General features: G+C 31.9%; 54 protein-coding genes, 1 other RNA gene and 2 pseudogenes (2 of these 57 only partly in view). 29 read left to right on the plus strand and 28 right to left on the minus strand.

The window, feature by feature from the left end:
- From DFQ07_RS00945 to DFQ07_RS15860, 4 genes and pseudogenes are all read right to left on the minus strand, one after another.
- On the minus strand, positions 1–1924 hold the 5' portion of the coding sequence (locus tag DFQ07_RS00945) for a TonB-dependent receptor (RefSeq protein WP_166627692.1). 305 nt of this gene lie to the left of the window's left edge; the window shows 1924 of its 2229 coding nt (coding positions 1–1924); its start codon is at positions 1922–1924; the stop codon falls past the left edge of the window.
- Between the two features lie 15 nt (positions 1925–1939).
- Positions 1940–3235 (minus strand): tetratricopeptide repeat protein, encoded by a 1296-nt coding sequence (locus tag DFQ07_RS00950; RefSeq protein WP_133534416.1) that lies wholly within the window; start codon positions 3233–3235, stop codon positions 1940–1942.
- 88 nt (positions 3236–3323) lie between these two features.
- A pseudogene (locus DFQ07_RS15835) lies at positions 3324–4256 on the minus strand (DUF4331 family protein).
- A 33-nt stretch (positions 4257–4289) separates the two neighbouring features.
- Positions 4290–4562, minus strand: a pseudogene (locus DFQ07_RS15860) (DUF4331 family protein); the annotation flags it as partial.
- 197 nt (positions 4563–4759) lie between these two features.
- On the opposite strand from DFQ07_RS15860, the gene DFQ07_RS00965 reads away from it, so the two are divergent.
- Both DFQ07_RS00965 and DFQ07_RS00970 read left to right on the plus strand, forming a co-directional pair.
- Entirely contained in the window at positions 4760–5653 is an 894-nt protein-coding gene (locus DFQ07_RS00965) for a TIGR01777 family oxidoreductase (RefSeq protein WP_133534419.1), read from the plus strand.
- On the plus strand, positions 5637–6326 hold the full coding sequence (locus DFQ07_RS00970; RefSeq protein WP_133534420.1) for a GNAT family N-acetyltransferase: 690 nt from the start codon (positions 5637–5639) through the stop codon (positions 6324–6326). Before DFQ07_RS00965 ends, DFQ07_RS00970 begins: the two co-directional genes overlap by 17 nt.
- A gap of 8 nt (positions 6327–6334) precedes the next feature.
- Here DFQ07_RS00970 and DFQ07_RS00975 read toward each other — a convergent pair whose 3' ends face one another.
- The 3 genes from DFQ07_RS00975 to DFQ07_RS00985 all read right to left on the minus strand — a co-directional run bounded on the left by DFQ07_RS00975 (position 6335) and on the right by DFQ07_RS00985 (position 9920).
- Positions 6335–8056 carry a hypothetical protein gene (locus tag DFQ07_RS00975; RefSeq protein WP_133534421.1) on the minus strand — a complete coding sequence of 574 codons (1722 nt, stop codon included), beginning with the start codon at positions 8054–8056 and terminating at the stop codon, positions 6335–6337.
- A 91-nt stretch (positions 8057–8147) separates the two neighbouring features.
- Positions 8148–8969, minus strand: a complete 822-nt coding sequence (locus DFQ07_RS00980; RefSeq protein WP_133534422.1) for a hypothetical protein — start codon at positions 8967–8969, stop codon at positions 8148–8150.
- Positions 8970–9182: 213 nt separating this feature from the next.
- Positions 9183–9920: a DUF6263 family protein gene (locus DFQ07_RS00985; protein ID WP_133534423.1), complete on the minus strand. Its 738-nt coding sequence runs from the start codon at positions 9918–9920 to the stop codon at positions 9183–9185.
- 151 nt (positions 9921–10071) lie between these two features.
- Between DFQ07_RS00985 and DFQ07_RS00990 the strand changes: the two genes are divergently transcribed.
- Entirely contained in the window at positions 10072–12045 is a 1974-nt protein-coding gene (locus DFQ07_RS00990; protein ID WP_133534897.1) for an alpha-ketoacid dehydrogenase subunit alpha/beta, read from the plus strand.
- Positions 12046–12093: 48 nt separating this feature from the next.
- Here the strand turns inward: DFQ07_RS00990 and DFQ07_RS00995 are convergent, their stop codons facing one another.
- From DFQ07_RS00995 to hemA, 10 genes are all read right to left on the minus strand, one after another.
- Positions 12094–13404, minus strand: a complete 1311-nt coding sequence (locus DFQ07_RS00995; RefSeq protein ID WP_133534424.1) for a dihydrolipoamide acetyltransferase family protein — start codon at positions 13402–13404, stop codon at positions 12094–12096.
- Positions 13405–13759: 355 nt separating this feature from the next.
- On the minus strand, positions 13760–14662 hold the full coding sequence (gene hemF / locus DFQ07_RS01000; RefSeq protein ID WP_133534425.1) for an oxygen-dependent coproporphyrinogen oxidase: 903 nt from the start codon (positions 14660–14662) through the stop codon (positions 13760–13762).
- A 28-nt stretch (positions 14663–14690) separates the two neighbouring features.
- On the minus strand, positions 14691–15437 hold the full coding sequence (locus tag DFQ07_RS01005) for an EI24 domain-containing protein (RefSeq protein WP_133534426.1): 747 nt from the start codon (positions 15435–15437) through the stop codon (positions 14691–14693).
- Positions 15438–15507: 70 nt separating this feature from the next.
- Complete coding sequence (locus DFQ07_RS01010) at positions 15508–16110, minus strand: TlpA family protein disulfide reductase (RefSeq protein ID WP_133534427.1); 603 nt, start codon at positions 16108–16110, stop codon at positions 15508–15510.
- A 19-nt stretch (positions 16111–16129) separates the two neighbouring features.
- Entirely contained in the window at positions 16130–17161 is a 1032-nt protein-coding gene (gene hemE / locus DFQ07_RS01015; protein ID WP_133534428.1) for a uroporphyrinogen decarboxylase, read from the minus strand.
- 83 nt (positions 17162–17244) lie between these two features.
- Positions 17245–18534: a glutamate-1-semialdehyde 2,1-aminomutase gene (gene hemL / locus DFQ07_RS01020; RefSeq protein ID WP_133534429.1), complete on the minus strand. Its 1290-nt coding sequence runs from the start codon at positions 18532–18534 to the stop codon at positions 17245–17247.
- Positions 18535–18783 (minus strand): hypothetical protein, encoded by a 249-nt coding sequence (locus DFQ07_RS01025; RefSeq protein ID WP_133534430.1) that lies wholly within the window; start codon positions 18781–18783, stop codon positions 18535–18537. It abuts the gene before it with no gap.
- A gap of 1 nt (position 18784) precedes the next feature.
- Positions 18785–19747, minus strand: coding sequence for a porphobilinogen synthase (gene hemB, locus DFQ07_RS01030; RefSeq protein WP_133534431.1), 963 nt, complete (start codon positions 19745–19747; stop codon positions 18785–18787).
- A 3-nt stretch (positions 19748–19750) separates the two neighbouring features.
- The gene (hemC, locus tag DFQ07_RS01035; RefSeq protein ID WP_133534432.1) at positions 19751–21337 is read right to left on the minus strand and encodes a hydroxymethylbilane synthase; all 1587 of its coding nucleotides are present in this window, start codon (positions 21335–21337) and stop codon (positions 19751–19753) included.
- Complete coding sequence (hemA, locus tag DFQ07_RS01040) at positions 21321–22592, minus strand: glutamyl-tRNA reductase (RefSeq protein WP_133534898.1); 1272 nt, start codon at positions 22590–22592, stop codon at positions 21321–21323. The genes hemC and hemA overlap by 17 nt, the downstream gene beginning before the upstream one ends.
- 211 nt (positions 22593–22803) lie before the next feature.
- Between hemA and DFQ07_RS01045 the strand changes: the two genes are divergently transcribed.
- The 6 genes from DFQ07_RS01045 (at position 22804) to DFQ07_RS01070 (ending at position 27055) form a co-directional block, all read left to right on the plus strand.
- Positions 22804–23688, plus strand: a complete 885-nt coding sequence (locus DFQ07_RS01045) for a helix-turn-helix domain-containing protein (RefSeq protein WP_133534433.1) — start codon at positions 22804–22806, stop codon at positions 23686–23688.
- A gap of 37 nt (positions 23689–23725) precedes the next feature.
- Positions 23726–24259 (plus strand): TrmH family RNA methyltransferase, encoded by a 534-nt coding sequence (locus DFQ07_RS01050; protein ID WP_133534434.1) that lies wholly within the window; start codon positions 23726–23728, stop codon positions 24257–24259.
- Positions 24256–25293 carry a ferrochelatase gene (gene hemH, locus DFQ07_RS01055; protein ID WP_133534435.1) on the plus strand — a complete coding sequence of 346 codons (1038 nt, stop codon included), beginning with the start codon at positions 24256–24258 and terminating at the stop codon, positions 25291–25293. The genes DFQ07_RS01050 and hemH overlap by 4 nt, the downstream gene beginning before the upstream one ends.
- Positions 25294–25430: 137 nt before the next feature.
- Entirely contained in the window at positions 25431–26021 is a 591-nt protein-coding gene (locus DFQ07_RS01060; RefSeq protein WP_133534436.1) for a CopD family protein, read from the plus strand.
- A 71-nt stretch (positions 26022–26092) separates the two neighbouring features.
- A complete protein-coding gene (locus DFQ07_RS01065) occupies positions 26093–26473 on the plus strand; it encodes a lipocalin family protein (RefSeq protein WP_133534437.1) in 381 nt (126 codons plus the stop codon).
- A gap of 192 nt (positions 26474–26665) precedes the next feature.
- Positions 26666–27055, plus strand: a complete 390-nt coding sequence (locus tag DFQ07_RS01070) for a lipocalin-like domain-containing protein (protein ID WP_133534438.1) — start codon at positions 26666–26668, stop codon at positions 27053–27055.
- Between the two features lie 35 nt (positions 27056–27090).
- Here the strand turns inward: DFQ07_RS01070 and recR are convergent, their stop codons facing one another.
- Complete coding sequence (gene recR / locus DFQ07_RS01075) at positions 27091–27708, minus strand: recombination mediator RecR (protein ID WP_133534439.1); 618 nt, start codon at positions 27706–27708, stop codon at positions 27091–27093.
- A 71-nt stretch (positions 27709–27779) separates the two neighbouring features.
- Between recR and DFQ07_RS01080 the strand changes: the two genes are divergently transcribed.
- From DFQ07_RS01080 to ggt, 3 genes are all read left to right on the plus strand, one after another.
- Positions 27780–29243: an aminoacyl-histidine dipeptidase gene (locus tag DFQ07_RS01080; protein WP_133534440.1), complete on the plus strand. Its 1464-nt coding sequence runs from the start codon at positions 27780–27782 to the stop codon at positions 29241–29243.
- Positions 29244–29306: 63 nt separating this feature from the next.
- Complete coding sequence (locus tag DFQ07_RS01085) at positions 29307–29894, plus strand: acyl carrier protein phosphodiesterase (protein ID WP_133534441.1); 588 nt, start codon at positions 29307–29309, stop codon at positions 29892–29894.
- 6 nt (positions 29895–29900) lie between these two features.
- Positions 29901–31583: a gamma-glutamyltransferase gene (gene ggt, locus DFQ07_RS01090; RefSeq protein WP_133534442.1), complete on the plus strand. Its 1683-nt coding sequence runs from the start codon at positions 29901–29903 to the stop codon at positions 31581–31583.
- Positions 31584–31591: 8 nt separating this feature from the next.
- On the opposite strand, the gene DFQ07_RS01095 is transcribed toward ggt, so the two are convergent.
- Positions 31592–32428 (minus strand): hypothetical protein, encoded by an 837-nt coding sequence (locus tag DFQ07_RS01095; RefSeq protein WP_133534443.1) that lies wholly within the window; start codon positions 32426–32428, stop codon positions 31592–31594.
- A gap of 245 nt (positions 32429–32673) precedes the next feature.
- Here DFQ07_RS01095 and DFQ07_RS01100 point away from each other — a divergent pair, with 245 nt between their 5' ends.
- The 8 genes from DFQ07_RS01100 to DFQ07_RS01135 all read left to right on the plus strand — a co-directional run bounded on the left by DFQ07_RS01100 (position 32674) and on the right by DFQ07_RS01135 (position 41564).
- Positions 32674–33537, plus strand: a complete 864-nt coding sequence (locus tag DFQ07_RS01100; RefSeq protein ID WP_133534444.1) for an RluA family pseudouridine synthase — start codon at positions 32674–32676, stop codon at positions 33535–33537.
- Between the two features lie 149 nt (positions 33538–33686).
- Positions 33687–35132: an energy transducer TonB gene (locus tag DFQ07_RS01105; RefSeq protein ID WP_133534445.1), complete on the plus strand. Its 1446-nt coding sequence runs from the start codon at positions 33687–33689 to the stop codon at positions 35130–35132.
- A gap of 23 nt (positions 35133–35155) precedes the next feature.
- Entirely contained in the window at positions 35156–35830 is a 675-nt protein-coding gene (gene trmD, locus DFQ07_RS01110) for a tRNA (guanosine(37)-N1)-methyltransferase TrmD (RefSeq protein WP_133534446.1), read from the plus strand.
- Between the two features lie 123 nt (positions 35831–35953).
- Positions 35954–36301: a 50S ribosomal protein L19 gene (rplS, locus tag DFQ07_RS01115; protein ID WP_133534447.1), complete on the plus strand. Its 348-nt coding sequence runs from the start codon at positions 35954–35956 to the stop codon at positions 36299–36301.
- 719 nt (positions 36302–37020) lie between these two features.
- Entirely contained in the window at positions 37021–39246 is a 2226-nt protein-coding gene (locus DFQ07_RS01120; protein WP_133534448.1) for an NADP-dependent isocitrate dehydrogenase, read from the plus strand.
- A 206-nt stretch (positions 39247–39452) separates the two neighbouring features.
- Positions 39453–40268 carry an N-acetylmuramic acid 6-phosphate etherase gene (murQ, locus tag DFQ07_RS01125; protein WP_133534449.1) on the plus strand — a complete coding sequence of 272 codons (816 nt, stop codon included), beginning with the start codon at positions 39453–39455 and terminating at the stop codon, positions 40266–40268.
- The gene (locus DFQ07_RS01130; protein WP_133534450.1) at positions 40261–40500 is read left to right on the plus strand and encodes a DUF6095 family protein; all 240 of its coding nucleotides are present in this window, start codon (positions 40261–40263) and stop codon (positions 40498–40500) included. Before murQ ends, DFQ07_RS01130 begins: the two co-directional genes overlap by 8 nt.
- 2 nt (positions 40501–40502) lie before the next feature.
- Positions 40503–41564 (plus strand): ATP-grasp domain-containing protein, encoded by a 1062-nt coding sequence (locus DFQ07_RS01135; protein WP_133534451.1) that lies wholly within the window; start codon positions 40503–40505, stop codon positions 41562–41564.
- 61 nt (positions 41565–41625) lie between these two features.
- On the opposite strand, the gene DFQ07_RS01140 is transcribed toward DFQ07_RS01135, so the two are convergent.
- On the minus strand, positions 41626–42120 hold the full coding sequence (locus tag DFQ07_RS01140) for a DinB family protein (protein WP_133534452.1): 495 nt from the start codon (positions 42118–42120) through the stop codon (positions 41626–41628).
- A 237-nt stretch (positions 42121–42357) separates the two neighbouring features.
- Between DFQ07_RS01140 and DFQ07_RS01145 the strand changes: the two genes are divergently transcribed.
- Positions 42358–43080, plus strand: a complete 723-nt coding sequence (locus tag DFQ07_RS01145; protein WP_133534453.1) for a hypothetical protein — start codon at positions 42358–42360, stop codon at positions 43078–43080.
- A gap of 64 nt (positions 43081–43144) precedes the next feature.
- On the opposite strand, the gene rny is transcribed toward DFQ07_RS01145, so the two are convergent.
- The 4 genes from rny to DFQ07_RS01165 form a co-directional block, all read right to left on the minus strand.
- Entirely contained in the window at positions 43145–44710 is a 1566-nt protein-coding gene (rny, locus tag DFQ07_RS01150; RefSeq protein WP_133534454.1) for a ribonuclease Y, read from the minus strand.
- A gap of 49 nt (positions 44711–44759) precedes the next feature.
- A non-coding RNA gene (gene ssrS, locus DFQ07_RS01155) (6S RNA) lies at positions 44760–44867 on the minus strand.
- A 59-nt stretch (positions 44868–44926) separates the two neighbouring features.
- The gene (locus tag DFQ07_RS01160) at positions 44927–45214 is read right to left on the minus strand and encodes a cell division protein ZapA (RefSeq protein ID WP_133534455.1); all 288 of its coding nucleotides are present in this window, start codon (positions 45212–45214) and stop codon (positions 44927–44929) included.
- A 13-nt stretch (positions 45215–45227) separates the two neighbouring features.
- Positions 45228–45518, minus strand: a complete 291-nt coding sequence (locus DFQ07_RS01165) for a hypothetical protein (protein ID WP_133534456.1) — start codon at positions 45516–45518, stop codon at positions 45228–45230.
- Between the two features lie 150 nt (positions 45519–45668).
- Here DFQ07_RS01165 and DFQ07_RS01170 point away from each other — a divergent pair, with 150 nt between their 5' ends.
- The 3 genes from DFQ07_RS01170 to DFQ07_RS01180 all read left to right on the plus strand — a co-directional run bounded on the left by DFQ07_RS01170 (position 45669) and on the right by DFQ07_RS01180 (position 48186).
- The gene (locus tag DFQ07_RS01170; protein WP_208107659.1) at positions 45669–47366 is read left to right on the plus strand and encodes a M23 family metallopeptidase; all 1698 of its coding nucleotides are present in this window, start codon (positions 45669–45671) and stop codon (positions 47364–47366) included.
- A gap of 139 nt (positions 47367–47505) precedes the next feature.
- Positions 47506–47763 carry a hypothetical protein gene (locus DFQ07_RS01175; protein WP_133534457.1) on the plus strand — a complete coding sequence of 86 codons (258 nt, stop codon included), beginning with the start codon at positions 47506–47508 and terminating at the stop codon, positions 47761–47763.
- A 39-nt stretch (positions 47764–47802) separates the two neighbouring features.
- Positions 47803–48186: a DUF3108 domain-containing protein gene (locus tag DFQ07_RS01180; protein ID WP_449649460.1), complete on the plus strand. Its 384-nt coding sequence runs from the start codon at positions 47803–47805 to the stop codon at positions 48184–48186.
- A gap of 167 nt (positions 48187–48353) precedes the next feature.
- On the opposite strand, the gene rlmF is transcribed toward DFQ07_RS01180, so the two are convergent.
- Genes rlmF through DFQ07_RS01195 form a run of 3 tightly spaced genes read right to left on the minus strand, consistent with a single transcriptional unit; the run spans position 48354 to position 51462 of the window.
- On the minus strand, positions 48354–49208 hold the full coding sequence (rlmF, locus tag DFQ07_RS01185) for a 23S rRNA (adenine(1618)-N(6))-methyltransferase RlmF (RefSeq protein ID WP_133534459.1): 855 nt from the start codon (positions 49206–49208) through the stop codon (positions 48354–48356).
- Positions 49208–50797 (minus strand): bacillithiol biosynthesis cysteine-adding enzyme BshC, encoded by a 1590-nt coding sequence (gene bshC, locus DFQ07_RS01190; protein ID WP_133534460.1) that lies wholly within the window; start codon positions 50795–50797, stop codon positions 49208–49210. The genes rlmF and bshC overlap by 1 nt, the downstream gene beginning before the upstream one ends.
- Entirely contained in the window at positions 50797–51462 is a 666-nt protein-coding gene (locus DFQ07_RS01195; protein WP_133534461.1) for a methyltransferase domain-containing protein, read from the minus strand. The genes bshC and DFQ07_RS01195 overlap by 1 nt, the downstream gene beginning before the upstream one ends.
- A 121-nt stretch (positions 51463–51583) precedes the next feature.
- On the opposite strand from DFQ07_RS01195, the gene DFQ07_RS01200 reads away from it, so the two are divergent.
- From DFQ07_RS01200 to DFQ07_RS01215, 4 genes are read left to right on the plus strand one after another with little or no spacing between them, the layout of a single operon-like run.
- A complete protein-coding gene (locus DFQ07_RS01200) occupies positions 51584–53512 on the plus strand; it encodes a BatA domain-containing protein (protein WP_133534462.1) in 1929 nt (642 codons plus the stop codon).
- Positions 53509–54768 (plus strand): dihydroorotase, encoded by a 1260-nt coding sequence (locus DFQ07_RS01205; RefSeq protein ID WP_133534463.1) that lies wholly within the window; start codon positions 53509–53511, stop codon positions 54766–54768. Before DFQ07_RS01200 ends, DFQ07_RS01205 begins: the two co-directional genes overlap by 4 nt.
- A gap of 4 nt (positions 54769–54772) precedes the next feature.
- Entirely contained in the window at positions 54773–55411 is a 639-nt protein-coding gene (locus DFQ07_RS01210; protein ID WP_133534464.1) for an alpha/beta hydrolase, read from the plus strand.
- Positions 55412–55467: 56 nt separating this feature from the next.
- A complete protein-coding gene (locus DFQ07_RS01215) occupies positions 55468–56439 on the plus strand; it encodes a sterol desaturase family protein (RefSeq protein WP_133534465.1) in 972 nt (323 codons plus the stop codon).
- A 36-nt stretch (positions 56440–56475) separates the two neighbouring features.
- Here the strand turns inward: DFQ07_RS01215 and bcp are convergent, their stop codons facing one another.
- A complete protein-coding gene (gene bcp / locus DFQ07_RS01220) occupies positions 56476–56928 on the minus strand; it encodes a thioredoxin-dependent thiol peroxidase (RefSeq protein WP_133534466.1) in 453 nt (150 codons plus the stop codon).
- A 107-nt stretch (positions 56929–57035) separates the two neighbouring features.
- Between bcp and DFQ07_RS01225 the strand changes: the two genes are divergently transcribed.
- Positions 57036–57671: the 5' portion of an endonuclease III domain-containing protein gene (locus DFQ07_RS01225; protein WP_133534467.1), read on the plus strand. It continues 21 nt past the right edge of the window; only the first 636 of its 657 coding nucleotides appear in the window; it begins with the start codon at positions 57036–57038; its stop codon lies off the right edge, out of view.

Here is a 57671-nt window from a genome sequence, read left to right on the forward strand (position 1 = left end):
ATCCTCCTGTTACTGTTATTTTAGGCGCTAAAGGAATATAGTTTTCACCTGACAAAGCATTAACACTTTCTGCTTTGGTATAAGTAGCATCGCTATCAAAATATAACCAATCTGTTAACTGATATCTAAGACCTAAATCGATACCATAACGTTGTGATTCTCCTGAAGGTTCTACAATACCTGCATCTCCAACATATACCAACTCGTCTTCTGATAACAAGTACCATAATGCTGTATTAATAGCTATTCTTGAAGTAGGCTTCCAAACAGTTCCAAAATCAACACCATAAGCTCTTGGTAATGTTTTTCTATTAGGTTGTGTCGCCACTACCCTTGTATCATTTGAGTGAAATCCTATTCCTGATTTTAAAAACCATTGAATTTTAGCATTTGGAGTATAGATTACATTAATTTTAGGATTTACAACCACTTGCGATTCAGAAAACGTTTTATACTCGTCTAATAAATAGTCATTGTAATTAAACTTTAAATAATCTAAACGTAATGCAGGAGCTACCATAAACTTACCAAATTCAAATTCACTATACACAAAAGCGTAATAGTTGGTTTGATTTACCTTTCCTAATTGAATTTGGTCTAATACTTCTTTTCTTTGAAGTGTATGCGATAACTCTAAATTATCTACGATATCAGCACGCAAACCTGTTCCAAAAGTTAACTCTACAGGTGTATTTGATAATTGTGTTTTCTTTTTAAACTGTGTATTAAACCCGAAAACATCTCTGTTTTCAGTTTGTTTTATTTGATCTCCATTTACAGGATCTTCTAAAAAGAAGGTAAAGTTTGAAAATAAATTGAAGTTATAGTTTGAATAGAAAACATTTGAAGTTACACTAACATCATTCTTTAAAACTTTTGAGTGTTCTAAATTTATATTTGTTCGTGATGTGGTTCCTCCTTCAGTATCATCAATTGAACCAAAACGAGTAATATTTCCATTATCAACTTCTCTTTGTGGTATTTGCCCAGAAGCATCCCATTTACTCGTAAAATGAGATGCTGATAATGATAAACTACTATTATCTTTTAAAAAGGTTCTATATTTTGTAAAAATATTAATTCGGCTAAAATTCTGAGGAGACTCTACAAAACCATCTGTTTCTAAATACTCAATAGCTACATAGGCATTGTCGGTACTGTTTTTATCTAACAAATTAAACATTCCTAAGGTTCTAAAGGTATTAAACTGACCTACTCCCACTTCAACTCTACTGTTTTGCAAATATGTTTTTGTTTTAAAATCTACATAACCTGCTGTATTAAAGTCTCCTTTACTAGCGTAATAAGGTCCTTTTCCGAAGTTAATTTTTTCAATGGTTTCAGGAATTATAAAGTGTAAATCACTATACCCTTGTCCGTGTGCATGAGAAACCATATTTACAGGAGTGCCATCTACTGATAATGCAATATCGGTACCATGATCTATATCAAAACCTCTTAAAAATATTTGTTCTGCTTTTCCTCCTCCTGCATGCTGCCCTATAAAAAGCCCTGGTACTCTTTGTAAAATTTGTTGAGATGAACTTACTGGCTTTTTATCTAAATCAACTCTTACAATTGTTTGTAATGGATCTTTTTTGTTAGTCAAGACCATTTCATCTAATAAGAAGTTTTTCATCTCTAAAACAATTGTATTTATGGTTTTAAAGTTGCTTTCGTTAAGTTGTAGTCTAACTTTTTCGTACCCTAAAATTCCAAACTCAATAACATCCCCTTCTTTAGAATTATCTAAAATAAATTCTCCGCTTACTTTTGTATGTGTATGGCTATTACTGGTCATGTTATATACATACACATTCTCTAAAGGTTTTTTATTGGCATTTAATACCTTTCCTTTAAATTGTTGTGAAAATACATGGTAGCTACCTAGCAGTAATGCTAAAAATAAAATCTTTGCTTTCAAAATACTGACGTTTAATTATATACTTAGAATCTTTTTTGCCATTAATGGACCTAATTCAAAAGAGCTTTCTAATAACTCTTCTTTTAAAGCCATAGCTTTATCTTTAATTCCATTTGCTTTGTAAATCTCAGCTATATGATATTGCACTTCGGGTTCGAAAGTTTTACCTACAACATGTGCATTAATTACTTCTAAAGCTTTTTTAAAATCTTTATTTTTGTAATAATACCAAGCTAATAAATCGTAAGATTGTGGTGTAGGTCTACTCTCTATTTCTTTTTCTATATATGGTAATGCATTTGCTGTATCATTAAGTTCTTCTAAATACAACTTAGCTAAATGCTGGTTATACATCACGCCATATAAGCTATTTTTTACAGCCGATAAATATACCTCTATATTACTTTCTTTTATCGTTAAATTATTCTTAAACTCAGCTATTTCTGCCTTTAACAAATAGTAGTCTGGTGAAGAATGTTCGTCGCTTATTATATCTAAAATTCGTAGTGCTTCATCTGGGTTTTTATCATGAGAATACACTATCCAAGCAATGCCTTTTTTGGCATATGCATTACTGTTATCCAGCTCTAATGCTTTTAAGTATAAATTATAAGAGTCTTTTATTTGTCCGTTATGTCCATAGAAGTCAGCCAAATTGGTATAACTCCAAGCTTTTAATTCTTTATTATTAGCTTCTTCTGCTTTTTTCATGGCCCTTTTCATAAAGCGAATAGCAGAAGTTAAATCTCCTTTATAATCATGCCATTTAGAGACTCTTATTAAATAATCAAAGTCAGAATAATTTTCAATTTTTGTTAAGTATTCTAAAGCTTTATTGGGTTCTCCTAACTCTAAATAAACATCAAACAGCATTTTTTGAGTAGCATTTAAATTCTCTCCATTTATTGCTGCTTTTTTTAATAGTTCTAATGACTCTTTAAATCGATGTTGTGAGATATAATTCCTAGCTAAAGATCGTAAATGTGAAGCTTTCGCATAATTTGTTTTTTGATTAATTTGTAGTAACTTTTTCTCAGCCTCTATCAAGTAAGAAATATTTCCTTTTTCTGAGAAAAGTAATGTATTAGCTTTAGCTATTTTACTTAAATATGGGTATTGTGTTGGCTGATTATTTAGCTTTTTTTGCCAAAAATCTAGTTCTTTTTGTACTAACGATTCAGAAGTTTTTATTGTATTATCTAAATACTTATTATACTCTTCTTTGTTAGCTATTTTAGTTGTTTTTGAAGTTGAACAACTTAATATAACACTACTTAAAATAGCACATATAATTATCTTAATAGTTTTCATTTTAGAAGGAATTTAGTTAGTAATTTGTTTAAAAATTGGTTGCTAAAAAGCAACCAATTTTAACTCCAGTAGGTTTAGTCATCTCGTTTTACCAAGGACTTGCTAAATATGGGAATGATGTTAAGAAGTCTTTATCATTCGCATCTACATGATCATCTGATAATGTTGGATTTTCAGAAAAGTCTTCTCCTCCAAAAATCAATAATAATTCAACTGTAATTACATCATCTGCTAAAGCTCTACCTGTCAACACATTAGTGCCATCATAAAAAGTTGTTGTACCATCTAATGAAACAGTTAAAACATCAGTAGCTAAAACACTTGCAAAAGTTGCAGCATCTAAACCTAATGCATTAGCATCTCCTTCATTTGCATATGCTGGACTTAAAGCTTTTAAATTCGTTTCAAACATTGTAGCAAAATTTGCTCCTTGCTCAGATGGTATTGTTACGTTAAATGCATCCTTCATATCACTATTTACAAAAACTGTGTTTACTGCTGGTCTCCCCATTTGGTCTTTCTGCATATAAGTTCCTGAAAAATCAATAGAAGCCATTGGTGGTATATTGTTATCATCATCACTACAACTTGCTAAGGCAAAAATTGATAGGATTGAAATTGCTAAGATTTTTATATTGTTAAGTTTCATGTCTTTTATTTTTAAAGTTGATTGTTTTTACTGCTTCGTTTTGGTTTCTACCCAAGTATTAATAGTCCCTGTGCCTCCAATCATAGATTTTGGCACTTCCACTACAACTGATAATACATTAGTACCTGCAAATGTGTCTGCCCCTGGATCGTTAAAACCACCTGCATTTCCTGCTATAATTTCACCATATTGAGCAAAATCCATAAAGAAAGGATCGTCTCTAGGTCCTGCAAAAAATTGCATACCTCCTTTGCTGCCAATAATAGCACTCGATCCATAAGGAGTTATAGAAACCCCATACTCTGATCCATCTTGTGGCAACATACTACTTAAACCAGTAGTTGATGGATTGTATGGACCAAAAAAGTACATTTTCCCGTCTCTTGGAATTGCTTGAATTACCAAATCCTCAACTTTATCGTCGTTATTATCAATATTAAATTCAATTAATACATTTTCATCAAAACTTGCTGATGCAGTAGCTGATGGACTTAATAAACCTTGAATATTGGCTACAAATACAAGATTCTCTGTATTTTCTCCTTGGAAAGCATAAAAGTCTGTTATATCACTTGAGCCTCCTGTTACATCTGGAGCATCTATATGATCTGCTGCTAATAACACCAGCCCTATTAATGCTAAAGCACTTGCTCCAATAATTAGTTTCATTTTTTTCATGATTGTAAATTTTTAATGATTAATTACTTATTCATCCTTACTTACGAGAAAACAACTTGCATGGTTTTTATTTTTTCAATATTTTTTCAAAAAAAATCATGAGCTTACAATTTTAAAGGGCTATAGCTATTATTTTTTCTTTTAAAACTTTATTTGATTTTCTACTTTTTGAAAATGAATACTTATTTTTGAATACTATGGGTACAATTTTAATTACAGGTGGAACAGGTTTAATTGGAAAAGAATTAACCAAAAAGCTAACTGATAAAGGATATGCTGTTAATATTCTTACCCGTAGTCCTAAAAATGAAAATGAATATAGTTGGAATGTAAAAGATAATTTTATTGATAAAAATGCTTTTACCAATGTTACTCATATTATTCACTTGGCTGGAGCAGGGATTACTGATAAACGTTGGACAAATAACCGTAAAAAAGAACTCATTGATAGCCGTGTAAAAACAACCAACCTACTATTTGAAAAAGTAAAAAAACACCAAGTTCCTATAAAAAGTTTCATTTCTGCATCTGGTATCGGATATTACGGTGCTGTTACTTCTGATATAGTTTTTTCAGAAGAAGATAAACCTAAAAATGATTTCATATCAAAGATTTGTGTAAAATGGGAAGATGCTGCTCTTAAATTTGAGCAATTGAATATTCCTGTAACAATTTTAAGAACTGGAGTAGTACTTTCTAAACAAGATGGAGCATTACAAAAAATGAATACACCTTTATTTTTATCTGTCTTAGGTGAAGGAAAACAATACATGCCTTGGATTCATATTGACGATTTATGTGAACTTTATACGAAAGCTATTGAGGACACTAATTTTAAAGGAATATTTAATGCAGTGGCTCCAGAACATCAAACCAATGAAAGTTTTACTAGAGCACTGTCTGTAGTTTTAAAAAAGCCTATGCTTCCCTTCAACGCTCCATCATTTGTTTTAAAAACAGCTTTAGGTGAGATGGCCTACATTTTATTAAATGGAAGTAGAGTTTCTTCAAAAAAAACAGCTAAATTTTATACTTTTATGTATCCTGATTTAAATTCAGCTCTTTATAACATATATGAAAATAGACGATAAGTTAAAAAATCCTGTTTGGTATTCGTTGTGTGAAACACATCAAAAATTTGTTATTAATTATGATGATGTAAAATTTTACGATCCTAAAATTTGTCCTTTTGGAGCTTTTACAGATGGCTCTAAAACAGCTACAGCTCTAAATGAATATGCTAAGCTAACAGATAAATTCTTTTTAGTTTCTGAAAACGAAACTCCAACCTATGATAGTCGTTTTATTACATTAGATAAAAAAATAGAAGGTTGTCAAATGGTTCTTGATAATTTGGTAGAACTAGAGATTTCAGAAGAAATTGTTCAACTAACCGAAAATCACGTTGATGAAATTTATAATCTAATATGGTTAGTAATGCCTGGGTATTATAAAAAAAGAACTTTTGATATGGGGAAATACTTTGGTGTTTTTAAAGACAATCAACTCGTGGCCATTACTGGGCAGCGTATGCAAACAGATGATTTTATTGAAGTAAGTGCCGTAGTTACCCATCCTAACTATACTAGAAAAGGATTAGCAAAGCAACTCACTCATTTTGTTACTCAAGAAATTATCAAAGATGGAAAGCACCCTATTTTACATACCACTAAAGGAAATCCTGCTATTGGACTTTATGAAAAATTAGGATATCGTCTTACTAGAGATATGAATTGGTGGTACTATCATTCAACTCAAATCTAACTAGTAATTTATTTTACCACAGATGATTTTAATTCAATATCAGAAGTCTCCCATACTTCATTAAATCTGTTTTCCGTTTCTTCTTGATTGGTTACATCACCTAATTTTGAGTAGGCTATACTTAATCCCTTTAGCGCCCAACCATTTTTAGGAAGATTTTTTAAATCTTGAGTATATGTATTTACCGCATCCTGATATTTCCCAGCATCTAATTGTACTGCTCCTAAATGATGTCTGACAGAAAAAAACCAATCAGGTGGCTCATTATAATTTAATGCATCTTCAATAGCAACAGCTTCTTTCAACAGAATAATACTTTGTTCATAGTTTTTTTCTTGTGAAAGTATTGTTGCTTTAAGCACTTTACTTGCTATTTGTACAAGTTCATAGACTGAGTTAATCTCCCAAATAGTAATTTCTCTCAACTCTTCTTTTGAGGCTATTTCATCTAAAGCTTGAAGTTCACTTTTAGCAGCTTTGATATTTCCTTTACCTACATTAGCCATTCCTTTGGCATAATGTAATACTGCAGTCGGGTAATCCAATTCGGGAACTTCATTTTCTATCGTAAGTATATCATCCCACTTACCAAATTTTACATAAATATAGTAAGGTATCGTGTAGTAATGCTGAATAGTCCCCCAACCTGGTTCCTTCATTAATTGTTTATTGGTATTTCTTTGTAGAGCTTCAGCAGCATAAAACGCCCATTTACTGCTTCCTTCTAAAGTAGCTGTAGCTGACATGAAATGTTGGTTGTGCGGATAGTATGCCAAAGGATATGCTCCTTGTGCATTACATGCTGTTACATATGCACTATCTACCTTTATAGATTGTAAATTAGCTAACGTTCCTTTATGATAATCACCTGTTCTAATATACACATGAGAAGGCATGTGCACTAAATGACCTGCATTAGGTACAAGTCCTTTATCAAATAATTCAGCACTTATCAATGCTCTTTCAGGTGCATTTGACGCTTCCACCGCATGAATGTAAAAATGATGCGCCCCAGGATGCTTAGGGTGTTTCTTTATAACACTCTCTATAGTGTTAATAATTTCTGGAGTCCATTCTTTATCTTTACCTTTTTTATCTTGTAAGTCCCACGGATGTAGATTCATTAACGATTCTGCATAAAGCACCCCTATTTCAGAATCGTTAGGATATTTATCATATAATACCTTCATAGCATTCGCATATGCCTCATCTAATGAACGACGATTGTCTACAATACTATCTATATACCTTTTAGAAAGAGCCTCAATAAGATCTCTTTCTTTTTCGGTTGCATTATCTTTTGACAGTTTTATCGCCTCCTGAATAGCTTTATAGGCACGTTCATAGTTATCACTTTCCATACCTGCATTATAATTAGGACCTAGTACATAAGCATAGCCCCAAAAAGCCATAGCACAGTTAGGATCGAGCTTGGTAGCATAATAAAAAGAACGGGCGGCTTCAGCATGATTAAAACCATAGGCTAAGATTAAACCTTGATTAAAATATCTTTGAACCAACGAATCATTAGTAGATATAGAATAATATAAATCTCCAAGATTTTCAAACAAAGGAGCTTTATTATTGTTATTATTATACCAATCTTTGTCTGATGTAATTGGAACGCACACTCTCGTAGAAGTGATTAAATCTTTTTCTTTCTTTTTATTTGAATTTTGACACCCAAACAAAAAAATAAGCAATACAGTTATTACAATAGAATATTTCATACCCCTTTTTTGTTAATTACAGCACAATAAATTTTTAAGTATCTTACTTATAAAAAATAAAAGCTCAGGAAAATTCCTGAGCTTTTACCTACTACTTGGTTAGTTCTGGCACAGAGGTATAAATATAATCTCCATGTTTACCTGTAAAATATTTTCTCATTTTTTTACCAAACTCTTTTCTTTTAGCCTCATCTGACCAATGTTCTTTAAATAGCTCTGTACTTCTTTTACCTATATTATCCAAATCTCCCATTGAATCAACCACATAAACTCGAACATAATCAGTTTTATCTGACCCCCAAGCATGAGCGTGTTGATAAAACCCTTTTATAAGTTCATTCTTATTAATTACATTATCAATATACTCTTTAGATAAGGCTTCAAACTCTTCTTTAGAACCATCTTCAGGAAAAGCGAAATGTCCTTTTACTACTAACCATATTGTTTCCTTATCTGAAGGAGGAAAGGGTTTCATCCCTGGAATAGGTACATAAATTTCATCCGAATGAGTAGCTGCGTAATATGCATCTTTCTCCTTAAAATACTCTTTTCTTTTATCCTTATCTGGCCATGCTTCTTTAATAAGCTCTCCACTTCTTTCAGATGCTTTATCTATATCTTCCCATGAAGCATAGGTGCTTACAAAAATTATTTCAGTATTGTCTGGTGTAAAACGATGAGTGAAGACTAATGATTTGAGAATAAATTCATTCTTTTTAACAACTTTTTCTAAAAATTCTTTTTCTGTAGCAATCCATTTTCCTTTATCAAAGTTTTCATAGTTCATGTTCCAATGTCCTGTTGTTACTGTAATGTACTTTGGCTGTACATCTTCTGTTTGAGAAAAGGTAGTAATTGGAAATACCATTAATAGTAAAAGACCTATTAATAGTTTAAGTTTTACTGTTTTCATAATAATAAAGTTTTAGTTATGATAAAAAATATTTTATAGGGAATTTGTTTAAAAAGTATAACAAACCATCCCCCCCTGGTATGAGAAGTATAAATAAGAGGTTAGCAAAGTTACAAAAACATAACACACTAAATTAAAGTGTTTTAACTGTTTTTTAAGCAAAAAAAAGCTCAGGTAATCCTGAGCTTTTGACTTTATTATAATTTTTATGATCTAATTCTTAAACTGATTAACTACCATATTCGTTGTTAAATCTTGACCTTGTATTTTCATTGTCATATTAATTTTAGACTCAGTCAGTATACCTGATTTTCTGTCTATATCTATAGACCCTGTAATGTTTCCATCTGCAACTCCAGAAACTTTTCCGCTAACATCTAACAAAACATTTTTAGAAGATATAGATTTAACTTTATAAGTGAAGTCTAAACTCATACCATCCTTATTTTTATTCATTGTCCAAGTATCACCTACTGCAACTGCATTTTCAGGGTACACAACACTATTTGACTGATCAGTAATTTTTTCAGCACCCTGAAAATTTGGTTCTGCCTTTGTTTCTAATATAGTTCCCATTCTATCTCCCTTCATAAAAATGGTAGCTTCTAACATAGGCTTCATCTGAGACTTCATCATTTTTCCTGTATCATCTAATTCTTCTTCTTTCTTAGTCGAATCATATGACACTTGCATAGCACCTTGCTTCATATCCATCGCCATTTTAGTATATTTTGCAGTACTTTCATAAGTATCATCTGAAACATTGGTTATATCATATTTCATTTGAATATTCATATCATTAGTCATTACTCCCATTCCCATTACTTGAGCCATCTTCATATTCATAGTATATGAGTCTCCTTTTTCATAATTTAAACGAAGTAATACTTTCTCTTGTGCCAATGTTATTGTTGACACAAATAATAATAAAGCAATAATTTTTTTAGTCATTTTTTGTCAGATTTTAATTTTTAACGAATTTAAACAAATAAAAACACAAAAATTCTCAATTCCTATTTTGATTCTATTTTTTTTTTAGCCACATTTGAAGAACTATAACTTAATCATGAAAACTACATTTAATATAAAAAACGATATTTCAATGCTTTACAATAGAGCAAGTCTTACCAATGAAGAACTAATTAAGCTTTATAAACAAATGCTTCTACCTAGACTAATAGAAGAAAAGATGTTAATTCTATTACGACAGGGTAAAATATCAAAGTGGTTTAGCGGTATCGGACAAGAAGCAATTTCTGTAGGAGTCACTTCTGCTCTAACCCATGATGAGTACATTTTACCTATGCATAGAAATTTAGGTGTTTTTACAACTCGAGAAATTCCTTTATATCGCTTATTTTCTCAATGGCAAGGAAAAGCTAATGGGTTTACCAAAGGAAGAGATCGTAGCTTTCACTTTGGAACTCAAGAGTACAAAATAGTCGGAATGATTTCTCATTTAGGTCCTCAATTAGGGATTGCTGATGGAATTGCCTTAGCGAACAAACTTAGAAAAGATAAAAAAGCTTGTGCTGTTTTTACTGGCGATGGTGGTACAAGTGAGGGAGATTTCCACGAAGCATTAAATGTTGCTTCGGTATGGAATTTACCTGTTTTATTCTGTGTTGAAAATAACGGATATGGGCTTTCCACTCCAACTTCAGAACAGTATAATTGTGAGCATATTGCCGATAGAGGAATTGGGTACGGAATGGAATCTCATATTATCGATGGAAACAATATCTTGGAAGTTTACACGAAAGTTTCTGAACTAGCAGAAAGTATTCGAGAAAACCCAAGACCTATTTTGTTAGAATTTAAGACATTTAGAATGCGCGGGCATGAAGAAGCCAGTGGTACTAAATATGTACCTGATCAATTGATGGAAGAATGGGCTGTAAAAGACCCTATTGATAATTACAGAAATTTCCTTATTGAAGAGAAAATACTCACACCTGAAGAAGATGAGAAATTCAAAGACGAATTCAAAAATACAATTCAAGAGCACCTCAATGCTACTTTTGAAGAAGCTCCTATTACTTCCTCAATCGAAAACGAATTGAATGATGTGTATAAAATTTCTTCTCCTACTACTATAGCACCTAATTCAACTACGCAAAATATTCGCTTAATAGACGCCATTTCAGAAGGTTTAAGGCAATCTATGGAACGTTATGACGATTTAGTTGTTATGGGGCAAGATGTTGCTGAATATGGTGGTGTATTTAAAATTACTGAAGGTTTTATAGAAGCTTTTGGAAAAGATAGAGTTCGTAATACTCCTATCTGTGAATCTGCTATTGTTTCTCTTGCTTACGGATTGGTTGTAAACGGAATGAAAGCGGTTATGGAAATGCAATTTGCCGATTTTGTTTCAACAGGATTTAACCCTATTGTCAATTTATTAGCCAAATCACATTATCGTTGGAATCAAGAAGCCGATGTAGTAATACGAATGCCTTGTGGTGCTGGTGTTGGTGCTGGACCGTTTCATTCTCAGACTAATGAAGCTTGGTTTACCAAAACTCCAGGATTAAAAGTTATTTACCCCGCCTTTCCGTATGATGCGAAAGGATTATTAACAGCTGCAATTAATGACCTCAACCCTGTATTGTTTTTTGAACACAAAGGTTTATATAGAAGTACCTATCAAGAAGTTCCTACCGATTATTATACTTTACCTTTAGGTAAAGCTTCCCTTTTAAAAGAAGGAAATGAGGTTACTATTATTAGTTTTGGTGCTGCAGTACATTGGGCTTTAGAAACATTAGAACAAGTATCTGTATCGGCAGATCTAATTGATTTACGAAGCTTACAGCCTTTGGATACTGAAACTATATACAATTCAGTTAAAAAGACGGGTAAAGTAATTATTTTACAAGAAGATTCTTTATTCGGAAGTGTTTCTAGTGATATTTCCTCACTTATTATGGAAAACTGTTTTGAGTACTTAGACGCTCCCGTAAAAAGAGTTGCAAGTATTGAAACACCTATCCCTTTCGCAGGAAATTTAGAAAAAGAATACTTACCCAAGAATCGTTTTAAAGAAGAACTTTTACAATTAATAGCTTATTAATAAAAAAAGCTCACTAAAAAGTGAGCTTTTTTTATTTCTATGTTCTTATTAAAAATCTTGATTTACATTCCAAGACTCTAAAATTTCTTTAAATGTTTTGATAAACATACCACCTAAAGCTCCGTTCACTACTCTGTGATCGTAAGAATGTGATACTATCATTTTATGACGGATTCCGATGAAATCTCCTTCTGGTGTTTCAACAACCGAAGGCATTTTTCTAATAGCTCCTAAAGCTAAAATTGCCACTTGTGGTTGGTTAATAATTGGAGTTCCCATGATTGAACCAAAACCTCCTACATTCGTTACTGTATATGTACCTCCTTGAATTTCGTCTGGTTTTAATTTATTAGCTCTCGATCTGTTTGCTAAATCATTTACTTGCTTAGTCATTCCAACTAAACTTAATTGATCTGCATTTTTAATTACAGGAACAATTAAATTACCATCTGGTAAGGCAGCAGCCATTCCTAAGTTGATATTTCCTCTTTGGATTATTTTATCTCCATCAACTGAAATATTGATTAATGGGTGCTTTTTAATTGTTTGCGCTACAGCTTGCATAAAGATTGGGGTAAAAGTTAACTTCTCTCCTTCTCTTTTAAAATATGCATCTTTTACTTTATTTCTCCAGTTTACGATATTGGTAACATCTATTTCTATAAAAGATTGAACATGCGCTGATGTTTGCACAGAGTCAACCATATGTTTAGCTATCAATTTACCCATTCGACTCATTTCAATTACTTGATCTTGTCCTCCTAAGGTAATAGGTGTTGATACTACTTTTTCAGCAGGAGCTGCTTTTACAGAAGTTGCTACAGGCTTTTCAGCTACTTTTGGCTGACTTCCTCTGTTTTCTATATACGATAAAATATCATTTTTAGTAACTCTTCCTTCTTTTCCAGTTCCTTGAATAGTTTCTAACTCTTCAGCAGAAATTCCTTCTGTTTGAGCAATACTTTTAACTAATGGTGAATAAAAACGATCACTTGCAGAAGTGTCAAACGTGGTAGTAGTAGTTTCTTTAGCTGTTTCTATTGTTTTTTCTACAGCTGCTACTGCTGCAGGTTGTGCTTCTTCTTTTTTTGGTGCTTCAGTTGCTGCTCCTTCTCCGCCTTCTGTTTCTATAATTGCGATGGTTTCTCCTACTTGTACAACAGCATCTTTTTCGAATAAGATTTCAACTAAGGTTCCTTCAACTTCACTAGGTACTTCACTATCCACTTTATCAGTAGCTACTTCAACAACGGTATCATCTATATCAATAGTTTCTCCAACTTCTTTTACCCAAGAAGTAATTGTCGCTTCTGCAACACTTTCGCCCATTTTAGGCAACTTCAATTCGTATCTAGCCATAGTGTGTATATTTTTAATGCTTGCGAAGTTACTAAAAAGCAACGATTTTTTCATGGTTTTATCCATTAATTATTTCTCATTTCTTTCTTTTTAAATTAAATTATCCTCAACACACTCCTTAAAAAACACACTCAAATTACAATTATCACCACAAAACACACATATTCTTACGAATTACCCAATCATGAAGTAAAGTTTTATTTATCAATACAAAATTCTATTTTTGAAGCCTTTAACCTAAATTAAAATTATTGAGTACTATAGATTAACTATTTGATTTTTTTGTTCTACAACAACAAAAAAGACAAAACACTATCTGCTTTGTCTTTTTCTCTATCTTATATCTATAAAAAGTTTACACCCAATTTTTAGGTTTTGCCAACACCACTAACAATTTTGCTTCTTCTGAGCCTTCTTCTGGGTGGTGGTTGTATTTCCATTGTACAGTAGGCGGTAAACTCATTAAAATACTTTCGATACGTCCGTTGGTTTTCAATCCAAATAATGTTCCTCTATCATGTACCAAATTGAACTCTACATAGCGACCACGACGCACTTCTTGCCAATCTTTATGTTCCTGAGTATATTCCATATCTTTTCTTCTCTCAACAATAGGTGCATATGAGTTTAAAAAGCTATTTCCTACTTCGGTAACAAAATCATATCGATCTTGCATTGAGAACTCTTCTGTTTCTTTTAAATAATCAAAGAATAAACCTCCTAAACCACGGGCTTCATTTCGGTGTGCATTCCAAAAATAGTTATCACAAGTTTCTTTATATTTCGGATAAAAATCAGGATGATGTTTGTCGCAAGCTTCTTTACAAACCGAATGAAAATGCACTGCATCCTCTTCAAATAAGTAATATGGAGTTAAATCTTGTCCGCCTCCAAACCACTGAGTAACAATATTTCCTTCTCCATCATACATTTCAAAATAACGCCAGTTGGCATGTACTGTTGGCACAAACGGATTCTTAGGATGAATTACTAAACTTAATCCACAAGCAAAGAAATCACCACTTTCTACACCGAATTGTTTTCTTAACACCTCTGGTAATTCACCAAAAACTTTAGATATATTTACGCCTCCTTTTTCAAAAATATTTCCATTTTCAATTACACGAGTTCTACCTCCTCCACCTTCGGCACGCTTCCATACATCTTCTTGAAATTTCGCTTTACCATCGACTTCTTCTAGTTTTGATGTTATCGTGTCTTGTAATTGTTGAATATAGGCGTAAAATTGTTCTTTCATCTTAATTTCTATTGAAGTGCAAAAGTACTTATTCTGGTAATTTTTTTAATTGAATTTTTTTAATAGTTTCAGTAGTTGCTGCCGTAACTGATAATGGTAACACTAGGATGACTCCAATTATAGGAATTAATAAAAAAAGTATAAACACTATTCCGTTTCCTATTGCTAAACCTTTATTTTGTTTTACAAAACGGATGCTTTCTCTATACTTAAAATGACGTTCAAGTGTATAATCCATATTACCAAAACCTGCATAATACGCCTGCATCAAAAACAACAGTATTGTTGAAATGATTCCTATAACAGGAATAAACCCTAATAATATGATAGGAATAGTTAATAGTAATTCTTTTGTTAAGTTTCTTACGTTAATTCGTATCCCCCTAATTAATTGCTCTCGAAAAGAGGTAATTCGGTACGTGTGGCCTTTACCTCTTAAATGATCTTCAATTTTTTCTGAAACTGGACTCATAAAAGGTGCTGACAACGCCATTACAATATGTTTATATAACACCAAGCCAATCACAACAATTAGTAATCCACTTATAAAAGTACTAATTATCTCAAACGTTTGTCTACCAAATTCCCATTTCCAAAAATTGGCTACGTAGTGACCAATGTTGTCTGAAAACATATACGCCATAAACCCCACAAACACTGCCGTTAGTAGGCTTATAAACATTGGAATGATAAAATACTTCCATAGCTTTAATTTAGAAATCAATCCAAAAGCTCCAAAATAAGCTTGAATTCCTTTTACAATATTTTGTATCATCTATTTTTTTTGTGAAAATAAAAAACCTCTTTCGATTAAGAAAGAGGTCTTAAAAAATATTACTTTTTAATTACTTCAAAATTGGAGCTAAAAAATCTTCAAAATTCTTTGTATTGATTTCATTCACTTCATCCCAACCAACTTCTTTTGTTGGAGTAACTGCTCCTCTTTTTACATTTATAAATTGCTTGTCTTTATCTATTAAATAAGCTGTAGGATAATCTAATTTGTGTACAAAACCACTAACATCTAAATATCCTTTTTGAACTTTATCTATATCTCTCGCAGGTACTAATTTTATTCTCTTATCTAACTTCTCTGCCATTCTTTTCACCTTATCTTCCTTATCCCAAAAAACCATGATAAACTCTAACTTACCATGATATTTTTCTACCATTGCATTTAAGGCTGGTACATCTCCCCAACAAGGAGCTGACCAAGTAGCATTAGTAATTAGCACAATTGGTTTGTTAATCTTGTCTGTGCTTACCGTTTTACTATCTATCGTAGTAAAGTTATAATTTAATAAATAAGAGCCTTTAATGCACTTATCAATCAAATCTTCTGCACTTTCTTCACCGCAATTGTTTACTGCAAAATTGTAATACGTTTTATTTTGTGCGAAAGTAACGGTAGTTAAAAAACACATCAAAACAAAAAATAGTTTCTTCATTTTTAATTATTTAAAGGGGTTATCTGTCGGCTTTATACTCCTTTACCGCATCTATAAATGCTTGTGCATTTTCGAGCGGAATGTTGGGTAAAATTCCATGCCCCAAGTTAACAATATATTTGTCTTTACCAAACTCATTAATCATTTGGTTTACCATCTTTTTTATTTCAGCAGGTGGAGACAGCAATCGCGAAGGGTCAAAATTACCTTGTAAGGTAATATTACCTCCTGTTAAATAACGTGCATTTCTTGCTGAACATGTCCAATCGACTCCTAAAGCTGAGGCATTTGATTGTGCCATTTCGTGTAAGGCAAACCAACACCCTTTACCAAAAGCGATTACTGGAGCGTCATCTTTTAATGCTTCAATTATCTGATTGATATATTGCCATGAAAACTCTTGATAATCGGTTGGAGATAACATTCCTCCCCAAGAATCAAAAACTTGTACTGCATTTACACCTGCTTCAACTTTTGCTTTTAAATAAGCAATTGTGGTATCTGTTATCTTCTGAAGCAATTCGTGTGCCAAAACTGGTTGTGTAAAACAAAATTCTTTTGCTTTATCAAAATTCTTAGACCCTTGCCCTTGTACAACATAGCACAAAATAGTCCACGGAGAACCTGCAAAACCAATTAATGGAATTTCATCATTCAACTTTTCTTTGGTTGCTTTAATAGCATCCATTACATATCCTAATTCTTCATGTACATCAGGTATGATAACACTATCTAATCCTTTTTTATCTCTTACTGGGTTTGGTAAATACGGACCAAAATTAGGTTTCATTTCCACCTCAATATTCATTGCTTGTGGAATTACTAAAATATCTGAAAATAAAATAGCAGCATCCATTCCGTATCTACGGATAGGCTGTACTGTAATTTCAGAAGCTAATTCTGGAATTCTACAACGTGTAAAGAAATCGTACTTTTCACGTAATTCCATAAATTCTGGCAAATATCTTCCTGCCTGACGCATCATCCATACTGGTGGACGATCTACAGTTTCTCCTTTTAACGCTCTTAAAAATAAATCGTTTTTTATCATATTTCTTCTACGTCATTGCGAACAGAGTGAAGCAATCTTATACTAACTTCGCCACACTTTCTTGTAATGACAATTTATTTATTCTACATTTTTGATACTGCTTCCATCGACTTATCAATGGCATTTGTTATCTTTTGGATATCCTTTTCGGTTAATGCTGATGATAAGAACCAAGCTTCAAACTGACTTGGTGGTAAAAACACACCATTTTTAGTCATTTCCCAAAAGAAAGTAGCATATTTCTTCGTATCTGAAGTTTGTGCATCTTCAAAATTAGTTACTTCTTTATTTGTAAAAAATGGATTAATCATCGAACCAAATCGGTTAACCGTGATTTCTACTCCGTACTTTTTAGCCGATTCTAACAAGAATACCTCAATAATTTGAGCAATCTCATTGAACTTTTCATATGGATTTTGTTTCTTTAATTCTGTTAGAGTAGAAATTCCTGCTGCCATTGCAATTGGGTTACCACTTAACGTTCCCGCTTGGTACATTCCTCCTAACGGAGCCACCATTTCCATAATTTCATTACGAGCTCCATAAGCTCCTACTGGGAAACCTCCTCCAATAACTTTTCCTAAACAGGTAATATCTGCTTCAACATCAAATAATTCTTGAGCTCCTCCAAATTTAGAACGGAAACCTGTCATTACCTCATCAACAATCAATAGTGCTCCTTTAGATTGTAAATACACTTTTAATTCTTTTAAGAAATTGTTTTGTGGTGTTACCACTCCCATATTTCCTGCTACAGGCTCTAAAATTACCCCTGCAATATCATCGTGAGCTTCAAAATGAGCTTTTACACTTTCTAAATCATTGTAGTTTGCAATCAACGTGTTTTTTACAGCTCCTTCTGGTACACCTTTACTCCCTGGTAAACTCAAAGTTGCTAAACCAGAACCCGCAGCTACTAATAAAGCATCTTGATGCCCGTGATAACAACCAGCAAACTTGATGATTTTATCTTTTCCTGTATAAGCTCTCGCCAAACGAATTCCACTTAACACCGCCTCTGTACCAGAATTTACAAAACGTACTTTATCCATTCCTGGAAAAGCATCACAAACAATTTTTGCAAGTTTGATTTCATTCTTAGTTGATGCTCCAAAAGAATATCCATTTTTTAAAGCCTTCGTAATCGCCTTTTGTACTTTCTTATGACGGTGACCTAAAATCATTGGTCCGTACGACAATACTAAATCGATATATGAATTACCATCAACATCGGTAATTTTACTTCCTTTAGCTTTTTTTATGAATAAAGGATTCCCTCCTACTGAAGCAAATGCACGTACTGGTGAATTTACCGCTCCTACAAGGTTTACTAATCCTTTGTTGTATAATTCTTGTGATTTTTTGAATTCCATTTATTTTTCATTCATTTTAAGAAAGTCGACGTAATTATCAATTACATCATCACCAACTTTCCAGTTCTTACCTTTATTTTCTTTCAAGTATATTATACCTGCTAATTCAATTATATTATCAGCTATAGCTTCAAAATCCTCACCTTTTGCAACCCAATGTTCACTTTCTATAGATATTTTAAACCCTTTATCTAATAGTAGTTTATATATAGGAGCCTCTATATTTCCTGCTATAGCTATTCTTTCCATTTTATCTCATTAAAACTCTTGCCGCTTCTTTAGCAAAGTAGGTAATGATAATATCTGCTCCTGCTCTTTTCATTGATAATAAGCTTTCCATCATTACTTTTTCACCATCAATCCAACCTTTTTCAGCGGCTGCTTTTATCATTGAGTATTCTCCACTTACATTATAGCAAGCAATTGGCCTATCAAAATTATTTTTTAAATCTCTAATGATATCTAAATACGACAAAGCTGGTTTTACCATTAAAATATCTGCTCCTTCTTCATCATCAAAAGTTGCTTCACGCAATCCTTCATCTCTATTAGAAGGATCCATTTGGTAGGTTCTTCTATCACCAAATGATGGTGCTGAATCTACCGCCTCTCTGAAAGGTCCGTAAAATCCTGAAGCATATTTTACAGAATATCCCATAATTGGTAAGTTCGCAAAATCAGTATTATCTAACGCTTCGCGCATCATAGCAATAGCACCGTCCATCATTCCTGATGGGGCTACCATATCAGCTCCTGCTTTCGCATGTGATACTGTTTGCTTCGCTAAATTTACTAAAGTAGCATCGTTATCTACATCATTATCATGTATTACTCCGCAGTGGCCATGTGACGTGTATTCACAAAAACATACATCTGTAATTACATATAAACTCGGGTAATTCTTTTTTATGAATCGGATAGCTTGTTGCATGATTCCGTTGTCATTCCAAGTTTCGGTACCTTCATCATCTTTTTTAGATGGAATACCAAATAATAAAACTGCTGGAATTTTTAGCGCTACAACTTCGTTTAACTCTTTAGAAATTGTATCTAACGAATAACGATTGATTCCTGGCATTGAAGGGATTTCAGTTTCAATACCTGTTCCTTCTTCAATAAATAATGGATATATAAAATCATCTACCGATAGTTTGTTTTCTCTTACTAATCGACGGATATTTTCTGTTTTTCTTAATCTGCGTGTTCTAAACATAGTTTATTCTTTTACAAAGTGTAGATTCACTAACTCTATAACACTCTCTACTGTTGGTAACTTTGCTATTTGCACTTCTTTAAAATGCTTTTTAGCTTCATTCGCTGTACTATCACCTATACAAAAAGCTATTTTATCTGCTGTATTTTTTTGCATGTAGCTTTCAACTGTTGATGGACTGTAAAACAATACTCCGTTTACTTTTTCATCAACTTTTGCTGGACTGTACATAGTTTTATAAGCTTCTACTTCATTTACGGTAATTCCGTTTGCTTTTAAAATCATTGGAAGTGTATCTAAACGCAAATCACTACAGAAATAAGTAACTTCTTGTTCTTTCAATTCTTTTGATAAATATTCAGATAGCTTTTTAGCATTATTTTCAGAATGTGTTACTTTTCCTATACGTTGTTCGATTAACTTTTTAGTTCTTCGACCTACACAGTAAATATTTTTAAATTGTAATTCATCTGAAGTAAATGAGTTTAGAATTGCTTCTACCCCATTTTTACTAGTAATGATTACATTTTCTATTTCTTCTTTAATTACTTTAGGAGCAATTCTGTTAAAACGAATTTTGATAAAATCGCTATCTTCCACACTCATGTGGGTTGGCAATAATTTCTTTTGTGTTTCAGATAATTTTTTGGTTGAATAAATAGCAAATTGTTTTTCTATGCCTTCATCCTCCATCATTAGTAGCTTCCCTCCTTTATCTATCACATAGTTTGCACAATCTTTTGCTACAAACTTATGTTTACCTACTTTAACTTTTTTACTAACTTCAATCTTCTTCTTACCATCTCTACTTAGTAAAATTCCTTTAAAGTTAATTTCTTCTTCCTTTTCATTTATAAAAGCTAAAGCTCCAATTGGTGCTGTACAACCTCCTTCTAAACGGTTTAAAAACTCACGCTCTATCCCTGTACAGATCTCTGTGTCTTTGTCATTTAACTCTGCACAAATCTCTTTGATTTCTTCATCCTTATCTAAAGCAGTAATCATAATAGCTCCTTGTGCCGGTGCAGGAATCATCCATGTTAAGTTCACTGCTCCTTTTGGTCGTAAACCTACACGTTCTAAACCAGCTGCCGCAAAAATAGCTCCGTTCCAATCATTATCTTCTAACTTTTGTAAACGCGTATTAACGTTACCACGTAAACCTTCTACTTTATGTGTTGGATAACGGTTTAACCACTGAGCTTTTCTTCGTAAACTACCAGTAGCAATAACTCCACTAGGTTGCGACATAAACTCTTCGTTGTCTTTTAACAACAAAATATCGTTGTAATTAGCACGCTTTAAAACCGCCGCTTGTATAATACCTTCCGGTAATACTGTAGGAACATCTTTCATAGAATGTACCGCAATATCGATATCGTCATTCAACATGGCAATGTCTAAATTTTTGGTAAAAATCCCAGTGATTCCTAATTCGTAAAGGGGTTTATCTAAAACTAAATCACCCGTTGCTTTAACGGGGATTAATTGAGTTTGATGACCTAATTCTTCTAAAAGTTTTTGAACTTTTTTTGCTTGCCACATAGCCAATTGGCTATCGCGTGTACCTATTCTAATTATCTTCTGCATGTATAGTATCTAAATTTGCACCAAACACTTTAGCCATTACTTCAATACTTGTATTTACTGAAGTTTCTTCGTCTTTTAAGTGTTTTACAAATTGTGTAGTTATTTTTTGTATAAATCTTGATGTTAATATTTCTGCTTGTTCTTCATCAAAATTTTTGATTTTTTTCTTGTGAAAAGCTATTTCATCTTGCTGAATCATTTGTAACGATTCTTTTAACGCTGTGATAGCTGGTGTAAACCTTCTATGATTTAACCATTCTTGAAACTCTTGATTATGAGTATTAATAATAGCTTCTGCAATTGGTACTTCTTGTTGACGTATCGCTAAAGTTTCGTCTGTGATTTTAGATAAATCATCAACATTTATTATTGTTATATTTTCTAACTCTGCAACTTCTTTAGCTACATTTGCTGGCATTGATAAATCTAAAATTAACAAGTCCTTATCTGTTGGAACATGTTCTTTGGTAATAGTTGGAAAACTAGCTCCTGTAGATACTACTAACACATCTGTATTGTTTACCTCAGCAGGTAAGTCATGATACTTAGCGTTTCTAATTAACGGGTGTTCTTTTACAAATTCAGAAACTTTTTCTTCTGTTCTATTAATTAAGCTAACCGATTTATTTTGCGTGTACTCTGCTAAATTTTTACAAGTGTGTTTTCCCATTTTACCCAATCCGAAAACTAAAATATTTTTCGAATTATAATCTGGTAAATTATTGATGATATACTGCACAGCTGCGTATGATACCGAAGTAGTTCCCGAACTTAGCTTTGTTTCATTTTTTACACGTTTGCTTGCTTGCATTACGTGATTTAATAAACGTTCAAAATACGCGTTGGTAGTTCCTTCTTTTTTTGCCTGCTTAAATGCTTGACGCAATTGCCCTACTATTTCGTAATCTCCTAAAATTTGACTATCCAGTCCTGTACCCATTCTGAATAAATGATTGATAGCCTCTTTATTTTTATATACGTTAGAGACATTTGCAAATTCTTCAACAGAACCGTTTGAATATTTACACAACATGCTTATCAATTGAAAAGGATGCTCTGCAAAACCACATATTTCTGTTCTATTACAGGTAGATAATACAAAAATACCATCTACTCCTTTTTGCTTCGCTTCTTTTAAAAGTGCTATCTGATTCTCTTTAGATATACTAAATTTTCCTCTAGTCGTAGCATCAGCTTTTTTATAACTAACGCCTATGTTGTATAAATTACTATGATGTTTGTTATCTACTGTCATTGAGTCTTCTTCAAAAAAGTCGGTCAAAAATATAAATATTGAATAAAAAAAAGTATCGCTAAAAGAACTTTTAATGTCGCTATTTGTTTTTTCGCTTAAAAACAGCTAAAAAACTTACTCAAAAGTGTATTTTTGCAGTGAAATAGGCTATTAAGGATATTTTACTTTAGAATCATTCTAAATAAAAGTTCTTTTTAAAAATATTGAATCCATGTCAAAAAATATCGCAGAAAGTACATTTAGAGAAGTTCTATTAGAACAAGGTTTTTTTGTATTAAAATTTCAAAACAACTCTGACGAAACTGAATTTTTCAAGAGAGACATAGGCAACTCTTACATACAACTACATTACTGTGTTAAAGGTAATTGTAAATTTCATTTCAACAATAACACCTACACTTTTAATGTATTAGACAAGCATTCTATTTTCTTATATAACCCACAACAAAACTTACCTATTAACTTAGAGATACTACCAAAAACCTCATTGGTTTCAGTATTAATCTCTATTGAAAAGTTTCATGCTCTATTTTCTAAAGAGGCTAGCTATATTCCTTTTTTAAGTGAAGACAATAAAAACAAAAAGTATTATGATAATGCTGAAATAAACCCAAATGTATTAATGGTACTTCAGCAAATACTTACAGCACAAAGCCAAAGCTCTATGCGTGATTTATACGTTAAAGGAAAAACATACGAACTACTAAGCTTGCATTTTGATAGTGGTGAAAATACCACCGAAGAATATTGTCCATTTTTAGTAGATGATCGAGAAGTTTTAAAAATTAGAAAAGCAAAAGACATTATTATTTCAAGAATGAGTGAACCTCCTAGTTTACAAGACTTATCCAATGAAGTAGGCTTAAACCTCAAAAAATTAAAGGAAGGTTTCAAACAAATTTATGGAGACACTGTGTATAGTTTTTTATTTGACTACAAAATGGATTACGCACGAAAGTTACTAGAAAGCAATCAATACAATGTAAATGAAGTTGGGTTACAAGTTGGCTATAGTACCTCTAGTCACTTTATCGCTGCCTTTAAAAAGAAATTTGGTACTACCCCAAAACAATATGTAATGAGCTTACAACAATAGATTTCGTTCATAACCAATACCCAGAAATTTAAGTCCAATGAAACAACTAACTCATTACGATATAGAAAACAACCAGCAAGAATTCCCTATAACTATTGTCTGCGATGCTATTCGTACTCCAGAAAATATAGGAATGTGCTTTCGTATTTCGGAAAGTTTTGGAGTATCAAAAATATATTTACACGAAAGTTCTCCTTCTGTAGAAAATAGAATTGTAAAGAAAACTGCACGCAACACTATTCAGCAAATACCTTACGAAAACTATAGTAATTTCGAGCAATTGATTCTTCAATTAAAACAAGAAGGAAATACCGTTATTGGAATTGAAATTACCGATGAAAGTATCAATATTAACGATTATGATTTTACACCTCATGCGAAAATTGTTTTACTTTTGGGTAGCGAAAGAAACGGTATAGAAAATGTTAATTTGGTAGACGCAACAGTAGCTATACCTATGTACGGGCGTAACTCTAGCATGAATGTAATTCATAGTTTAGCTATTGCGCTGTACGAAACAACAAACCAATTAAATAAAAAAGATTCTGAAATAAATTCAGCCAAAATATGAAAGGAGTTTTATTAGTAAACCTTGGATCACCTAAAAGCACCAATCCTAAAGATGTAAAAAAATACCTTGATGAATTTTTAATGGATGAGCGAGTTATTGATGTTCCTTATTGGTTGAGAACATTTATTGTAAAGGGAATTATATTAAATACTCGCCCTAAGAAATCGGCAGAGGCATATCAAAAAATCTGGTGGAAAGAAGGTTCTCCTTTGATTGTATTATCTGAACGTTTACAAACAAAAGTGCAAGCAAAAACAGAACTACCTGTTGCTTTAGCAATGCGCTACGGAAATCCATCGATAAAAAGTGGATTGCAAGAACTACACGACAAAGGTGTAACAGAAGTATTATTAATTCCGTTATATCCTCAATTTGCAATGGCTACTACCGAAACTATTTTAGTTTTAGCTGAAGAATTGAGAAAGGAATTCTTTCCTACTATGAAAATTACGGATGTACCTGCTTTTTACAATAAACCTGAGTACATCAAAGCATTATCTAGCAGTATTCAAGATTATTTAGCTGATAAAGACTACGACCATATCTTATTCTCTTATCACGGGGTACCAGAGCGTCATATTAGAAAATCTGATATTACAAAATCACATTGTAACCCTGAAGCTGGGAACTTATCTTGCTGTAACACTTCTTCTGAAGCACATAAGTTTTGTTACCGTCACCAATGTTATCAAACTACCAAAAATGTAATTTCTGAATTAGGGTTAGATGAAAGCAAAGTTTCAACCTCGTTTCAGTCACGTTTAGGTGTTGATCCTTGGCTACAACCCTATACCGACAGAACGATTGTAAATAAGGCTGAAAAAGATGGTATTAAAAAACTAGCCATTGTTACTCCTGCCTTTGTTTCTGACTGTTTAGAAACTCTGGAAGAAATAGCAATGGAAGGTAAACATGAGTTTTTAGAAGCTGGTGGAGAAGAATTCCACACTGTTCCTTGTATTAATGACAATGATGAATGGGTAAATGTATTAGCTGGATGGATTAAAGAGTTTCAGTTAACAGCAAACAATTAACAGATTGCCACGCTCTGCTCGCAATGACCATAAAAACTGTCATTATGAGAAGTGATAACGACGTAATAATCTCATTTAGATTAGCAGTTAGCAAAATTAAAAACTTGTAACTTTACAACTTTCAAACACTAAAACTCATGGATTTTTTATACGTAAAAGCATTACATATCATATTTGTAGTAACCTGGTTTGCTGGTTTGTTCTACATGGTTCGTTTATTCATTTACCATGCAGAAGCTGATAAAAAAGAACAACCTGCTAAAGATATTTTACAAACCCAATACAAATTAATGGAAAAACGTTTGTGGTATATCATTACATGGCCATCAGCAATATTAGCTAGTTTTTTTGCTTTTTGGATGCTGTATAAAAATCCTGTGTATTTAGAAATGCCTTGGATGCATGTAAAATTAGCCTTCGTATTGGCTTTATACTTTTATCATGGAGCTTGTCATTCAATCTACAAACAACTACAGCGAAATGAAATAAAGTATTCTGCATTAAAACTACGTTTATGGAATGAAGTAGCTACCATTTTATTATTCGCTATTGTATTTTTAGTGGTTTTAAAAAATGCTATTAACTGGATTTGGGGTGTTATAGGAATTCTGTTAGTTTCTATTTTACTAATGCTTGCAGTAAAAATGTACAAAAGAATTAGAGCTAAAAAATCGTGGGACAAATATGAGCAAGAGTTGATTGACGAGGATGAAATGGATGGTAATTAATTTCTTTTTCTAACGAATTACTTTACTACTTTCGTCGCAAATTATAATCTCATATTAAATTACATTAAACTATGAAAAAAAATTTGATCTTAACAATTGCTATGTTTAGTTTGTTTTCTTGTTCTTCTGATGATGAAAATAATACAGACCCTATAGTTGGTACTTGGTATTTATTTTCTGAGAATAATGAAGAAGTAAGTACTTGTGGACAGAAAAACACAATGACTTTTAATGAAAATGGAACTTACTCTGAAACTTATTATTACACTGACGAAAGTGATAATTGTGTTTCTGGTGGTGGAGATGAGGGTAACTGGAGTAATAAAGGTAAAGAAAACTACGGACTTATCCCTTCTCTTGAAAATACTGAGGGTACTACTAAAATAGTTTTTTCTGACAACAATAATACTTTTACTATTATTGAAGACAACATAGTATACAAAAGAAAGTAATTAATATTTTTTTTTACCTAAAACAGCTTTGAAATTTCAAAGCTGTTTTTTTGTTCCTCTTTTAATTCACTCTAAAAACCCACACATAAATATTACAAAAAAATTAACAGATAAATAACAACTTCCTTCTTTTCCTTCCTTATTAATTACACTACTTTCGTGCATAATTATAACCTATAAATATTTTAAGCTATGAAAAAAATTATTGCACTATCAATTTTAACAGTAACCCTACTTTCTTGTTCATCAAACGAGAATACTCCTTTGAGTGATGATATTATTATTGGAAAATGGCAATTAATTCGTCAGTATGGTGATGATGCTGATGAGTGCACAAAAAAATCAACAATGATCTTTGAGAATGATTTCGATTTAATAATTAACACTTACCTTTCTTTAACAGATGATGAATGTGTGAGTACTGGTATAACTAAAGGTAATTGGAATAAAAAAGGCGAAAACCTATATACATTAGAAAGACAAGGCTTATCTATAGATACTTCAATTAGATTTGAAGATAACAATAACACTTTAATCTTTTTAGAAGAAGGTGAAGAGGAATTAGCTTATAGTAGAAAATAATTAGCTAAAAAAGCGAAGTTCAAACACTTCGCTTTTTAGCCTTTTATCGACTGTTCAAACGGTATCCTATTTACAATACTTCTTCCTAAAGTAACTTCATCTGCATATTCTAACTCGTCTCCTACCGAGATTCCTCTAGCAATCGTTGAAGTCGTAATTTTGTATTGTTCTATCTGCTTGTAAATATAAAAGTTGGTTGTATCACCTTCCATCGTAGAACTCAATGCAAAAATTAACTCTTTTACCTCACCATTCTTTACTTTCTCTACTAAAGACTCTATTTGTAAGTTTTGAGGACCAATTCCTTCAATAGGAGAAATCTTTCCACCTAATACATGATACAAACCTCTATATTGTGCTGTATTTTCAATCGCCATCACATCACGAATGTCTTCTACCACACATACAATTTCATCATTTCTTTTCGGATTACTACAAATATCACACAATATCGTGTCTGAAATATTATGGCATTTTTTACAAGACTTTACATCGTTACGTAAATGCGTCAATGCTTCTGTTAAATACTTTGTATGCTCCTTAGGTTGCTTCAACAAATGCAACACCAAACGAAGTGCAGTACGCTTACCAATACCAGGTAACCGACTTACTTCATTTACTGCATTTTCTAATAATTTCGACGAAAAATCCATACTGCGAATTTACAATTTTTCAATAAGGATTAAGTATCTTCGTAGCTTTAAAATTAAACATTCAATTCACAATGAATTCAGAGATAAGAAACCTAGAACCGAAAGCTGTTTGGAAAAATTTTGCCGATTTAAATGCAGTACCTCGTCCATCAAAAAAAGAAGAAAGAGTCATTCAATTCATGGTTGATTTTGGTAAAAAATTGAACCTTGAGACCATGGTTGACAAAGTAGGAAACGTAATTATTCGCAAACCTGCTACTTCTGGTATGGAAGACCGTAAAACGGTAGTAATGCAAAGCCATTTAGATATGGTACACCAGAAAAATGCTGATACTGTTTTTGATTTTGATACAGAAGGTATTAAAATGTTTGTTGATGGTGATTGGGTAAAAGCAGATGGAACAACTTTAGGTGCCGATAATGGTTTAGGTGTCGCTGCTATTATGGGAATTTTAGAATCAACTGATATTCCACACCCAGCTATTGAAGCCTTATTCACGATTGATGAAGAAACGGGTATGACAGGTGCTATGGGACTTGAAGGTGGATTGTTAGAAGGTGAAATCTTATTAAACCTAGACACAGAAGAAGATGATGAAATAGGAATGGGATGTGCTGGTGGTGTAGATGTTACTGCTACTAGAAACTATAACGAAGAAGCTACCCCAGAAAACACCTTAGCCTATGAAATTTCTGTTACTGGATTAAATGGAGGTCACTCAGGAATGGACATCATTAAAGGCTTAGGAAACGCCAACAAAATAATGAACCGTTTATTATTTGATGGGTTTACCAACTTCGGTTTACGTGTTGCTGAAATAAACGGAGGGAGTTTACGTAACGCTATTCCTCGTGAAAGTTTTTCTACTGTTGTGATTGATGCTATTTCTAAAGAACCTTTCTTATTTGAAATTCACGAACTTATCGACAATATCAAAGCTGAGTTTTCAACATTAGAGCCTAATCTTTCTATCGAATTGAAAGAAGTTGAAATTCCTGAAACTGTAATGGATTTAGGTGTTCAAGAAGGATTAATCAAGGCTGTTTACACGGCGTTAAATGGTGTATATCGCATGAGTCCTGATATTGAAGGATTGGTAGAAACTTCAAACAATATTGCTCGTATTATTGTAAAAAACGGTGCTATTAAAATCGGATGTTTAACACGTTCTTCATCAGAAACTAATAAATGGGACTTAGCCAATTCATTACGTTCTGCTTTTGAATTAGCAGGATTCGACGTAGAATTTTCTGGAGCTTACCCAGGATGGTTGCCTAATGTAAATTCTGAAATTTTAAAAACTGTAACTAATTTATACGAAGAATTACATAACGAGAAACCTATTGTAGCTGCTTGTCATGCAGGATTAGAATGTGGTATTTTAGGTCAAAACTACCCTGAAATGGATATGGTTTCTTTCGGTCCTAATATTAAAGGCGCTCACTCACCAGATGAACGTGCACAAATATCATCTACACAAAAATTCTGGAAATTTTTATTAGAGATTTTAAAGAATACTCCAGTAAAGAATTAAAATTTGCACATAAACTTTTAAACCACAACTTTTCAGTTGTGGTTTTTTGTTTACATTTATAAAATGAATTTTTTAGCGCATTTATACCTTTCAGGCAATAACACCAATATAATGATTGGTAATTTTATTGCAGATCATGTTAAGGGGAACAAGTTTTCTCACTATCATCAAGATATTCAAAAAGGCATTTTGTTGCATCGCGAAATTGACACTTATACTGATGCGCACGAAATTGTAAGAAAAAGTAAACGCCGCTTACATGAACGGTACCGACACTACGACGGAGTGATTATTGATATATTTTACGACCATTTTCTTGCTAAAAACTGGAAAAACTACTCACAAATTCCGTTAAATATTTATGTAGATTCTGTATATAAATTACTTCAAGAAAACATTGATATTCTTCCTGAAAAAACACAAGAAATGCTTCCGTTTATGATACAGTACAACTGGTTGTATAATTACCAATTTGCAAAAGGTATTCAAGAAGTACTGAGTGGTATGAACAGACGTACCAATGGTAAATCTCATATGAATTTAGCTACGGAAGACTTACTGGAAAATTACCAAATTTTCGAAAACGATTTCACTACTTTCTTTGAAGATTTATATACTTTTTCAAATCAAAAAATATCAGAAATAAGCTAACCTAATATGAAAAAAAGACTACTATTACTTTTAACACTTTCTATTTTATTTTTCAATTGTAAAAAAGAAAAAACTATAGGTTTAATCACTGATAAGGCAATGGTAGTGTCCGCTAGAGAAGAAGCTTCAAAAATAGGAGCTGATATATTACAAAAAGGCGGAAATGCGTTTGACGCAATGGTCGCTACCGAACTAGCACTCGCAGTAGCGTATCCATATGCTGGTAATCTTGGTGGTGGTGGATTTATGGTTTATCGAAAAAACACAGGAGAAATTGGCGCGTTAGATTATCGCGAGAAAGCGCCTCTTGCCGCTCATAAAGACATGTACTTAGATAGCTTAGGAAATGTAATTGAAAACAAAAGTACATTGGGCGCTATGGCTGTTGGAATTCCCGGTACTGTAGCAGGTGTTTTTGCTGCACATAAAAAATTTGGTTCATTACCTATTCAAGAAATTTTAGCCCCTGTAATAGCATTAGCCAAAAGAGGAGTTATCGTTACCTCAAAACAGGAAGCTCGTATAAAAAAGTACCAACCTTACTTTTTAAAAGCGAATAAAGACTCCATTCTTTTTGATAAAAACTGGAAAAAGGGCGACACTATTAAATACCCTGATTTAGCCACAACTTTAGAACGTATTTCACAAAATCGTCGTGATGAATTTTATAAAGGTGAAACCGCAAAACGCTTAGTTGCTTTTATACAAGACAATGGTGGTATTATAACAGAAGAAGATTTAGCAAAATACGAAGCTAAATGGAGAACCCCGATCACTTTTACCTATGACGATTTACGAATCATTTCTATGTCTCCACCTGCTAGTGGAGGTATCTGTTTAGCACAAATTATGAATGGAATTGAACCTTTCGATTTAGATAAATACGGACATAATTCTACCAAAGCTATACAGGTAATTACAGAAGCTGAACGTAGGGCTTATGCAGATAGAAGTTTTTATTTAGGAGATCCTGATTTTGTAGAAATCCCTATTGAAACTCTCATTAGTAAAGAATACACAAAAAACCGCATGAACGATTTTTTATTTGAAAAATCGACTTCTTCCAAAGATGTTTCTCACGGAAACATTACAATGACAGAAAGTGACGAAACAACTCATTACTCAATTATTGATCAATTCGGAAATGCAGTTTCTGTTACCACAACTATTAATGGAGCCTATGGTTCTAAATTATATTGTTCTGAATTAGGTTTCTTCTTAAACAACGAGATGGATGACTTTTCAAGCAAGCCTGGTACACCTAACATGTTCGGTTTAATAGGAGCAGAAGCAAATAAAATTGAACCTGAAAAACGCATGTTAAGCTCTATGACTCCTACTATTGTAGAGAAAAACGGTCAACTATATATGGTTGTGGGGACCCCAGGAGGCTCAACTATTATCACTTCAGTTTTGCAAACTATTTTAAACGTACACGAATTTGATATGGGAATGCAAGAAGCGGTAAATCAACCACGCTTTCATCACCAATGGTTACCTGACGTGATTAAAATTGAACCCACAGGTTTTGACAAAAAAGTAAAAAATAAACTACGACAACTCGGATATGAATTAGACCAAACCAATTCACCTATTATTGGTAAGGTAGATGCTATTTTAGTGCTTCCTAATGGAAAACTAGAAGGCGGTGCCGATCCTAGAGGAGACGACACCGCAGTAGGATTTTAACAATAATTTTATTGATATTGAAACTTTTTAATCACGACTTCTTGAGGTTTAGAAGGTGTGTAGCTTTGTGGTTCTCTCCATAAATTTAAATGTACAGTTTGACATCCTTCATTTGGGATATATTGATTTTGACTCGCTGCTGTTGTCCATGTTATATCAGGTGGCGTAGCAGGTAAGCTATTTAAATCGTATATACCGTAATAAATCGAATAAACTACTGGTGTATTTTCGTCTTTCCAATCCATTACAATCGTTATTTTCCCTTTATCCTTCAATGTAATTCTATGTACATTACCAGAAGGCTCCCAAGGCTGTAATGTAAACTGTGCATTTGTTGGATCACTTAGATTATTCCATCTACTACATTCCAACATATCCAATTCTCTATGACTATTAGTTATTGATGAGTCTTTTTCAAATTGATATGTAAACACTCCAAAACAACAATTATTAGCTATATCATTAAAATTACCTACTGGCGTTTCTGCTGCCACTAAATATTTTCCATAACCAGGATACATACGTTGCGGTGGGTTTCCTGCTCTGTTAGGATTATTAGCTACCTTTCCCCACAACACTAACTCCACTGAAGACCATTGTTTAGGACCATTAGGCAGTTGTGTTTCTTTCATTTTTAAATGTAACCCTTCGCTATCTACACTTGCACAACGTGGATCCCATTGTTGGTTATTAAACCAATAGCCAGAATTTGAAATTCCGAATGGATAGTTCGTCCACCAATAATATCCATCAAACTCCAACATACCATTTATAGATTTTGGATTAGGTTCGATAGCACCACTAGGCATTGGATTTCTTAATATACAATTATCTGATTTATACATAACTTATTTATTTTACAATTATATTAGAAGGAGTATTCACCTCCTTTTTATTTACCGTCAAACAACTAAATATAAACTAGTTATATCTTTCACCCCATCTTATTTTTTTTAGTATGACTTAAAATTAGTTTATTCTTTTTCTTATATTTTATTCTTTTCTACTAATGTTAAAAAAGAAGGTACGAACGTACCTTAATTGATAACAAAAATTATTTGCTTAGCTTTGAAAAAACAATCACTCCTTTTTGAAAGTCCTAGAAACTCACATCGTAAAAATTATTGAAACCCCTATTAGATTACAAGAGTATGCTGTTGGGATTTTTAAAACTGTTCAAACAAGATCTGCCATAAAAAAAGCTATTAAAAAAGAGCTTATCTTAGTTGATGGTAAAATAGCTTCAACTGCTTTGTATATTAAAGGAGGTGAAACGATTGAGCTACTTCGAGCGGAAGAAAGTATACAAAAGAAACATTTTGATTTTCCGTTAGAAATTCTTTTTGAAGATGATTATTTAGCGATTATTTACAAGCCTGCTGGGGTTTTAGTAAGCGGAAATTCATTCGCTACTATTGATAATGCACTCTCTCTAAACTTACAAAAAAGCATTTTATCAACCACTACTTGTCCACGCCCTGTACACCGATTAGATTATCCTACAAGCGGACTCTTGCTCATTGGAAAAACTACAACAAGTATTATTGCGCTAAATAGAATGTTTGAACAAAAAGAGATTCAAAAAACCTATCACGCAATTTGTATTGGTAAAATGGAACGAAGTGGAGAAATTGACATTCCTATTGATGATAAAAATGCTTCTACTTCATTTGAGGTTTTACAAACTTCAACCTCTCCTCGCTTTGATTTTTTAAACCTAGTCAAGTTGAATCCAAAAACAGGCAGAAAGCATCAATTACGCAAACATCTTTTAGCTATAGGCAATCCTATTTTAGGCGACAAAGAGTATTTTTTAGAGGGACTTATTTTAAACGGAAAAGGATTGTTTTTACACGCATCTACCCTATCCTTTATACATCCATTTACTCAAGAAAACTTAAACTTCACAAAAGAGCTTCCGAAGAAATTCAAGAAAATATTCCCAGAATTTTAATTAAACCAATGCTTGTGTAAATATTAATACAAAACGACTAATTAGATTATACATACCCATATGTCGTCAATAAAACTGCCTCTGTTTTAATTTTATTCTAAAGTAAATTAGATGTTTTTTATACATTTGCCCAAATTATATTTATTGCAATGAAAAAATTATTTTTACTATTATTTTTATCATCTTTCTGCTTTTCTCAAACTGCTAAAGATCAATTTTATGATGAGTTTACAAACCCTAACCTCAACAATAAACTTTCAAATTATCTAAAAGAAAACCTTCATCAAGATTTATTAAAAGACATTACTTATCCAGAAAAAAGTAAAAAGATTATTTTGTCTTTTCAGATTAATAAAGAGAATATTCCTTATCGAATTGACATTAATTCTTTTCGTAATGAAGAATTAAGAAAATCATTAAAAAAACTTTTCAAAGAATACAATCTTAATCATTTTACAACAAAGTTTGATACAAGAAAAAAATATTCCCTTCAAATTATCACGAACAATGGAATAAGTAACATTATAAATTGTAGTACAATTCCATTAGAAATTTCTTCTCCAAACTATAAATCTTGTGAAGATTTAGATTTTTACAGTGATACTAATTATTGTGTAAATAAAAATATCAGAAATCATTTTTATAATTCAATCAATTATAATTTAGCTGATAGCATACTTACCAAAGAGGCAAGAGTTACTTTAGATTTTAAAGTATTAATTGATAAAAACGGTAAACTAAAGGTTACTGAATTAAAAGCACCTGAAATTTTCAAAAAAAACATTATTAAAATTACCGAAAAATATGATACTGTTTTTCTACCAAAAATGATAAATAATAAACCTACTAATTACTACTACCATATAAAACAAGTATTTGAAAAAGGGAAAAAACCAATATCTAACTTAGAATTAGATTATAATTTTGATAGTATATTCAAACCGAATTCAACAAATGAATTAGCAAACTATTTCAAAGAAAATCTATCGCCAGAAGATATAAAAAAGGCGAACCTAAATAGGGTAAATGACAGACTAAAACTTTATTTCGAATTAGACGTTACAGGTAAACCTTTTAACATTTCAACCAATTCTAGATCTGATCTATTAGAAAGAAAGATTATTAATATATTCAACAAATATGATCTTTCTAAATCTACTTTTAAAAATATACACCCTATAAACAGATACTTTACACCTATAATAAAATATGAAAATGGTGTTAATAAAATAGTTACTAATAGTATAATGGGATATAGTAGAATTCCTGTTTTTCCTAACTGCAAGAACTCCTTAAATGCTACTATGGGAAAAAATTGTTATAACAGAACTATCACAAAATTCTTTGCTAAACATTTTAATAGCAATTTAGCAGGCAGGCTAGGACTTTCACCAGGAAGAAAAAGAATGTTTGTTAAGTTTAAAATTGATAAAGATGGGAAAGTTACTGATGTAAGTTGTAGAGCTCCACATCCAAAACTAAAAGAAGAGTCTATAAGAGTTATAAAAAAACTAACAAAAGCTACTCCTGCAATGTTTGGTGACAAGCCATCAAAAGTAGGTTTTACTTTACCTATAACTTTTAATGTTGAATAAGTATAATACTATATCTTTGCCCCATGCGAATAGACATTATTACTGTTGAACCTGATTTATTACGAAGTCCTTTTGAAAACTCAATGATGAAAAGGGCTATTGAAAAGAATTTAGCTGAAGTACACTTACACAATTTACGTGAATACGGATTTGGAAATTATCGTCAAGTAGATGATTATCAATTTGGAGGTGGTGCTGGTATGGTATTGATGATTGAACCCATTGCTAAATGCATTGACAAATTACAATCTGAAAGAGCCTATGATGAAATCATTTATATGACTCCTGATGCTAAAACCTTGAATCAGGCTACAGCTAATATGTTATCGCTGAAAGAAAACATCATTATTCTAACAGGTCATTATAAAGGTGTTGACCAACGTGTTCGTGATAAATATATTACCAAAGAAATTTCTATTGGCGATTATGTACTAACAGGAGGAGAATTAGCGGCAGCAGTTTTATGCGATGCTGTAATACGATTAATTCCTGGGGTTTTGGGAGATGAAACATCAGCTTTAACCGATAGTTTTCAAGATAATTTATTATCACCACCAGTATATACAAGACCTTCAGAATATGAGGGAATGAAAGTACCAGATGTATTACTATCTGGAAATTTCCCTAAAATTGAAGAGTGGCGTTCAGAACAAGCCTATAAACGTACCAAAGAAATACGCCCTGATTTATTAGAATAACTAACAGTCAGCGTGTTATTTATTTTTTTTATCAAAAGAAAAGTTTTAAATTTGCAGCCACAAAATCAACCTCTGACGAAAATCGTGCATGTTGCTTTTATACAACCATAAATAATTATAGAAATGGATTTAGTAAAATTTGTTCAAGACGAATTTGTAACAAAAAACGAATTACCAGAATTCGCAGCTGGAGACACTATTACTGTGTACTACGAAATTAGAGAAGGAGACAAAGTTCGTACTCAGTTCTTTAGAGGAGTTGTTATCCAAAAAAGAGGTAGTGGAGCTTCTGAAACATTTACTATCAGAAAAATGTCTGGTACTGTAGGTGTAGAGCGTATCTTCCCTATCAACTTACCTTCAATCCAAAAGATTGAGATCAACAAAAGAGGTAAAGTACGTAGAGCTCGTATTTTTTACTTTAGAGGTCTTACTGGTAAGAAAGCAAGAATTAAAGAAAAAAGAAACTAAACACTTCTTTTTTACAAAAAAATCAAAAAGGCATCATGTTTACATGATGCTTTTTTTATTCACATTTGTTAATAAACCCTACATAAACATAGTTGATAACTAACATGTTAAAAATCAAGAAAAAGCAAAAATGATTTCTTATCTTTGGGGAAGAGTTTACACATAAGTGACGTCAGAAAATAGTTGAACTATATTAATCACTCAAAGTAAACCATTTAAAGTAACGTTCTTTATATATTTTTTGCTTTTAAACATTTAAAGTTAAACTCAATCATCGTAATTTTTGATTAATTGTAAGTTATTAATAATTTATAATTTTTTAGTTATAAGTTTGTAAGTATTATTTGGTTTTGGTTTAACTTAAACTAACCTGTTTAAAAGCACGGAACATTTATTTTATAGATAAAATGTGTATAAAATAATGTTTCTTTTGAGATAGTAATGTAGTTTTTTTCTAAGGAAAAAACATAAACACTGTTTTATTTGATGATGTAGCAATACAGGTCAGTGCTATTACTATTTTCAAGAAAGCCATGTCAATTACAAGAATTTGTTTGATATGGCTTTTGTTTTTAATAACAAAATCTTCATTTCCGTTGTTTTTATTATCATTTTCACAATAAAACACCCTAATTAATAATAATTTACTATCAAAAAACTCATTCGTAATTCTTAAATTTGCGTCACTTCAAAATATAATTTAATTTTTTACTTAAAATATGAATAAGACTGCAAAAATTATGTACACAAAAACGGATGAAGCTCCAGCATTGGCTACACGTTCGTTTTTACCTATCGTAAAAGCATTTACAAAATCATCAAACATAGAAATAGAAACCAAAGATATTTCTCTTGCTGGTCGTATTCTTGCTAATTTTTCTGATTTTTTAACTAAAGACCAACAAGTTGAAGATGCTTTAGCTTTTTTAGGTGATTTAGCTACAAAACCAGAAGCTAATATCATAAAACTTCCAAATATTTCTGCTTCAGTACCTCAATTAAAAGCTGCTGTTAAAGAATTACAAGCTTTAGGGTACGCATTACCTGATTATCCAGAAGAAGCTACTACAGATGAAGAAAAAGCTATTTTAGCGCGTTATAACAAAATAAAAGGTTCTGCAGTAAACCCTGTGTTACGTGAAGGTAACTCTGATCGTAGAGCTCCAAAAGCTGTAAAAAACTACGCAAAAAAGAACCCTCACTCAATGGGAGCTTGGAGTTCAGACTCTAAAACTCACGTTTCAACGATGACTGAAGGAGATTTTGCACACAGTGAAAAGTCAGTTACTGTGCCTAATGCAACTGATGTACAAATTGTACATACAGATGCTAACGGAAACAAAACTGTTTTAAAAGAAAAAACATCTTTATTAGCTAAAGAAGTAATTGACGCTTCTGTTATGAGTAAAAAAGCATTATTAGCTTTTTTAGAAGAGCAAATTAAAGATGCTAAAGATAAAGGAGTCTTATTTTCTTTACATATGAAAGCTACCATGATGAAGGTTTCAGATCCTATCATTTTTGGACATGCTGTTCGTGTTTTCTTTAAAGATTTATTTGCTAAACACAGTGAAACTTTCAAAGAAATTGGTATAGATGTAAATAACGGATTTGGTAACTTAGTAAGCAATCTTGAAGAATTATCTGCTGATAAAAAAGCGGAAATCTTAGCTGATATCGAAACTATTTATGCCAATAATCCTGATTTAGCAATGGTAAATTCTGATAAAGGAATTACCAACCTACATGTTCCTTCTGATGTAATTATTGACGCTTCTATGCCAGCAATGATTCGTACTTCAGGGCAAATGTGGAATAAAGAAGGTAAACAACAAGATACCAAAGCTGTAATTCCTGACAGTTCATATGCTGGATTATATCAAGAGACTATCGATTTTTGTATCAAAAATGGAGCTTTTGACCCTACCACTATGGGAACCGTTCCTAACGTAGGTTTAATGGCTCAAAAAGCTGAAGAATACGGTTCTCACGATAAGACATTTGAAATTGCTTCTGATGGTAAAGTTCAAGTAATTGATGCCAACGGAACTGTTTTATTAGAACATACAGTTGAAGAAGGCGATATTTGGAGAATGTGTCAAACAAAAGATGCTCCAATTCAAGATTGGGTTAAGCTAGCTGTTACACGTGCTAGAGCTACTGGAACTCCTGCTGTTTTCTGGTTAGGAAAAGAAAGAGCTCATGATGCTGAAATCATAAAAAAAGTAGAAAAATACCTACAAGACCACGATACTACAGGATTAGAAATTAAAATCTTATCTCAAGTAGAAGCTACTAAATATACATTAGAAAGAGTTAAAGAAGGAAAAGATACTATTTCTGTTACAGGAAACGTTTTACGTGACTATTTAACAGACTTATTTCCTATTTTAGAATTAGGTACTTCTGCTAAAATGTTATCTATCGTTCCATTAATGAATGGTGGTGGGTTATTTGAAACTGGTGCTGGTGGATCTGCTCCTAAACACGTTGAACAATTAGTTGAAGAAAACCACTTACGATGGGATTCTTTAGGAGAGTTTTTAGCATTAGCAGTCTCATTAGAACACCTAGGTGATACCAATAACAATAATAAAGCAAAAATATTAGCTGAAACTTTAGATGATGCTACTGATACTTTATTAGAAAACAAAAAAGGTCCTTCTAGAAAAACTGGAGAATTAGATAACAGAGGTTCACATTTTTATTTAGCAATGTATTGGGCTCAATCACTAGCTACACAAGATAAAGATGCTGAATTAAAAGCTCAGTTTGCTCCAATTGCTGAAAAATTAGCGGCTAATGAAGCTGCTATTGTAGATGAGTTAAACTCAGTTCAAGGAAAAGCGGTAAACATTGGTGGATATTATGAGCCTAATGATACTTTAGCAAATGATGTAATGCGCCCAAGTAAAACTCTTAACGAGATTTTACAAAGCATTTAATCAAAATAAACTTTATAAAATAAAAAGCAGGTGAGAAATCTCACCTGCTTTTTCGTTTAAAATAAACCAAACAAATTATTACTGCAATAATACCCCTAATATATTGCATAACCCCCGTTAACATTGTTCAGTTATAAATAAGACACATAAAAATTATAATCGTCACATTTCAGTTTCTTAAAATTTATAATTAGTAAATTTGAAACATGAAGTTTACCAAAACAACCGAACAAGATTCTAAGTATAATAATTTGGAAAAAATGAGTATTTCTGAACTATTATCAAACATTAATAAAGAAGATAAAACAGTTCCTTTAGCTGTTGAAAAATCATTACCTCAAATTGAAAAACTTACACAACAAATTGTGTTAAAACTAAAAGAAGGTGGACGATTATTTTACATAGGAGCAGGAACTAGTGGTCGATTAGGAATTGTAGATGCTAGTGAGTGCCCTCCTACCTTTGGAGTACCTCATGAATTGGTTATTGGACTCATTGCTGGCGGAGATTCTGCTATAAGAAAAGCTGTGGAGTTTGCTGAAGATTCTACAACACAAGGCTGGAATGACTTGCAAGAACATAAAATATCTTCAAAAGACGTTGTCGTAGGTATCGCTGCTTCAGGAACAACCCCATATGTTATTTCTGCTTTAGAAAAATGCAACAAAAACAGCATTATTACTGGCTGCATAACCTGTAATCAAGGGAGTCCCTTAGCGTTAACTGCTCAATTTCCTATTGAAGTAATTGTTGGTCCTGAGTTTGTAACGGGTAGCTCTCGTATGAAAGCTGGTACCGCTCAAAAATTAGTCTTAAACATGCTATCCACAGCAAGTATGATTCAATTAGGAAAAGTTAAAGGAAATAAAATGGTAGACATGCAGCTATCTAACAATAAACTGGTAGATAGAGGTGAAAAAATGTTAGTTACTGAATTAAACATCGACCAAAAAACAGCAACTGAATTATTAAAAAAGTACGGAAGTGTACGAGAGGCTATCAAAAACTATACAAATGAATAAACCTGTTACTTTTGAATCTGGAATAAAGAAATTATTAGTCTTTCTTGGGTTACTTATAGTTTCTCCTATTGTTTTAAGCTTAGGATTTAAAGCGCTACGTGTTTTTAAAGAAGCTCCTAAAATATTCATTGCTTACGGTTTATTGGTAGTTGGTGGTTTTTTACTAGTATTTGCAGTATATTACGGATTCAAAACCTTTAAAACGATACTGGATTCCCTTTTTAACCAATAACTTTGAAAAAAAGTAACTCCATAGAAAAGTTAACCAATTGGGAGCATTGGCCTTCTGCTATGTTCTATGTTCCTAATTTACCCTACGCCTTTTATTTAGCTCTTAAAGCAAAACATTTTGCTTTTTTTAGTGTTACAAATCCTTGTATAAAAAGTTCAGGAAATGGTACAGAAAGTAAATACGAAACTATTTTATTAGTCCCTGAAAAACACAGACCAAAATCGGTTCTAATACAACCAAACACTAGTTTTGATGGTGTACTCAAAAACCTCCAAAAACAACAAATAAACTTCCCACTAATAGCGAAACCAGATGTTGGATTTAGAGGACTTTTAGTCAAAAAAATAGCTTCTGAAATTGAATTAAAGAACTATCTCGATAAATACCCTATCGACATCATTATTCAAGAATTTCTGGACTATGAAAACGAATGCGGTGTATTTTATCACAGAAATCCAAAAAAGAATACTGGTCATATTACCTCATTAACTCTAAAACGCTTTTTATCGGTTACAGGCGATGGAAAATCTACGTTAAAAGAGCTTATTTTAGCTGATGATAGAGCCAAATTGTATATCAATTTATTTGCTGAAATTCATCAAGAAAAATTAGCATCAATTCCTAATAAAAACGAAGTTGTAAAACTCACTGCTATAGGAAATCACTCTAAAGGAACACAGTTTATTAACGGAAACCATTTAATCAGTAAAAAGCTAACTGATACATTTGATAAAGTAAGTAAATCGATACCTGGTTGGTACTACGGAAGAGTAGATTTAAAATATAATACTTTTGAAGAACTTGAAAACGGAACAGATTTTAAAATACTGGAAATTAATGGTATTATAGCAGAACCAACTCATATTTATGACGCTGAAAACTACACCTATTTAAAAGCTTTAAAAGCCATTAGAGCCCATTGGAAATCTCTTTTTAACATTGCTACTACAAATCACACTACATTTAACATGCCATATAAAAGCCCTATTAGCTTTCTCAATGAAATAATAGCCTTAAAACAGTATACGAAAAAGATAAAGCGCTTTTCTAGAGAAACTCCATAGATCTACTTAAAATCAATAAATCATAACAATATTAAAAAAAGGATATTAATTAATTGGTATATTATTCTATTAATTCTTTCTTAGGCGTTGTAGGGTTATACCCAAAATCTGCATCTGGCAACTCTACTCCTAGTTGATTTATAATAAAACCGATACTAGCAAAATGATGTATTGCATGACTATGTGCCTGTATTAATGCACTTCCTAGGGTATAATTTGCAGTTACTTTTCCCGTACCTAAATCATCAGTAACAGAAATAATTGTATCAAAATCTTCAGTTTTTAAACAATGCAGTTGAGAGATTACTTTATCAAAATATGCTATTCCAAATTCTGTTTTTTCCTCCACTAATTTATTACGCTCTCTATCTGAAAAATCAATACATTTTTTGTTAATACCATTAAAAACACATGTAAAAACATCTAATATGTGTCTCATATTAGCCCCTATACTTGAATAATATGGTGGAATTGATGTATCACTATATTGTTCATCACTAATAGCTTTTAATAATTTTACTCCGCGTTGTAAGTTCTTCTCAATAGCTTCTATCATTCTTTTTTATGTGTTTTCAAGTATGTCGTATAAATATAGAACTTTTTACGAGTAGAAGTAAATTATTTTTTCAAACAATTTTAACACATTAAATATCAAATACATAATTCAAATTGGTTTAGATAAAAATTCTTATTCAAACAATTAATTATTTTTTGGCACGTTCTTTGAAAATTAAACAACAAATGCGGAAGCCGAAAAGCATATAGAGTAAGCATAACCCTAAAATTAGCAATTATGAGAACAGGGATACTATTATTATTAGCAATGATGTCGTTAACTACAATAAACGCAAGCAACATTGAAAAATCAACTAGCAAAATTGGGGTTACAAACCGTTATAACGACGCTGTTACCTTTGTTGAAAGAGGTATTCAATTTCATGTATTTCTAAATGGTGACTTCGATTTCAATACTCATTATGATAGATACTCAGATTATGGAGTACGTATTGATAGAGACAGAAGAGGACGTATTAGAAGAGTAGGAAGTGTATACATAAACTACGACTCAAGAGGTAACGTAAAACGAATTGGTAGTGTATTCATGAAGTACAAATTCGGTCAATTATTTAAAGTAGGCAACTTACATATTAGCTACGATAGATGGGGTAATCCAAGATATAGAGGTTTTGTAAAACCTGGACATCACCATCACCACGATGATGATCATTACTACTATGATGGTGATTACTATGATGATGGAGTTGATGTAAATATAGACATTAACATAGGAGCTATTTTTGATTACAATGATGTTTATTTTTATAGAAAAGATTTTACAAGAAACTATCGTCAATTTAGAGAAGATAACGACTTCTATTATTACAGAGCTTTACCTAACGCTAGAATTGGTAAAAAGAGTAAGGTTATAAAAAGACGTAAGAACAAACATCACAAAAACAAATATTACAAAAAAGGTAAGCCTGAACATGCAGGAAAATCAAGAAGAAATTCATAAATAAAACAAAAAAAACCTCATCAAAATTGATGAGGTTTTTTTCTGTTATATAAATCTAAATTAATTATTTCGCTACATTTACTGCTCTTGTTTCACGAATTACAGTAACTTTTACCTGCCCCGGATATGTCATATCATTCTGAATTTTCTGTGAAATATTAAATGATAATTCCGCTGCTTTAGTATCGTTTACCTTTGCACTTTCCACCATCACTCTTAACTCACGTCCCGCTTGAATAGCATATGCTTTTTGTACTCCATTAAATCCAAAAGCAATATCTTCTAAATCTTTTAAACGTTGAATGTATGAGTCTAATACTTGACGGCGTGCTCCTGGTCTTGCTCCTGAAATAGCGTCACAAACCTGTACTATCGGCGCTATTAAAGTCTTCATTTCAATTTCGTCGTGGTGAGCTCCAATAGCATTACATACATCAGGCTTTTCTCCATATTTTTCAGCCCATTGCATTCCTAATAATGCGTGTGGTAATTCACTTTCCATCTCTGGCACTTTACCTATATCATGTAATAATCCAGCACGTTTAGCTACTTTAGCATTTAAGCCCATTTCTGCAGCCATAATTCCACATAAGTTAGCTACCTCGCGTGAGTGTTGTAATAAGTTTTGACCATAAGAAGAACGATATTTCATACGTCCCACTGTTTTGATTAACTCAGGATGTAAACCATGAATTCCTAAATCAATTACAGTACGCTTACCTACTTCAATAATCTCTTGAGTAATTTGCTTTTCTGTCTTCTTAACAATCTCTTCAATTCTCGCTGGGTGAATTCTTCCGTCGGTTACTAATTTATGCATCGATAAACGCGCTATCTCTCTTCGAACAGGATCGAAACACGATAAAATAATTGCTTCAGGAGTATCATCTACAATAATTTCAACACCTGTAGCAGCTTCTAACGCACGAATATTACGTCCTTCACGCCCAATAATTCTACCTTTAACATCATCAGACTCTAAGTTAAATACAGACACACAGTTTTCAACAGCTTGCTCAACTCCTACACGCTGTATAGTATTCAATACTACTTTACGAGCCTCTTGTTGTGCTGTCATTTTTGCCTCTTCAATAGTATCTTGAATAAAAGACATAGCATCAGCTTTGGCTTCATCTTTTAATGATGCTACCAATTCTGTTTTTGCTTCGTCAGCAGATAATCCTGAAATTTGTTCAAGCATATCTACGTGACGCTTATGCATCTTATCTATTTCAGATTCTCTTTTATCTAAAAACTCTAACTTATAGTCGAAATCAGCTTCTTTTTTCTCTAGTTGCTTGTTAAGTTTTTTTGTTTTATCTAACTCAGATGAAACTTGACTTTCTTTGTCTCTTATTCTCTTTTCAACATCAGAAACTTTTTTCTCTCTTGATAAAATTACCTTTTCATGTTCAGATTTTAGCTCTATAAACTTTTCTTTGGCTTGTAATATTTTATCTTTTTTTATTGCTTCGGCTTCAACTTTCGCTTCTTTTATAATGTTGTTAGCCTCTTTTTTTGTTTCTTGTATTAACTTATTTGCATTAGATTTCTCTAACATTTTAGCAATAAAAAAACCTATTGCAACCCCTATAATTCCTGCCAACACAGGAAATAATATTCCTTCCATAATTTTGATTTGATTGTATAAAAAAAGCCTACATTAATAGGGTTTTTATAAACTCCAAAAAACAAGTTTAGGATTAACTGGCTGATCAAGGATCCGAGGTAAAATCGGCATGCTTTACTAACCACGACTCATCCTTTATAATTGAATAACGTTGAGTTTAACAAACAATGTACTAATGTAGGCAGTATATTAAATATATTAATTTTAAAGAACGTATTATAAATGATTTTCTAGCAAGTTAGTCAATTCATTTATCTTTTGCAATACTTCGGTATTTTCTTTAGTATTTTTTAAGGATACTATTTCTGCTTTTGAAGCAAACTGTAATGCACACATTGCTAAAACATCTTGCTTATCTGCTACCGCATAATTTTGTTCAAATTTAGCAATCAGTTCATTAATGTCTTTCGCTGCCTTACGCATCCCTTCTTCTTCATTGGTATCATTAACACTCAACGGGTACGTTCTTCCTGCGATTACCACATTAACTTTTATTTTTGTCATGCAAAGAACCTTTTTATGTGTTCAAAAGAGATATACACTTGTCAATCTCTCGAACTAAAGCATTTATTTTGAGTTTTGTTTCTCTTGTATTTTCGTTACTGCCTTCTATAGTTTTAGCAACCTTTAGCAAATTATATTCTTTTTGCTTTTCTTCTAATTGCCTCTCTTTTTTTTGTAATAAAACTTGTAACTCTGCGTTATTTTGAAGTAAAACTCGATTTTCTTCTTTTAAAAATTCATAATTGGTTAATAAGTTTTTCAACTTATCTTCCAGTAAATGAATTGCTTCTAAAGGGTTACTCATTTATTTTTAGAGAATAAAACTATATTCACAAAGTTATTAATATAGATTATATTTAGCAACTCTTTTAGTGTTTTTTACCAATTCTTTGATTTTTAACCCCTTAAGGTATTTGTATAATTTTATTACTTTTGTTTGAAAAACAATTTCACTTTGAGACTTTTTTCCCCCTTTATTCTATTCATAGTAATTAATACCTTAAACGCACAAAACCAGTACCCAAAAAATTACTTTTTACCACCTGTGAAAATCCCTGTTGTTTTAGCTGGTACTTTTGGAGAGTTAAGAAGTAATCACTTTCATTCTGGTGTAGATATTAAAACCCAAGGTAAGGAAGGAATTCCTATTTATGCACCAGCCGACGGATATGTTTCTCGTATTAAAGTTCAACAATATGGTTTTGGAAAGGCGTTATATATAAAGCATCCTAACGGATACACTACTGTGTATGCTCATCTTGAAAAATTTGAACCAAGTATTCAACAATACGTAAAAAATATTCAGTACAAAAAAGAAAGTTATAGTACCGGTAATCTTTTCCCGAAGCCTGACAAATTTCCTGTAAAAAAAGGACAACTTATAGGTTATTCAGGAGATACAGGAAGCTCACAAGCTCCTCACTTACATTACGAAATTAGAGATACAAAAACAGAACACATCATCAATCCTATGCATTTTGGATTATCTGTTGAAGATGATAAAGCACCTACTATTCAAAAGCTAATAGCATACCCATTGAGTGACGATGCTCGTGTTAATAATTCTTTCTTAGAATCTGTTATACCATTTAAAAGGAATGAAAATGGTAATTATATAGCTGAAAAAATTACTGCTAGCGGCACAATCGGTTTTGGAATTTGTGTTTTTGATCGACTTAATGGAGCCCTGAATAAAAATGGAATTTATAGTTTAGAAATGAAAGTAAACGGTAAAAGAGTTTATTATCACGATGTTGAAACATTTTCTTTTTCTGAAAGTAAATACATTAATTTATTAATTGATTATAAGCACTATAAAAAATATCGAAGTAAACTTCAAAGAACCTATAAAACCGATGCTAACAGACTTAGTTTGTATGAAAATTTAGTGAACAATGGTAAAATTCATATTGAAAACAACTCAAGTTACAATATTGAAATTATTGCCAAAGATTTTAAAAACAATACTTCTCATTTAAGAATACCTATTCAAGGTACAGAAAGTAACTTAGTATTTAAACAAAAAGATACTACCAACTATAAAATTACTGCCGCAGAATTTAATAAATTTCATCAAAAAAATGTTACGGTAGCATTTCCTAAAAATACTTTTTATGAGGATTGTTTTATTGATTTTTCTGTTGAAAATGGTACTGCTAAAATTCATAACCCAACAATCCCTCTTGATAAACGCTATACTCTTACCTTTGAAACTTCATTTTTGAGTGAAGATCAAAAGCAACATGTATATATTGCCAATGTTACCAATCCAAAATACCCAAGATATACGGCAACAAAAAAGAAAATAGATAAAGTATATACTACCACCAAACTTTTAGGAAGTTATGCCTTGCGTTTTGACACAGAAGAACCAACCATTCAATTGTATAATTTTAACGACAAACAATGGATTTCTAAAAACAATACCCTAAAAGTTAAAATTAAAGATACGAAGACTGGCATAAAAAATTATCGTGCTACGATTGATGGTGAGTGGATTTTAATGGAGTATAACCATAAAAAAGGAATTCTTACTTACGATTTTAGTGATAAAAAATTAGTAGGTAACAAGCATCTTTTTAAACTTGTTGTTTCAGATAATGTGGGTAACACTAAAACTTTTTCTGCTACCTTTTTCAAAAAAGTGAACTAGCTATAAATGTTTTTTATTATTGCTCCCTTTTATTTAATTTTTCTAATTAAGTAATTGTTACTTACTGTACTATTCTATATTGATAAATATGTAACAATAGTTGTTTTTTTCTACTAATAAGTATAAAAAATATAAACCAATGAAAAAAGCACTAATTATTTTTGCAATCTCTTTAGGAGTATCTTCACATGTTTTCAGTCAAAAAACTTCTTTAACCCCGTTAAACAATTCAGCTGATAAAAGTTTTATCAAATCAGAGACCTCTAACATGACTTGGTCTATGCTTAATGGTTCTAATAAAATGGAAATAGGGAATATTCAAACTCAAATTCAGAAAGATGATGAAAAAACAACCATTATTACTACAATAAACATGAAGCAATCACCTGTAAAATGAGTAGATAGTACTGTTGTTGAATCAAAAAATTTTAAACCTATATATCATTCATCTTTTAACCATCAAAGAGACATGGTTTTAAAATTTGAAAAAAAGGTTACTGGATTTTATTTAAATAAAAAGACAGGTGTTAAAACACAAATTTCGGAAAATACTGACGGTTCTTATTTTGACAGCAATTTTTACCCTCAATTGATACGGTTACTTCCTTTAGAAAGTGGTTATTCTAAAACTATTTCAATATTTGACTATAACCCTACAGCTAAAACTGGAGTAATCACAGCAACAATTAAAAACACAGAAGCAGCTACGATTGATTTTAATGGCACAAAAAAACAAGTTTGGAAAGTTGAAGCTACTGATGATATATCAAACAATTCTGCTTTAAGCACTTATTACATAGACACTACTACAAGAAAATAATTAAACAAGAAGTTGATTTAGGTGGTAGAAAAATGGTTATGGAGTTGACTGAATAGTATACTCTTTTATTTTATAGCTTGTTGTGCTTAAGTTCTTAAACTAAAGTGTTTCAACTTAATTTTTAAATGACTAAGAAAAACACTGTACAACAAGCTATAAATTAACAGCTAAAACCTCCAACATACAATGCGAGTTACTTTATTTCCCTGATTCATCGGGATAACTTTAAACTCTTTTATGCCTAATTTTTTACCTGAACTTTGTAAGCTTTCTACATTTTCTTTTTTAGACACTAAACTCGTAAACCATTTGCTTGCTTTTGGAAACTTTGAACTCTCATATAAATAAGTATGTAAAAACGCTTTTTCTCCTCCTATATACCAAAGCTCATTCGAGTTTCCTGCAAAATTTCGTACAGCGTTGTTTCCTAGGTTTCTAGATTTTCTTCGGTTGGCTCCTCTCGCCTCTTCTGCCGACTTGTAAAATGGAGGGTTACACATCGTTACCGTAAATGCATCTTCCTCTTCTATAATTCCTTCTAAGACATGTTCTTCTTTAAACTGTTGTCTTAATTCAACCTTATCGGTAAAACCATTATCATCTATAATATCTTGAGCATAATCTAACGAATCTAAATCAATGTCGGTTGCTACAAAATTCCAATCGTATACTGCAATTCCCAACAATGGATAAATACAACTTGCCCCTGTACCAATATCCAACACCGTTACGTTTTCCTCACCTGCAACCAAATCGGCTAAATGGTGAATATAGTCTACTCTTCCTGGTATTGGTGGACATAAATTCTCATCAGAAAAATTCCAGTGTTTAATATTATAATGAGCTGCTAATAATGCTTTATTAAACTCTTTTACTGCTATTGGGTCAGAAAAATCAATGGTCTCTTTCTCAAATTTTTCAATAATAAATTCAGAAAGTTTTGGGTACTTCTCAGTTAATAACTTAAAATCATACCCTTGGTTATGTATGTTCTTTGGATGTAATCCTTTTTTTTTCTCCATTACAATTCTAGTATGGTAAATTTTAATTGCAACGGATGTAAGTTCTCTTTTAAAACCTTGATAAAATCTACTCCGTATTCTAAATAATACTCTGAAAAATTTCGTTGACGCTCTTCTAAACTTTGATTTGGTAAAATTTCATTTTGTAATAATGTAATTCTATCTACCAAATCTTTTTGTCTACGTTTTTCTGCTCTCAGCCAACGTTTTTCTAAATTATCTAACCCTTTTTGTTGCTTTCTTTCTTGTGCTTTTACTGCTCCTATAAACGAAACATCTGTTTTTTCAGCTAATACACTCAGTTTTTCGAATTGCTCTTTTAAAAACTGCTTTTGTTGAGTAAAATCAACTTTGTTTTCTGAATTATCCAATACTTTTTGCTGTATCAAGGTGTTTTGCTTGATAAAAATATCTTGTATTGACAACTCTAGCCTCCTTAGTTTCTTTGCTTGCTTTTCAGATACTACTTGTACCGAGTTACGAAGTAATAAAATAGGAAACGGAATTCCAGCCTCTTCAAATACACTTTTCAATTCCAACCAATAGGCTAACTCTCCCCCTCCACCTATATAACATAGGTTTGGTAAAATCACCTCTTGATATAAGGGACGTAAAATTACATTGGGTGAAAATCGCTCAGGAAAATCGTTAATTTCTTTTTTCAGTTCTTCTAGGCTCCAAGAAATTTCTGTATCATTTACTTTGTAAAAACCATTTTCTAAAACAATTCGTTCGCGAAGTATATCTGTTAAATAAAACAAGTTAATCTCTCTCGGGTTTACTTGTATTTTATAATCTTCTTCTAAACTTTTAATCGTTTTAGAAGTGTTTTTAAACGAAAACTGCTCTGTTAGTTCTTTGGTTACATAAGGAATAAACTCTCTTTTTAACTCGCTATCATCTCCATCAACAATCACCAAACCATACGATCCAAATAACTCATTAGCAATATATCTAGTTGCTTCTGCTAAATTATTATGTTCAATATAAGCTTCTCTGAAAAGCTGTGTTAAATATTCCGCATTTTTCGACGTTCCTAAATGCTCTGAGAACACTTCTAATACATGATCTAAACCTTCTGTAGAAAAACGTCCTACTCCTCCTGTTTGATGTGAGTTCCATTGCACTTTTTTTCCGTCAAAATTAAAGAAATTGATTTCTTCAAAATCATGATCTTCTGTCGCCATCCAATACACAGGTACAAAATTCTCTTTTGGAAACTGTGTTTGTAACTCTTCACACAAATTGATAGTTGATACTATTTTGTATAAAAAATACAACGGTCCTGTAAACAAATTTAATTGATGACCAGTAGTTACTGTAAATGTATTTTCTGATGCTAATATTTCTATATTTTGCTGGGTAGCTTCTGAAGTCTTACTATTCTTATATTGATTTTTTAAAACACTTACTAAGGTTTTTCTATGTGAATTCGAAAAATTACGTTTTTGCTCTAATTGATTTTTAAAACCTTCAATATTGGGAAAATTACCATAAAATGGTTGTAATTTTGGAGATTGCTCTAAATAATCAATCATTGCTTTAGAGAAAAACCCCGTATTTTTAAAAGAAATATTGGTTACCTTCATTATTTATTTTTTCTTTGAAACAATGTATAAATATATGGGCGTTCGTTTCCATACGGATTTATGAATGTGTGATTAAATGCTTCAACTAATACAAAATCATCACCTAATTTTTTTTGTAACATTTCAGTATTATATCGTTGTAATGGCAATCCGCAACATTTTTCAGCTCCATCTAAAGCAAATACAGCAATAATTACAAATCCGTCAACCGTAACTAATTGTTTAAGTAAATTGAAATAAGCAGTTTGTTCTTCTTCTCTTAAAAAGAAATGCAGTACAGCCCTGTCATTCCAAACATCTATATTTTGTAATTCTTGAAGCTGTACAGGATTAATTAAGTCATCAGTAATAAAAGTAACTTCTGACGCATCTTCTCCAAGCCTAGCTTTCAAATCATCTAATGCTTTATCTGACAAATCATTAGCTATTAATTGCGTGTAACCTTTACCAACTAATTCATCTATCAGCATAGAAGATCCAACACCAACGTTTAAAATTTTGGCATCTTTAGCAACTTTAGATTTTTCTAGTAATTCAATGGTTTCTTTCGAACTTTCTTCAAACCATCCCAACTTTTCAGTCGGATTATTTTTATACGCAGTGTCCCAGTGTTTTTTCAACAAATTTACATCTGGAATTGTACATTCACTCTCTTTTGTAGTCATAGTTCAAAAATAGGAAATTTTAATCCTTTGTCGAAAAGGAAACCAACTTCTAACAGATTTTTAACTACATTCTTTTTTAAATCACCAATTTGGCTATTTTTACATTTGGTAAAACACTATTATGCAGTTTAAACACCCAGAAGTTTTATATTTCTTAGCTTTTTTGCTCATCCCTATTTTGGTTCATTTGTTCCAATTGCAGCGATTTGTAAAAGTTCCATTTACCAATGTAGCTTTTTTACAAAAGTTAGTGTTGCAAACTCGTAAAAGTTCGCGCATAAAAAAATGGCTGATTTTAGCTACCCGTCTAATACTGCTTACTACTTTAATTTTTGCGTTTGCTCAACCCTATTTTAGTAACCAAAAGGTAGATGAAAAACAACATTTCTTTATTTTTCTAGATAATTCTTTAAGCACAAATGCCAACGGTGAAAAAGGAAATTTACTGCAGGTGGCATCACAAGAAATTATTGAAAACTTATCAAATAAAGCTAATTATTCTTTAGCTACTCAAGATAATTTTCACAAAAACAAGACTGCTTCTGAACTTAAAGACATTCTATTAAAAATTACCAATACCGCTAAAAAAACGAGTTTGAGAGATCTGTTATTAAAAGCTTCTAACGAAGGAAATAATAACTCTACAAAAAACATACTCATTTCTGATTTTCAAAATATTAAAAAAGAAGACATCAATAATATTCCTTCAAACACAACTTTAGTTAAAGTAACTCCTGAACAAAAGAGTAATGTATCTATTGATAGTGTTTTTGTAAGTGATAACGGTTCTTCTAATTTTAATATTCATATACTTATTAAAAATCAAGGAGAAGCTAAAAAAGAGCTCCCTATTGCTATTTATAACGCAGAAAAATTAATTAATAAGCAAACTTTTTCTATTAAAGAAAACAACGCTACACAGGTAACCTTTTCTATCGTAAAAACTCCAGTTTTCTTGGGTAAAATTGACATCAATTTTAAAGACACCTACGGATTTGATAATTCATTTTACTTTACGTTAAACTCCAACGAGAAAATTAACGTGTTAAGCATAGGTGAACCTGCCAATTTTTTAAGTAGAATTTACACTAAAGAGGAATTTAACTTTTCTACTTCTTCTATACAAAATGTAAATTACAACCTCATTCCAAAACAACATTTAGTAATTTTAAATGAGCTAGAAAATATTCCTAAAACCTTAATTAATAGTTTAGAATCTTTTGTTAAAAATGGAGGAAATATTGCTGTTATTCCAAATCAAAACTCAACTATTTCTTCATATAACAACTTGTTTAGTAAGTTAAATGCAGGCAGGTTACTTTCTCAAAAAAATGATAGCTTAAAAATCACGGATATTAATTATAATCATCCGCTTTTAAAAAATGTTTTTGAAAAAAGGGTACGTAACTTCCAATATCCTTTTGTAAAGACTTCATTCAACTCAGCGTTTCAAAATGCTTCTAACCTTATTTCTTTTGAAAACAAACAAGGTTTTATTAAACAAATAAACTTACCCAAAGCTTCACTCTATTGGGTTGCGGCTCCACTTCAAAAAGAAAATAGTAATTTTACCCATTCTCCCTTAATTGTTCCTGTTTTTTATAATATGGGAAAACATAGCTTACAACTTTCTGAATTGTATTACACCATCGACAAACAAAACACGATTGATGTTGATCAGCACTTAGCTAAAGACGAAATTTTAACTATTACCTCTACAAATAGTTCATTTATTCCTCTACAACAAACCTTTCAAAATAAAGTACGTATTACCACTAAAGAACAGCCTTTAAAAGCAGGTTTCTATAAAATACAACAGAAAAAAAACATACTAAAAAATTGTGCTTTCAACTATGCAAAGAGTGAAAGCTCTTTAAATTTTTTAGATTTTTCAGATATTGATAATGTTAAAACTTCTACTTCAGTAAAAAATACTTTAGAAAATATTAATAGTAAAAACAAAATTCAATGGCTTTGGAAATGGTTTTTGACCTTAGCTATCGTATCTTTGCTCATAGAAATTTTGATTTTAAAATTCTTTAAACCATGACAACGCTGCTAAAATCGGCAATAATTATAGATGCTTTTAGTCCTTACCACAAACAAACTAAAGATATTTTAATTAATGATGGTATTATTACCAAAATAGATACCAATATTCCTAAAAAAGACGGATACCAAGTTGTTGAACTTGATAACCTACATGTTTCTACAGGGTGGTTTGACACAAGTGTTTCTTTTGGTGAACCTGGGTACGAAGAGCGTGAAACTTTACGACATGGTATACAAGTAGCTGCAAAAAGTGGTTTTACCGATGTAGCTATTAACCCAAACACTAGTCCTATTGTTGACAACAAGTCTGCCGTTGAGTTCTTAATTAATAAGGTAAACGGATCAGCAACAAATATACACCCTATCGGAGCCTTAACACAACGAAGTAAAGGAATTGAAATGTCTGAGATGTATGACATGCAACAATCGGGTGCCATTGCTTTTGGTGACTACAATAAACCGGTAAGTAATGATAATTTATTAAAGATTGCTTTACTATATGCTCAAAATTTTGATGGCCTTGTTTTAAGTTTCCCTAAAAATAACTCTATTGCTGGAGAAGGTGTTGCGAACGAAGGAAAAAATAGCACGCTTTTAGGATTAAAAGGAATCCCTGCTTTAGCAGAGGAAATTCAAATTTCTCGCGATTTATTTTTATTAGGATATACAGGAGGTAAATTACACATTCCTACTATTTCTACTGCAAAGTCAGTTCAATTGATTAAAGAAGCAAAGAAAAAAGGATTAAATGTTACCTGTAGCGTCGCTGTACATCATTTATTTTTAACCGATGATGAATTACACGGATTTGATGCTAATAAAAAGGTAACACCACCTTTACGTACTGAAGAAGATAGAAATGCCTTGTTAAAAGGAATACAAGATGGTACGATTGATATCATTACATCTGATCATAGTCCAATTGATGTAGAACATAAAAAAGTAGAGTTTTCTACCGCAAAAGACGGAACAATAGGTTTAGAAAGTGCCTTTGGTGCTTTAAATACTTTGTTAGACTTAGAAACAATGATTAAATGCTTATCTAATAATCCGAGAGAACGTTTCGGACTTGATAAGATTACCATTAAAGAAAACGAAAAAGCTTCTTTATCTATCTTTAATCCAGAAGGAGATTATACTTTTTCTGAAGAAAATATTATTTCTACCTCAAAAAATAGCGTCTTTTTAGATAAAAAGCTTCAAGGAAAGGTGTACGGAGTCTTCAATAACAATCAATTAGTTTTAAATTCTTAACAGAATGAGTTTACAGTATCTTGTAAGAGAACCTAAAAGTTCTATAACAAATCCTCCATTACTTATTTTATTACACGGGTATGGTAGCAATGAACAAGATTTATTTTCATTTGCAGAAGAATTACCTGATGACTTGTTAATTGTTAGCGCCAGAGCTCCATACGATATGGGATATGGCGGTTATGCGTGGTACGCTATTAATTTTGATGATGTTAATGGAAAGTTTTCTGATTTAGCTCAAGCTAGTACATCGGTAGATCAAATAGCTACATTTATAGATGAAATCAAAACAAAATACAACACCAATCCTGATAAAACATTTTTATTAGGGTTTAGCCAAGGAGCTATTTTAAGCTATGCTTTAAGTTTTAAGTTCCCAAATAAGGTACAACATGTAGTAGCCTTGAGTGGATATATTAATGAGAAATTATTACCTTCAGAAATAAATAATTCAATTGCTACTGATTTTTATATTTCTCATGGAATAGTTGACCAAGTTCTACCTATTGAATGGGCCCGTAAAGCTCCAGTGTTATTAGAAAATTTCAATTTAAAAAATGAATACTCTGAATACCCGGTAGGACACGGAGTAGCACCACAGAATTTTTACAGTTTTAAAAATTGGATTGTAGAAAGATTGTAGTTTTAACAATTCTATTTGAAGGAAATTAAATATTTTTGCTATCTAAAAAAAATAGCATGAACAATATCTTCAACCAGGATGTATTATACTACTGGAGTGCACCTTTTTTCATTTCAGTAATTTTATTAGAGATGTTCTTTAGCTACCGCGCTAAAGCAAAAAACTACGATTTTAAAGACACTTCAACAAATGTTTATTTTGCCCTTCTTAACTTTGGTTTAGACCTTTTAATGAAGGTGACTTCGTTTGCAATTATGGGTTTTTGCTATCAATATCGAATTATTGATTGGGAAGGCAACATGTCTTGGGTATACTGGTTGTTAGCTTTTATTGGACAAGATTTCTTGTATTATATACATCATTATGTAGATCACCATTCACGCTTTTTTTGGGCTGTACACGTAACCCACCATAACTCTGAATATTATAACATTTCAACAGGTTTTCGTTCACCTGTATTACAACCACTATTCCGTTATATGTTCTTTTTGCCGTTAGCCTTTTTAGGAGTAATGCCTTTACATATTATGTTTGCGTATGCAATGAACCAGAACTACGGAACACTGTGCCACACAAACTTTATTAAAAGTAAGTTAGGATGGTGGGGGTATTTTTTCGTCACTCCTTCTCACCATAGAGTACATCATGCTTCAAACACAAAGTATTTAGACAAAAATATGGGGATGGTATTGATTATTTGGGATCGTATTTTTGGTACTTTTCAAGCAGAAGAAGATGAAGTTGAGTATGAAAAACTAAAATACGGTTTAACAAAACCTCTTGAAAATAAAGGCCCTATCAATGTTATTTTTCATGAATGGAAAGAAATTTTTAAAGATTTTTTTCAACGAAAGAAAAGTCTTCCTTTAGGTACTCGTCTTAAGTATGTTTTTATGCCTCCAGGTTGGAGCCATGATGGAAGTACAAAAACCAGTAAAGAATTACAAGAGGAACTAAAAAGTGAATCAAAAGAAGAGTTAGAAATTTTACCAAAAGAATTAAGGGTGCAAGAAATAAAAGTCGAGTAAAAACTCGACTTTTTCTTTTATAAACTATATTATATACTACTTTAATATCTGATTAGCGTGTTCTTTTGTTTTAACTTTTAAAATTACATCTTCAATTACTCCATTTTCATCAATAACAAAAGTAGTACGGTGTATTCCGTCATATTCTCGTCCCATAAACTTTTTAGGTCCCCAAACACCAAAAGCATTAATTACTTCTTTACTCTCATCAGCTAATAACGGAAATGGTAACTCATTTTTGTCTATAAAATTTTGTTGACGCTTTGCTGAATCGGCACTTACACCTAGTACATCATAACCCTTTGCTAAAAAACCTTGATAATTATCGCGTAAATCACAAGCTTCTGCTGTGCATCCTGGTGTACTTGCTTTAGGATAAAAGAATAATACTAATTTCTTCCCTTTATAATCTGAAAGTTTTACTGCGTTTCCTTTTTCATCTACTGATTCAAAATTCGGAGCTTTGTCTCCTATTTTTAATGTTGTCATCTTAATTCCGTTTCTAAATTATTAGCTCAAAGTTACAAAGTTGATTTTGATTATCTATAAATATAGGTCGCTTCTTCGTACATTTGAGTCTTTTTAAACAAAATAGAATGACTAAAGCAGAAAAAGTTCAATTTGTAATAAATACTTTAGAAGAGTTGTATCCTGAAACTCCCATTCCTTTAGACCATAAAGATCCGTACACTCTACTAATTGCAGTATTAATGTCTGCTCAAAGCACAGATGCACGTGTAAATACGATTACACCATTATTATTTGAAAAGGCAGATAACCCTTACGACATGGTAAAGCTTTCTGTAGATGAAATTCGAGAAATTATTAAACCTGTTGGATTATCTCCTATGAAATCAAAAGGAATTCATGGTTTATCAAAAATTTTAATTGAAAAACATCAAGGTCAAGTTCCTGCCGATATGGAAGCTCTAGAAGCATTACCTGCTGTAGGACATAAAACTGCTAGCGTAGTGATGTCACAAGCCTTTAACATACCTGCCTTTCCTGTAGACACACATATTCATAGACTTATGTATCGTTGGAATTTATCTAACGGAAAAAATGTTGTTCAAACCGAAAAAGATGCTAAGCGTTTATTTCCTGAAGAATTGTGGAATAAACTGCACTTACAAATCATTTATTACGGACGTGAATACTCACCTGCTCGTGGTTGGAAATTAGAGAATGATATCATTACTAAAACCGTTGGGAGAAAATCGGTTATAGACGAT

It is taken from the genome of Tenacibaculum caenipelagi, from assembly GCF_004363005.1.
Lineage (GTDB): Bacteria > Bacteroidota > Bacteroidia > Flavobacteriales > Flavobacteriaceae > Polaribacter > Polaribacter caenipelagi.

What these genes read in the sequence shown, in the direction of transcription:
- rplS (WP_133534447.1), top strand. Translation starts at nt 35,954, where the DNA reads ATGGATTTAGTAAAATTTGTTCAAGACGAATTTGTAACAAAAAACGAA.
- rny (WP_133534454.1), bottom strand. Translation starts at nt 44,710, where the DNA reads ATGGAAGGAATATTATTTCCTGTGTTGGCAGGAATTATAGGGGTTGCA.
- DFQ07_RS01175 (WP_133534457.1), top strand. Translation starts at nt 47,506, where the DNA reads ATGAAAAAAGCACTAATTATTTTTGCAATCTCTTTAGGAGTATCTTCA.
- hemH (WP_133534435.1), top strand. Translation starts at nt 24,256, where the DNA reads ATGAAAGGAGTTTTATTAGTAAACCTTGGATCACCTAAAAGCACCAAT.
- hemF (WP_133534425.1), bottom strand. Translation starts at nt 14,662, where the DNA reads ATGAAAGAACAATTTTACGCCTATATTCAACAATTACAAGACACGATA.
- DFQ07_RS01195 (WP_133534461.1), bottom strand. Translation starts at nt 51,462, where the DNA reads ATGACTACAAAAGAGAGTGAATGTACAATTCCAGATGTAAATTTGTTG.
- DFQ07_RS01045 (WP_133534433.1), top strand. Translation starts at nt 22,804, where the DNA reads ATGTCAAAAAATATCGCAGAAAGTACATTTAGAGAAGTTCTATTAGAA.
- DFQ07_RS01070 (WP_133534438.1), top strand. Translation starts at nt 26,666, where the DNA reads ATGAAAAAAATTATTGCACTATCAATTTTAACAGTAACCCTACTTTCT.
- DFQ07_RS01050 (WP_133534434.1), top strand. Translation starts at nt 23,726, where the DNA reads ATGAAACAACTAACTCATTACGATATAGAAAACAACCAGCAAGAATTC.
- DFQ07_RS00995 (WP_133534424.1), bottom strand. Translation starts at nt 13,404, where the DNA reads ATGGCTAGATACGAATTGAAGTTGCCTAAAATGGGCGAAAGTGTTGCA.
- DFQ07_RS01130 (WP_133534450.1), top strand. Translation starts at nt 40,261, where the DNA reads ATGAATAAACCTGTTACTTTTGAATCTGGAATAAAGAAATTATTAGTC.
- DFQ07_RS00950 (WP_133534416.1), bottom strand. Translation starts at nt 3,235, where the DNA reads ATGAAAACTATTAAGATAATTATATGTGCTATTTTAAGTAGTGTTATA.
- DFQ07_RS01210 (WP_133534464.1), top strand. Translation starts at nt 54,773, where the DNA reads ATGAGTTTACAGTATCTTGTAAGAGAACCTAAAAGTTCTATAACAAAT.
- bshC (WP_133534460.1), bottom strand. Translation starts at nt 50,797, where the DNA reads ATGAAGGTAACCAATATTTCTTTTAAAAATACGGGGTTTTTCTCTAAA.
- DFQ07_RS01145 (WP_133534453.1), top strand. Translation starts at nt 42,358, where the DNA reads ATGAGAACAGGGATACTATTATTATTAGCAATGATGTCGTTAACTACA.
- murQ (WP_133534449.1), top strand. Translation starts at nt 39,453, where the DNA reads ATGAAGTTTACCAAAACAACCGAACAAGATTCTAAGTATAATAATTTG.
- DFQ07_RS01200 (WP_133534462.1), top strand. Translation starts at nt 51,584, where the DNA reads ATGCAGTTTAAACACCCAGAAGTTTTATATTTCTTAGCTTTTTTGCTC.
- DFQ07_RS01025 (WP_133534430.1), bottom strand. Translation starts at nt 18,783, where the DNA reads ATGGAAAGAATAGCTATAGCAGGAAATATAGAGGCTCCTATATATAAA.
- DFQ07_RS01005 (WP_133534426.1), bottom strand. Translation starts at nt 15,437, where the DNA reads ATGATACAAAATATTGTAAAAGGAATTCAAGCTTATTTTGGAGCTTTT.
- DFQ07_RS01160 (WP_133534455.1), bottom strand. Translation starts at nt 45,214, where the DNA reads ATGACAAAAATAAAAGTTAATGTGGTAATCGCAGGAAGAACGTACCCG.
- DFQ07_RS00980 (WP_133534422.1), bottom strand. Translation starts at nt 8,969, where the DNA reads ATGAAAACAGTAAAACTTAAACTATTAATAGGTCTTTTACTATTAATG.
- DFQ07_RS01215 (WP_133534465.1), top strand. Translation starts at nt 55,468, where the DNA reads ATGAACAATATCTTCAACCAGGATGTATTATACTACTGGAGTGCACCT.
- bcp (WP_133534466.1), bottom strand. Translation starts at nt 56,928, where the DNA reads ATGACAACATTAAAAATAGGAGACAAAGCTCCGAATTTTGAATCAGTA.
- DFQ07_RS01065 (WP_133534437.1), top strand. Translation starts at nt 26,093, where the DNA reads ATGAAAAAAAATTTGATCTTAACAATTGCTATGTTTAGTTTGTTTTCT.
- hemA (WP_133534898.1), bottom strand. Translation starts at nt 22,592, where the DNA reads ATGACAGTAGATAACAAACATCATAGTAATTTATACAACATAGGCGTT.
- DFQ07_RS01205 (WP_133534463.1), top strand. Translation starts at nt 53,509, where the DNA reads ATGACAACGCTGCTAAAATCGGCAATAATTATAGATGCTTTTAGTCCT.
- DFQ07_RS00975 (WP_133534421.1), bottom strand. Translation starts at nt 8,056, where the DNA reads ATGAAATATTCTATTGTAATAACTGTATTGCTTATTTTTTTGTTTGGG.
- DFQ07_RS01105 (WP_133534445.1), top strand. Translation starts at nt 33,687, where the DNA reads ATGAAAAAATTATTTTTACTATTATTTTTATCATCTTTCTGCTTTTCT.
- hemC (WP_133534432.1), bottom strand. Translation starts at nt 21,337, where the DNA reads ATGCAGAAGATAATTAGAATAGGTACACGCGATAGCCAATTGGCTATG.
- hemB (WP_133534431.1), bottom strand. Translation starts at nt 19,747, where the DNA reads ATGTTTAGAACACGCAGATTAAGAAAAACAGAAAATATCCGTCGATTA.
- DFQ07_RS01060 (WP_133534436.1), top strand. Translation starts at nt 25,431, where the DNA reads ATGGATTTTTTATACGTAAAAGCATTACATATCATATTTGTAGTAACC.
- DFQ07_RS01140 (WP_133534452.1), bottom strand. Translation starts at nt 42,120, where the DNA reads ATGATAGAAGCTATTGAGAAGAACTTACAACGCGGAGTAAAATTATTA.
- ggt (WP_133534442.1), top strand. Translation starts at nt 29,901, where the DNA reads ATGAAAAAAAGACTACTATTACTTTTAACACTTTCTATTTTATTTTTC.
- DFQ07_RS01095 (WP_133534443.1), bottom strand. Translation starts at nt 32,428, where the DNA reads ATGTATAAATCAGATAATTGTATATTAAGAAATCCAATGCCTAGTGGT.
- DFQ07_RS00985 (WP_133534423.1), bottom strand. Translation starts at nt 9,920, where the DNA reads ATGACTAAAAAAATTATTGCTTTATTATTATTTGTGTCAACAATAACA.
- DFQ07_RS00970 (WP_133534420.1), top strand. Translation starts at nt 5,637, where the DNA reads ATGAAAATAGACGATAAGTTAAAAAATCCTGTTTGGTATTCGTTGTGT.
- DFQ07_RS01080 (WP_133534440.1), top strand. Translation starts at nt 27,780, where the DNA reads ATGAATTCAGAGATAAGAAACCTAGAACCGAAAGCTGTTTGGAAAAAT.
- trmD (WP_133534446.1), top strand. Translation starts at nt 35,156, where the DNA reads ATGCGAATAGACATTATTACTGTTGAACCTGATTTATTACGAAGTCCT.
- rlmF (WP_133534459.1), bottom strand. Translation starts at nt 49,208, where the DNA reads ATGGAGAAAAAAAAAGGATTACATCCAAAGAACATACATAACCAAGGG.
- DFQ07_RS01085 (WP_133534441.1), top strand. Translation starts at nt 29,307, where the DNA reads ATGAATTTTTTAGCGCATTTATACCTTTCAGGCAATAACACCAATATA.
- hemE (WP_133534428.1), bottom strand. Translation starts at nt 17,161, where the DNA reads ATGATAAAAAACGATTTATTTTTAAGAGCGTTAAAAGGAGAAACTGTA.
- DFQ07_RS01165 (WP_133534456.1), bottom strand. Translation starts at nt 45,518, where the DNA reads ATGAGTAACCCTTTAGAAGCAATTCATTTACTGGAAGATAAGTTGAAA.
- recR (WP_133534439.1), bottom strand. Translation starts at nt 27,708, where the DNA reads ATGGATTTTTCGTCGAAATTATTAGAAAATGCAGTAAATGAAGTAAGT.
- DFQ07_RS00990 (WP_133534897.1), top strand. Translation starts at nt 10,072, where the DNA reads ATGCTTTACAATAGAGCAAGTCTTACCAATGAAGAACTAATTAAGCTT.
- DFQ07_RS01010 (WP_133534427.1), bottom strand. Translation starts at nt 16,110, where the DNA reads ATGAAGAAACTATTTTTTGTTTTGATGTGTTTTTTAACTACCGTTACT.
- DFQ07_RS01120 (WP_133534448.1), top strand. Translation starts at nt 37,021, where the DNA reads ATGAATAAGACTGCAAAAATTATGTACACAAAAACGGATGAAGCTCCA.
- DFQ07_RS00965 (WP_133534419.1), top strand. Translation starts at nt 4,760, where the DNA reads ATGGGTACAATTTTAATTACAGGTGGAACAGGTTTAATTGGAAAAGAA.
- hemL (WP_133534429.1), bottom strand. Translation starts at nt 18,534, where the DNA reads ATGGAATTCAAAAAATCACAAGAATTATACAACAAAGGATTAGTAAAC.